General features: G+C 69.7%; 51 protein-coding genes, 1 pseudogene and 1 riboswitch (1 of these 53 running past the window's edge). Of the genes and pseudogenes, 33 read left to right on the forward strand and 19 right to left on the reverse strand.

Annotation, left to right across the window (positions count from 1 at the left end; genetic code table 11):
* Positions 1–204 precede the first annotated feature (204 nt).
* Entirely contained in the window at positions 205–1,920 is a 1,716-nt protein-coding gene (locus tag ABN028_RS00005; protein ID WP_349329737.1) for a DUF885 domain-containing protein, read from the forward strand.
* Positions 1,921–2,120: 200 nt separating this feature from the next.
* On the opposite strand, the gene ABN028_RS00010 is transcribed toward ABN028_RS00005, so the two are convergent.
* Positions 2,121–3,065 carry a U32 family peptidase gene (locus ABN028_RS00010; protein ID WP_349329736.1) on the reverse strand — a complete coding sequence of 315 codons (945 nt, stop codon included), beginning with the start codon at positions 3,063–3,065 and terminating at the stop codon, positions 2,121–2,123.
* 262 nt (positions 3,066–3,327) lie between these two features.
* Here ABN028_RS00010 and ABN028_RS00015 point away from each other — a divergent pair, with 262 nt between their 5' ends.
* From ABN028_RS00015 to ABN028_RS00030, 4 genes are all read left to right on the forward strand, one after another.
* Positions 3,328–4,092 (forward strand): IclR family transcriptional regulator, encoded by a 765-nt coding sequence (locus tag ABN028_RS00015; protein WP_349695112.1) that lies wholly within the window; start codon positions 3,328–3,330, stop codon positions 4,090–4,092.
* A gap of 129 nt (positions 4,093–4,221) precedes the next feature.
* Positions 4,222–5,442 (forward strand): mandelate racemase/muconate lactonizing enzyme family protein, encoded by a 1,221-nt coding sequence (locus ABN028_RS00020; protein ID WP_349329734.1) that lies wholly within the window; start codon positions 4,222–4,224, stop codon positions 5,440–5,442.
* A gap of 86 nt (positions 5,443–5,528) precedes the next feature.
* The gene (locus ABN028_RS00025; protein WP_349329733.1) at positions 5,529–6,449 is read left to right on the forward strand and encodes a fumarylacetoacetate hydrolase family protein; all 921 of its coding nucleotides are present in this window, start codon (positions 5,529–5,531) and stop codon (positions 6,447–6,449) included.
* Positions 6,446–7,954: an aldehyde dehydrogenase (NADP(+)) gene (locus tag ABN028_RS00030; protein ID WP_349329732.1), complete on the forward strand. Its 1,509-nt coding sequence runs from the start codon at positions 6,446–6,448 to the stop codon at positions 7,952–7,954. Before ABN028_RS00025 ends, ABN028_RS00030 begins: the two co-directional genes overlap by 4 nt.
* 283 nt (positions 7,955–8,237) lie before the next feature.
* Here ABN028_RS00030 and ABN028_RS00035 read toward each other — a convergent pair whose 3' ends face one another.
* Positions 8,238–8,918: a TetR/AcrR family transcriptional regulator gene (locus tag ABN028_RS00035; protein ID WP_349329731.1), complete on the reverse strand. Its 681-nt coding sequence runs from the start codon at positions 8,916–8,918 to the stop codon at positions 8,238–8,240.
* A gap of 79 nt (positions 8,919–8,997) precedes the next feature.
* On the opposite strand from ABN028_RS00035, the gene ABN028_RS00040 reads away from it, so the two are divergent.
* The 7 genes from ABN028_RS00040 to ABN028_RS00070 all read left to right on the forward strand — a co-directional run bounded on the left by ABN028_RS00040 (position 8,998) and on the right by ABN028_RS00070 (position 15,867).
* Positions 8,998–9,873, forward strand: coding sequence for an NAD(P)-dependent oxidoreductase (locus tag ABN028_RS00040; protein WP_349329730.1), 876 nt, complete (start codon positions 8,998–9,000; stop codon positions 9,871–9,873).
* Between the two features lie 135 nt (positions 9,874–10,008).
* Positions 10,009–10,956, forward strand: coding sequence for a hypothetical protein (locus ABN028_RS00045; protein WP_349695113.1), 948 nt, complete (start codon positions 10,009–10,011; stop codon positions 10,954–10,956).
* Between the two features lie 162 nt (positions 10,957–11,118).
* Entirely contained in the window at positions 11,119–12,390 is a 1,272-nt protein-coding gene (locus tag ABN028_RS00050) for a LacI family DNA-binding transcriptional regulator (protein WP_349329728.1), read from the forward strand.
* Positions 12,391–13,233 carry a sugar phosphate isomerase/epimerase family protein gene (locus ABN028_RS00055; protein WP_349695114.1) on the forward strand — a complete coding sequence of 281 codons (843 nt, stop codon included), beginning with the start codon at positions 12,391–12,393 and terminating at the stop codon, positions 13,231–13,233.
* Positions 13,233–13,973 (forward strand): SDR family oxidoreductase, encoded by a 741-nt coding sequence (locus tag ABN028_RS00060; RefSeq protein WP_349695115.1) that lies wholly within the window; start codon positions 13,233–13,235, stop codon positions 13,971–13,973. The genes ABN028_RS00055 and ABN028_RS00060 overlap by 1 nt, the downstream gene beginning before the upstream one ends.
* A 26-nt stretch (positions 13,974–13,999) precedes the next feature.
* Positions 14,000–15,010 (forward strand): hydroxyacid dehydrogenase, encoded by a 1,011-nt coding sequence (locus tag ABN028_RS00065; RefSeq protein ID WP_349695116.1) that lies wholly within the window; start codon positions 14,000–14,002, stop codon positions 15,008–15,010.
* A gap of 101 nt (positions 15,011–15,111) precedes the next feature.
* Positions 15,112–15,867 carry an SDR family NAD(P)-dependent oxidoreductase gene (locus tag ABN028_RS00070; RefSeq protein WP_349695117.1) on the forward strand — a complete coding sequence of 252 codons (756 nt, stop codon included), beginning with the start codon at positions 15,112–15,114 and terminating at the stop codon, positions 15,865–15,867.
* Between the two features lie 312 nt (positions 15,868–16,179).
* Here ABN028_RS00070 and ABN028_RS00075 read toward each other — a convergent pair whose 3' ends face one another.
* Both ABN028_RS00075 and ABN028_RS00080 read right to left on the reverse strand, forming a co-directional pair.
* A complete protein-coding gene (locus ABN028_RS00075) occupies positions 16,180–17,001 on the reverse strand; it encodes a FadR/GntR family transcriptional regulator (protein WP_349695118.1) in 822 nt (273 codons plus the stop codon).
* A gap of 79 nt (positions 17,002–17,080) precedes the next feature.
* Positions 17,081–18,580 (reverse strand): Nramp family divalent metal transporter, encoded by a 1,500-nt coding sequence (locus ABN028_RS00080; protein WP_349695119.1) that lies wholly within the window; start codon positions 18,578–18,580, stop codon positions 17,081–17,083.
* A gap of 264 nt (positions 18,581–18,844) precedes the next feature.
* Here ABN028_RS00080 and ABN028_RS00085 point away from each other — a divergent pair, with 264 nt between their 5' ends.
* A complete protein-coding gene (locus tag ABN028_RS00085; protein ID WP_349695120.1) occupies positions 18,845–19,489 on the forward strand; it encodes a bifunctional 4-hydroxy-2-oxoglutarate aldolase/2-dehydro-3-deoxy-phosphogluconate aldolase in 645 nt (214 codons plus the stop codon).
* A complete protein-coding gene (locus tag ABN028_RS00090) occupies positions 19,486–20,535 on the forward strand; it encodes a sugar kinase (protein WP_349695121.1) in 1,050 nt (349 codons plus the stop codon). The genes ABN028_RS00085 and ABN028_RS00090 overlap by 4 nt, the downstream gene beginning before the upstream one ends.
* Before the next feature lie 67 nt (positions 20,536–20,602).
* Here the strand turns inward: ABN028_RS00090 and ABN028_RS00095 are convergent, their stop codons facing one another.
* From ABN028_RS00095 to ABN028_RS00110, 4 genes are all read right to left on the reverse strand, one after another.
* A complete protein-coding gene (locus tag ABN028_RS00095; RefSeq protein WP_349695122.1) occupies positions 20,603–22,441 on the reverse strand; it encodes a SpoIIE family protein phosphatase in 1,839 nt (612 codons plus the stop codon).
* Between the two features lie 89 nt (positions 22,442–22,530).
* A complete protein-coding gene (locus ABN028_RS00100) occupies positions 22,531–23,955 on the reverse strand; it encodes an FGGY family carbohydrate kinase (RefSeq protein WP_349695123.1) in 1,425 nt (474 codons plus the stop codon).
* A 65-nt stretch (positions 23,956–24,020) separates the two neighbouring features.
* Positions 24,021–25,616: an alpha,alpha-trehalose-phosphate synthase (UDP-forming) gene (locus ABN028_RS00105; protein WP_349329716.1), complete on the reverse strand. Its 1,596-nt coding sequence runs from the start codon at positions 25,614–25,616 to the stop codon at positions 24,021–24,023.
* A gap of 220 nt (positions 25,617–25,836) precedes the next feature.
* Positions 25,837–26,847 (reverse strand): Gfo/Idh/MocA family protein, encoded by a 1,011-nt coding sequence (locus tag ABN028_RS00110; protein ID WP_349695124.1) that lies wholly within the window; start codon positions 26,845–26,847, stop codon positions 25,837–25,839.
* A gap of 256 nt (positions 26,848–27,103) precedes the next feature.
* On the opposite strand from ABN028_RS00110, the gene ABN028_RS00115 reads away from it, so the two are divergent.
* The 6 genes from ABN028_RS00115 (at position 27,104) to ABN028_RS00140 (ending at position 33,199) form a co-directional block, all read left to right on the forward strand.
* On the forward strand, positions 27,104–27,469 hold the full coding sequence (locus ABN028_RS00115; RefSeq protein WP_349329714.1) for a VOC family protein: 366 nt from the start codon (positions 27,104–27,106) through the stop codon (positions 27,467–27,469).
* Between the two features lie 173 nt (positions 27,470–27,642).
* Positions 27,643–28,257, forward strand: coding sequence for a chemotaxis protein CheB (locus ABN028_RS00120; protein ID WP_349695125.1), 615 nt, complete (start codon positions 27,643–27,645; stop codon positions 28,255–28,257).
* A complete protein-coding gene (locus tag ABN028_RS00125) occupies positions 28,254–30,080 on the forward strand; it encodes a CheR family methyltransferase (protein WP_349695126.1) in 1,827 nt (608 codons plus the stop codon). The genes ABN028_RS00120 and ABN028_RS00125 overlap by 4 nt, the downstream gene beginning before the upstream one ends.
* On the forward strand, positions 30,077–31,336 hold the full coding sequence (locus ABN028_RS00130; RefSeq protein WP_349695127.1) for a sensor histidine kinase: 1,260 nt from the start codon (positions 30,077–30,079) through the stop codon (positions 31,334–31,336). The genes ABN028_RS00125 and ABN028_RS00130 overlap by 4 nt, the downstream gene beginning before the upstream one ends.
* Before the next feature lie 29 nt (positions 31,337–31,365).
* Positions 31,366–32,028 carry a response regulator gene (locus ABN028_RS00135; protein WP_349695128.1) on the forward strand — a complete coding sequence of 221 codons (663 nt, stop codon included), beginning with the start codon at positions 31,366–31,368 and terminating at the stop codon, positions 32,026–32,028.
* Positions 32,029–32,197: 169 nt separating this feature from the next.
* Positions 32,198–33,199, forward strand: a complete 1,002-nt coding sequence (locus ABN028_RS00140; protein ID WP_349695129.1) for a GAF and ANTAR domain-containing protein — start codon at positions 32,198–32,200, stop codon at positions 33,197–33,199.
* A 264-nt stretch (positions 33,200–33,463) separates the two neighbouring features.
* Here ABN028_RS00140 and ABN028_RS00145 read toward each other — a convergent pair whose 3' ends face one another.
* Entirely contained in the window at positions 33,464–33,706 is a 243-nt protein-coding gene (locus tag ABN028_RS00145; RefSeq protein ID WP_349694536.1) for a zinc finger domain-containing protein, read from the reverse strand.
* Between the two features lie 293 nt (positions 33,707–33,999).
* On the opposite strand from ABN028_RS00145, the gene ABN028_RS00150 reads away from it, so the two are divergent.
* Entirely contained in the window at positions 34,000–34,248 is a 249-nt protein-coding gene (locus tag ABN028_RS00150; protein ID WP_349695130.1) for a winged helix-turn-helix domain-containing protein, read from the forward strand.
* Between the two features lie 13 nt (positions 34,249–34,261).
* On the opposite strand, the gene ABN028_RS00155 is transcribed toward ABN028_RS00150, so the two are convergent.
* On the reverse strand, positions 34,262–35,950 hold the full coding sequence (locus ABN028_RS00155) for an amidase family protein (protein WP_349695131.1): 1,689 nt from the start codon (positions 35,948–35,950) through the stop codon (positions 34,262–34,264).
* A gap of 166 nt (positions 35,951–36,116) precedes the next feature.
* On the opposite strand from ABN028_RS00155, the gene ABN028_RS00160 reads away from it, so the two are divergent.
* Positions 36,117–36,416 (forward strand): DUF3263 domain-containing protein, encoded by a 300-nt coding sequence (locus ABN028_RS00160; RefSeq protein ID WP_349329742.1) that lies wholly within the window; start codon positions 36,117–36,119, stop codon positions 36,414–36,416.
* 22 nt (positions 36,417–36,438) lie between these two features.
* Positions 36,439–37,281, forward strand: a complete 843-nt coding sequence (gene otsB / locus ABN028_RS00165; RefSeq protein WP_349695132.1) for a trehalose-phosphatase — start codon at positions 36,439–36,441, stop codon at positions 37,279–37,281.
* A gap of 91 nt (positions 37,282–37,372) precedes the next feature.
* Here the strand turns inward: otsB and ABN028_RS00170 are convergent, their stop codons facing one another.
* The 6 genes from ABN028_RS00170 to ABN028_RS00195 form a co-directional block, all read right to left on the reverse strand.
* Positions 37,373–39,355 (reverse strand): hypothetical protein, encoded by a 1,983-nt coding sequence (locus ABN028_RS00170; protein WP_349695133.1) that lies wholly within the window; start codon positions 39,353–39,355, stop codon positions 37,373–37,375.
* Positions 39,355–40,662 (reverse strand): glycosyltransferase family 4 protein, encoded by a 1,308-nt coding sequence (locus tag ABN028_RS00175; RefSeq protein WP_349695134.1) that lies wholly within the window; start codon positions 40,660–40,662, stop codon positions 39,355–39,357. Before ABN028_RS00175 ends, ABN028_RS00170 begins: the two co-directional genes overlap by 1 nt.
* Before the next feature lie 24 nt (positions 40,663–40,686).
* Complete coding sequence (locus ABN028_RS00180; RefSeq protein ID WP_349695135.1) at positions 40,687–42,063, reverse strand: O-antigen ligase family protein; 1,377 nt, start codon at positions 42,061–42,063, stop codon at positions 40,687–40,689.
* Positions 42,064–42,102: 39 nt separating this feature from the next.
* Entirely contained in the window at positions 42,103–43,197 is a 1,095-nt protein-coding gene (locus tag ABN028_RS00185) for a glycosyltransferase (protein ID WP_349695136.1), read from the reverse strand.
* A 138-nt stretch (positions 43,198–43,335) separates the two neighbouring features.
* Complete coding sequence (locus ABN028_RS00190; RefSeq protein ID WP_349695137.1) at positions 43,336–44,790, reverse strand: alpha,alpha-trehalose-phosphate synthase (UDP-forming); 1,455 nt, start codon at positions 44,788–44,790, stop codon at positions 43,336–43,338.
* A gap of 115 nt (positions 44,791–44,905) precedes the next feature.
* Positions 44,906–45,547, reverse strand: coding sequence for a hypothetical protein (locus tag ABN028_RS00195; protein WP_349695138.1), 642 nt, complete (start codon positions 45,545–45,547; stop codon positions 44,906–44,908).
* Positions 45,548–45,597: 50 nt separating this feature from the next.
* Here ABN028_RS00195 and ABN028_RS00200 point away from each other — a divergent pair, with 50 nt between their 5' ends.
* The 3 genes from ABN028_RS00200 to ABN028_RS00210 are packed head-to-tail and all read left to right on the forward strand — an operon-like array spanning position 45,598 to position 47,529.
* Positions 45,598–46,275 carry a hypothetical protein gene (locus ABN028_RS00200; protein WP_349695139.1) on the forward strand — a complete coding sequence of 226 codons (678 nt, stop codon included), beginning with the start codon at positions 45,598–45,600 and terminating at the stop codon, positions 46,273–46,275.
* Positions 46,272–46,877, forward strand: coding sequence for a DUF4352 domain-containing protein (locus ABN028_RS00205; protein WP_349695140.1), 606 nt, complete (start codon positions 46,272–46,274; stop codon positions 46,875–46,877). The genes ABN028_RS00200 and ABN028_RS00205 overlap by 4 nt, the downstream gene beginning before the upstream one ends.
* A gap of 13 nt (positions 46,878–46,890) precedes the next feature.
* Complete coding sequence (locus ABN028_RS00210; protein WP_349695141.1) at positions 46,891–47,529, forward strand: hypothetical protein; 639 nt, start codon at positions 46,891–46,893, stop codon at positions 47,527–47,529.
* 74 nt (positions 47,530–47,603) lie between these two features.
* On the opposite strand, the gene ABN028_RS00215 is transcribed toward ABN028_RS00210, so the two are convergent.
* Positions 47,604–48,836: a hypothetical protein gene (locus ABN028_RS00215; RefSeq protein WP_349695142.1), complete on the reverse strand. Its 1,233-nt coding sequence runs from the start codon at positions 48,834–48,836 to the stop codon at positions 47,604–47,606.
* A 346-nt stretch (positions 48,837–49,182) separates the two neighbouring features.
* Here ABN028_RS00215 and ABN028_RS00220 point away from each other — a divergent pair, with 346 nt between their 5' ends.
* From ABN028_RS00220 to ABN028_RS00230, 3 genes are all read left to right on the forward strand, one after another.
* Entirely contained in the window at positions 49,183–49,380 is a 198-nt protein-coding gene (locus ABN028_RS00220) for a helix-turn-helix transcriptional regulator (RefSeq protein WP_349329694.1), read from the forward strand.
* Positions 49,364–49,780, forward strand: coding sequence for a DUF2178 domain-containing protein (locus ABN028_RS00225; RefSeq protein ID WP_349329693.1), 417 nt, complete (start codon positions 49,364–49,366; stop codon positions 49,778–49,780). The genes ABN028_RS00220 and ABN028_RS00225 overlap by 17 nt, the downstream gene beginning before the upstream one ends.
* 92 nt (positions 49,781–49,872) lie before the next feature.
* Positions 49,873–51,141, forward strand: coding sequence for a serine hydrolase domain-containing protein (locus ABN028_RS00230; protein WP_349695143.1), 1,269 nt, complete (start codon positions 49,873–49,875; stop codon positions 51,139–51,141).
* 64 nt (positions 51,142–51,205) lie between these two features.
* Here the strand turns inward: ABN028_RS00230 and ABN028_RS00235 are convergent, their stop codons facing one another.
* Positions 51,206–52,243 carry an aldo/keto reductase gene (locus tag ABN028_RS00235; RefSeq protein WP_349695144.1) on the reverse strand — a complete coding sequence of 346 codons (1,038 nt, stop codon included), beginning with the start codon at positions 52,241–52,243 and terminating at the stop codon, positions 51,206–51,208.
* A 72-nt stretch (positions 52,244–52,315) separates the two neighbouring features.
* Here ABN028_RS00235 and ABN028_RS00240 point away from each other — a divergent pair, with 72 nt between their 5' ends.
* Positions 52,316–53,227 (forward strand): LysR family transcriptional regulator, encoded by a 912-nt coding sequence (locus ABN028_RS00240; RefSeq protein ID WP_349329690.1) that lies wholly within the window; start codon positions 52,316–52,318, stop codon positions 53,225–53,227.
* 18 nt (positions 53,228–53,245) lie between these two features.
* Here ABN028_RS00240 and ABN028_RS00245 read toward each other — a convergent pair.
* Positions 53,246–53,504, reverse strand: a pseudogene (locus ABN028_RS00245) (IS1380 family transposase); the annotation flags it as partial.
* 357 nt (positions 53,505–53,861) lie between these two features.
* Positions 53,862–54,038: riboswitch (SAM riboswitch) on the forward strand.
* A 13-nt stretch (positions 54,039–54,051) separates the two neighbouring features.
* Between ABN028_RS00245 and thrC the strand changes: the two are divergent.
* The 3 genes from thrC to ABN028_RS00260 all read left to right on the forward strand — a co-directional run.
* Positions 54,052–55,335 carry a threonine synthase gene (gene thrC, locus ABN028_RS00250; RefSeq protein WP_349695145.1) on the forward strand — a complete coding sequence of 428 codons (1,284 nt, stop codon included), beginning with the start codon at positions 54,052–54,054 and terminating at the stop codon, positions 55,333–55,335.
* Positions 55,332–55,607, forward strand: coding sequence for a MoaD/ThiS family protein (locus ABN028_RS00255; protein WP_349329687.1), 276 nt, complete (start codon positions 55,332–55,334; stop codon positions 55,605–55,607). The genes thrC and ABN028_RS00255 overlap by 4 nt, the downstream gene beginning before the upstream one ends.
* A gap of 119 nt (positions 55,608–55,726) precedes the next feature.
* A protein-coding gene (locus tag ABN028_RS00260; RefSeq protein WP_349695146.1) for an alpha-amylase family protein crosses the window boundary here: on the forward strand, positions 55,727–56,987 show its 5' portion. It continues 344 nt past the right edge of the window; the window shows 1,261 of its 1,605 coding nt (coding positions 1–1,261); it begins with the start codon at positions 55,727–55,729; its stop codon lies beyond the right edge, outside the window.

Consider the following 56,987-nt stretch of genomic DNA (forward strand, 5'->3'; position numbering starts at 1 on the left):
GCCTGGCGTCGTTCCAGAGCGTCTACACCGCGCAGTGGGGCTACCTGATGGCCGCATCCGCGGCGGTGATCGCACCCATCATCGCCCTGTTCTTCTTCCTCCAACGCTACTTCATCGAAGGCGTCACGCTGACCGGTATCAAGGGTTGACGCTGTCGCCAAGGACCGGACGCCGGGATCAGAAGCCGATCGAAGGGCGAACCACGTGGGCGACACGCAGGCCGACCTTGCCGCACAGGAACTGGATCGACTGGCGGAGGAGATGTTCCGAGGCCAGCTGGCGTGGTCACCGCTCTACGCCAGCCAGGTGGGCTATCCGGGATACTCCGGCCTGCTACCCGACCTCACGATGGCCGGTGAGGAACGGCGCCGAAGCGAGCTGGAACGCCTTCACCAGCAGGCCTCCGCGGTCGCGGCCGACCTGCTCGACGCCGACCGCCGGATCACCCGTGAGGTGATGCTGCGGACGATCTCGGACGCTCTGGTGGGTCTCGCGGCCGCGGCACCTGACTACACGGTGACCCCGTTGCCACACACGGGTTCGGCGGCGACGGTGATGATCAGCCTCCCGAAGTCCACGCTGCGTACGGCCCAGGATGCAGACGGATATCTCGCCCGCTGCGCGAAGGTGCCGGCCTGGTTGGCGGCTGCGCAAGGGCGGCTTGACAACGGTCGCGCGGCTGGCCGGTTGCCCGTGCGCCGGTTGGTTCTCGCCGCCGTGGAGCAGGTCGACGCCTATCTCGCGACGTCGCTCGCCGACGACCCGCTGACCAAGGTGGCGGCGCCGGCGGAGGGCGACCCGCCGGGATTTCGGGACCGGGTGGCGGCGGTCGTCGCCGAGCAGGTGCGGCCGGCGCTCGCGGACTACCGGCACCATCTGGTGGGCGAGGTCCTACCGACGGCGCGCTCGGACGAGGAGCCCGGGCTTGCGCACCTGCCGGGCGGCGTCGCGCTCTACCAGCAACTGGCCGCGGGGCACACGACGACCGACCACAGCGTCGACGAACTCCACGAACTCGGCCTCTCGCTGGTCGCGGACCTGACCGAGGAGATGCGCGAACGCGGATCCCGCACGCTCGGCACGGCCGACTTCGCCGAGATCACCCATCGCCTGCGTACGGACCCCGATCTCTGCTTCGACAACGCCGAAGAGATGCTCGCCGAGGCACGGGCGACGCTGGCGAGAGCCCAGGAGGCGCTGCCGCGTTGGTTGGGCAGGGTTCCTGAGGTGGACTGCGAGGTTCTCGAGCAGTCGGTGTACGAAGCGGAGAACGGGAACCTGGGCTACTACCAGTGGCCGAGCATCGACGGCGCGCGGCCGGGTCGGTTCTGGCTCAACACGTACAAACCTGCGACGAGACCACGGTTCGAACTGCAGGGGTTGACGTTCCACGAGTCGGTGCCGGGCCACCACACGCAGCTCGCGTTGCTGTGGGAGCTGCCGGACCTCTGCGACTTCCGCCGCCATGCCCGTGCGACCGCGTTCACCGAAGGGTGGGCGCTCTACACCGAACGGCTTGCCGACGAGATGGGCCTCTACACCGGCGATGTGGCGAAGCTGGGCATGGTGTCGTTCGACTTCTGGCGCGCCTGCCGGCTGGTCGTCGACACCGGGATGCACGCGCGCGGGTGGAGTCGGGATCGGGCGGTGAGGTTCATGATGGAGCACAGCGCCCTCACCCGAAAGAACGTCGAGAACGAGATCGACCGCTACATCGCCTGGCCGGGTCAGGCGCTCGGTTACATGGTGGGACGGCTGGAGATCGTGCGGTTGCGGGCGGAGGCCGAGCAGCGGCTTGGCGCGTCGTTCGACATCAGGGCCTTCCACGACGCGCTGTTGGGGCATGGCAACCTCCCCTTGACAGTGCTCGGCCGGGTCGCGGGCGAGTTCGCGGCGAGTCACGGCCCAGGATCCGCGTGACCGTGATCATGAGGGTTTTCGGGGCCCATCTGCCGATTTTCCTTCATGATCACGATCATGATCACGGGCGAACCGACGGGCGAACCGACGGGCGAACCGACGGGCGAACCGACGGGCGAACCGACGGGCGAACCGACGGGCGAACCGACGGCGCGAGCAGGCTGGAGTGGGGCGGCGCGAGGGTGGCTACCGAGCCGGGGTCAGGTCGTACGCCTGACCGGGAGGGCAAGTCCGGCGGCGCCGGGCTTGGACGTGGGCTCGTCGACGCCGTACCGCTCCAGCAGGTCCAGCCCGAGCCGGGCCCGGCGTACCCGCTCCCGGGTCAGCGCGACCGTCGTCGCCTCGAGATGCGTACCAGCCGGGTAGACGTCGGGTGCGTTGCGCAAGCCGAACTTCACATAGACCGGCGCCGCGACCTCGATGAGCGCGGGCAGTTCGTGGTGGCGTACGTATCCACCGAGGTTGTCCGGCGCCTCGACGTAGACATCGAGCGGGACGTCCACGGCCGCCCGGATCGCCGCGATCTGAGCGAGACTCAGGTCGGTCGCGACGTTGAGCGTGTCCGCGCCGAGGTCCTCCAGGACGCGGGCGTTCGCGGCGTTGGTGATCGGCAGCATCACCGAGACCTTCGCCTGCATCTCGGCCGGCAGGTCACCGGCCGCGCGCAGCTTTCCGAACGCCGCCAACACGCCCAGGTCGGAGATCAGCACGCTGCGGATGCCGTGCTCGGCAGCCCGGAGGATGTCGTCGAGGACCGCGGCCACCTGGTCCTGGCCGTGTGCGGTCGCGGCGAACCCGCCGCCCGCGGCCGACCGGGCAGTCGCCGAGACACCCCAGCCCGCGCAGGGCCGGGCGAACAGGCTGACCTCCACGCCGGCCGCGTCGGCCTGCTCGACCATGGTGTCGAGTTCGACGTCGGTCAGCAGGAAGACGCCGGTGCCCTGGGAGATCCGGCGGACCGGCACCTTCAACCGCTCCGCCTCTTCCAGCGCCGCCGCGAGGCAGCGTGGGCCTTCGGTGCTCGGGATCTCGACGCGGTACCGAACCCCGTCGGGGAACCGCTTGTCCGAAGCCGGAAGCTCCCCGAGGTCGCGGGGAGGGAGATCGAGCTTCTCCAGCAGTTGGCTTCCGCGCGTGCGAACCACGACGATTCCACCCTCCGATCGTTCGGGACCCGAGTGTTCAGGACCCGATTCTCCAGTGACCCGACTGTTCAGGACTCGAGTGTCCAGGACCTGAGTGTCTGGTTGCCATTGTCGGTGGCGATCGTGGGAAAGCCGTCGTACGGTAGCCGTCGCCCGCATGTCCGGTATCTCGAACGCCATTCGTATACTCGGACATCGTGTGCGGGCGGAGCCAGTCGCGTCAAGCGTTCCCCGCTCACGGGAACTGAAGGAGCGCCGACCTATGGGCCGATCCGTCCCCGCGGTCATGCGGGCACTGGACATCCTCGAGCTGTTCGGCACGGCCGAGGACCTGTCCATCCCGGAGATCCACGCCCGGCTCGACCTGCCGCGTACGTCGGTCCACGAACTCGTCGGCACCCTGGTCGAACGCTCCTACCTCACCCCGGTGCCGGGCCAGCCGCACCGGTTCCGCCTGGGGGTGGGCGTGTTCCACCTCGGCGCGACGTACGCCGAAAGGCTCGACCTTGCCCGCGAGGGCCAGGTGGCGGCGACGGAGGTGGCGGTGGCGTGCGACGAGACCGTCCACGTCGCGGTCCTCGACGGCCGGCACGTGATCTATGTCGCCAAGGCCGACTGCACCCATCCGGTACGCATGGTGTCCGCGGTCGGCCGGCGCCTACCCGCCCACTGCACCGCCGTCGGCCTCATGCTGCTGGCCCGACTCGACTCCAGCCGGCTCGACGAGCTGTATCCGATCGGCGACAGCCTGCCCGCTCTGACCAAGCGGAGCATCACCTCAACCACGCAGCTGCGTACCAGGCTCACCGAGATCCGCGCCTGCGGGATCGCGGAGGAGTACTGCGAGTCGAACGAGGCTGTCGCCTGCGTCGCCGCGCCGGTGACCGACCGTGCCGGCACCACCGTCGCGGCCATCAGCATCTCGGTCCCGACCGTGCGGTGGACTCCGGAGCGCAAGGACGGCCTCGGCCGGCTGGTCAGCGACGGCGCAGCGGCGCTGTCCGCCCGGCTGGGTCATGTCGGCTAGCCTCGGGCCCGTCGGCAAAACCGGTCAGACCACCAGGTGTCAACCAACTGCGGCGCACGAACGATGGCGTACGAACGATCGCGTACGAACGATGGCGTGGGCAACGAACCACGGCGAGGAGGCGGTGGCGTGCGGATCACGGCGGTGGAAACGCTGAGACCCTCCATCCAGCCCAATGTCTGTCTGCTCCAACTCCACACAGACGTTGGCCAGACCGGCATCGGCGAGGCGTTCTTCGCCGCGAGCGCGGTCGAGGCCTACCTCCACGACACGGTGGCCCCGGTGATCCTCGGCACCGACGATCTGCTGCCCCAGCAGGCTGCCAGCCGGCTCGCGCCGTACACCGGCTACCAGGGCGGCGGCGTGGAGACCCGCGCGATCGGGGCCGTGGACCTCGCTCTGTGGGACCTGCTCGGTAAGCGCGCCGGTCTGCCGGTCGCGGACCTCCTCGGCGGCGCTGTCCGGCCCGAGCTGCGGGTCTACAACACCTGCGCCGGCCCCGGCTACGTACGCACCTCCACCCGGCAGGAGATGGACAACTGGGGAATCGGCGCCGGGCCGGGCGCGGCAGCGGGCCGGCAGTACGAAGACCTCGACGCCTTCCTGAACCGACCAGGCGAACTGGCGAAGGACCTCCGCGCGGACGGCGTCACCGCGATGAAGGTGTGGCCGTTCGACTCCTACGCCGAACGCAGTAACGGCACCGCGATCACCGACGCCGAACTCGCGCGGGGGCTCTCGGTCCTCGAGCAGATCCGTTCGGCCGCCGGCGCCCCAGACATGGACGTCATGGTCGAGTTGCACGGCCTCTGGAACCGCCCCTGCGCCGAACGCATCTGCACCGCGCTCGCGCCCTACCGTCCGCTCTGGGTCGAGGATCCGATCCGCCCGGACGCGGTGGATGCCCTCGCCGCCCTGCGCCGCGCCGTCGACGTGCCGATCGCCACCGGAGAGACCGTCACCGGCCGGCGCGGGTTCCTCCCGCTGCTCCAGCAGGGCGCGATCGACGTCGTCACCGTCGACATCGGCTGGACCGGTGGGATCACCGAGGCTCGCAAGATCGCGACGCTCGCCGACACGTTCGGAGTACCGGTGGCGCCGCACGACTGCACCGGGCCGGTGGCGTTTGCCGCCTGCTGTCACGTGGTACTCAGCCAGCCGAACGGCATGATCCAGGAGACGGTCCGCGCCTTCCTGCGGACGTGGTACGCCGAACTGGTCGAAGGCTTGCCGGAGGTGGCCGACGGCGTGGTCCGGTTGGGTTCCGAAGCCGGTCTCGGCGTACGACTGGTCGAAAATCTCGCTGGTCGGCCCGGGGTGTCGCGTCGGGTGACCGGTTTGGAAGACTGAACGCCGACCGCCATACATCAGATGACTGCCCTCAGATGACCGCGTGAGGCCCGTGGGATTGTGCGGCCCGCCGAAGGAGGCACCTCGTGGAGATCGTCCGTTACGCCGACCGGTCCGATCGCGCCGTCCGGGTGGGTGTGCGCCAGGCGGGGCGGATCTCGCCCGTCGCGGGAGTGGGCCAGGTCGCGGAGCTGCTTCGGCTTCCGTACAAGGAGGTTCGCGGGCTGGTCGAGGCCGCCGCGGGCACGGGCGACGGCGTCCTCGACGAGGCCGACGTCCTCCTGCTCCCACCCGTCGACGGGCGTACGGAGGTGTGGGCGTCCGGTGTGACCTACGAACGCTCCAAGGACGCCCGCGTCGAGGAGAGCAGCGAGAAGACGGTCTATGAGAAGGTCTACGACGCGCAGCGGCCGGAGCTGTTCTTCAAGGCCCTACCCTGGCGGGTCGTCACCGATGGTGAGCCGATCGGCATCCGGGCCGATTCCGGACTCGACGTGCCGGAGCCTGAGCTGGGCCTCGTCTCCAACACCTTCGGCGAGATCATCGGCTACGTCGTGTGCAACGACGTCAGCTCCCGTGTCATCGAGGGCGAGAACCCGCTCTATCTCCCCCAGGCGAAGGTCTACGCCGGGAGTTGCGCGCTCTCGACCGGCATCCGGCCGGCGTGGGAAATCCCCGACGCCACCGCGCTGGACGTCGCGCTGACGGTGCGCCGTGACGGCGCGCCGGTCTGGCGGGGCGAGACGTCGACCGCGCGGATGAAGCGGACGCTCGACGAGTTGGTCGCCTACGTCCTCGCCGGTGACGCGTTCCCGGACGGGTTCTTCCTCGCCACCGGGACCGGCGTGATCCCGGAGATGTCGTTCACGTTGGCCGGCGGCGATGTCGTGGAGATCGCGATCGCCGATGTCGGCGTACTCTCCAATCCTGTCGTGGTCGGCAAGGAGCCGCTGTCGTGGCTCGTCGACGCATTGACCGATCCGTTTGCCCGGGAGGCTGTCCGATGACCGTGCCCACCTCGACCCGAGTCGCCAACCCGACGAGTGTGCCGCACACCGAACCCGCGGAGCTCGAGGCGATCCTCGCCGCAGCGGCGGCCGCTGCTGGACCGCTCGCCGCGCTCGCGCCCGCCGCGCGCGCACGCCTGCTGCGGGCCGTGGCCGATGCCCTCGACGCCGCGGCCGACGAGCTCGTGCCGCTGGCGATGGAGGAGTCCCACCTGCTCGAGGCGCGGCTGCGCGGAGAGTTGGTGCGTACGACCTTCCAACTGCGACTCTTCGGCGAGGTCCTGGAAGAAGGGTCGTACCTCGAGGCGACGATCGACCCGGCCGACCCGGACTGGGGCATGGGCCCAAGGCCGGACCTGCGCCGGATGTTGGTGCCGCTGGGTCCCGTGGTGGTGTACGCGGCGAGCAACTTCCCGTTCGCGTTCAGTGTGGCGGGCGGCGACACGGCATCGGCGCTGGCGGCCGGGTGTCCGGTCATCCTCAAGGCGCACTCGGGGCATCCCGCGCTGTCGCAGCGTACGGGTGAGATCGTGGCGCAGGCGCTGTCGGCCGCTGGCGCGCCGGACGGCGCGTTCGCCGTGGTCGTGGGGTACGAACGCGGGATCGAGGCGCTGCAGGACCCGCGGGTGAAGGCGGGCTCGTTCACCGGTTCCATCCCTGCCGGGCGGGCGCTCTTCGACATCGCGTCGGGGCGGCCGGAGCCGATTCCGTTCTACGGCGAGCTGGGCAGCCTCAACCCGGTGTTCGTCACGCCCGGCGCGGCGAAGGCGCGTGGTGAGGAGATCGCGACGGGCTTCGCAGGGTCCTTCACCCTTGGGGTGGGGCAGTTCTGCACCAAGCCGGGATTGTTGTTCGTACCCGCGGGGCACGGGCTCGACGAGCAGATCGCCGCCGCCGCCCGCGAGGTGGGTGCCGCCGAGCTGCTGAACAAGCGGATCGCGGAGGGGTACGCCGAGGGCATCACCAGGCTGACCGGCGCACCGGGCATCTCGGTCCTCGTCGAGGGGGCCGCCGTCGACGGGCTCGTCGTCGCGCCGACCGTGGTGAAGACCACTGTTCCGGCGCTGCTCGAGCACGCCGACGCACTGCTGGAGGAGTGCTTCGGACCGGCGTCGCTGGTCGTGGAGTACGAAGACGTCGAACAGCTTGCCGACGCGGCCGCCGCGTTCAGCGGCAACCTCACGGCGACCGTGCACGCCGAGGAGACCGAGGCCGACCAGGTGGCGCCGCTCCTCTCGCTGCTGCGGGACCGGGCCGGACGCCTGCTGTGGAACGGCTGGCCGACCGGTGTGTCGGTGACCTACGCCATGCAGCACGGTGGCCCGTGGCCCGCCACCACGTCGTCGATCCACACGTCGGTGGGGACGACCGCGATCCGGCGGTTCCTGCGTCCGGTGAGCTACCAGGGGATGCCGGAGGCGCTGCTGCCCGAGGTGCTCCGCGACAAGAACGTCCTCGGCGTCCCACGCCGTGTCAACGGCACCTTGACGACCGACGACGTGTAAGGCCCGCAGGTCCGGCGCCAGTGCCCGTGTGTCGGCCACCCGTGACCGGCGCCCGTGACCGGCGCCCGTGTGCCGGCCACCCGTGATCATGATCTCGGTCATGAAGATTTTCGGGGTCCATGTGTCGGATCGCGTTCATGGTCCCGGATCGCTTCATGATCTCTGCAGTGATCATGAAGGGGCAGGGGGACGTGAAGGCGAACGGGGCTATACGTACGTAGAACATTCATGATCACGATCATGATCACCGGGCGGAGGCCCTGACCCGGCACGGGCACTCGGCCTAGTGGTGGGCGGCATGGGTGCGTGGGGTAGCGGCGAGCTGTCGACTGTGTTCGACGAGAGCCGGGTAGTCGGTGGCGATTCCGCGAAGCAGCGACTCCACGGCGCGTTCGACGTCGGCCTCGCCGATCGGTGCGTGGCCGAACAGTGCGCGGTAGTGAACGAGCGAACCCAGCATGTCGACGACGAGGCCGGTGTCGAGGTCGTCGCGAAGGTCGCCGCGCGCCACCGCCTTGTCGAGCATCTGGAACACCGCGCGGCGCGGAGGTTCGAACAGCGTCGTGAGCAGGGCCTGGCGCAGCTCCGGCTTCGACGCACATTCGGCGAGCAGCGGACCGAGCACGTCCGGACGGATCTGGCGGAACGCCGCGACGAAGACGTTGATCCCCTCGTTGAGGTCGCACAGCGTGCATCCGGTGTCCGGGGCCCGTACCTCCTGGAGCCCTATCGCGAGTGCGGCGATCACCAGGTGCTGACGCGTCGGCCAGCGCCGGTAGATCGCGGGCTTGGTCGTGCCCGCCCGGCGGGCGACCTCCTCGAGGGTGAGGCTGGTGTAGCCCGAGTCCTCGAGAAGCGTCCGCGTCGTCCGCAGCACCGCGGCGTCGATCTGGGTGTCGCGCGGGCGGCCCGCCGGCGCCCGCAGCTCTCGCCGGGCGCCCGAGGGACGGCTTCCTGACTGCATGACAGCGAGTGTAGTCACCTCTGTTACGATCCGTACCGTAACGAAACTTCCCCAGCAGCTCCCCCTGAGGAGGACTCGCATGAACCATCCACCGGTGACCGTGCTCGGGCTCGGCGCGATGGGGAGCGCCCTGGCCGCCGCTCTGCTACGCGGCGGGCATCCGACCACCGTCTGGAACCGCACCGCCGGCAGGGCGGACCCGCTGGTCGCGGGCGGAGCCGTGGCGGCGCCTACCGCCGCCGCGGCCGCGGCGGCCAGCCCGCTCGTCCTCCTGAGCGTCACGGACTACGACGCGAGCGAGGCGGTTCTCGACGCGATCGGCGCGGCCGCGGGCGGGTGTGCGCTGCTGAACCTCAGTACGGGTACGCCGGACGAGGCGCGCGCCATGGCCACGCGGGCGGCGAAGGTCGGTCTGGACTATCTCGACGGTGTGATCCAGGCCGGGCCCAGCCAGATCGGAACGCCCGCGGCCACCATGTTCTACGCCGGAGCCGAACGAACCTTCGCAGAGCACGCCGCGACGCTTGCCGAACTCGGTACGCCCACCCACGTCGGCACTGACCTTGGTCAGGCGTGCCGGTGGGACCTCGCGCTCCTCGGTCTGTGGTACGAGACCGAGGCGGCCTATCTCAACGCACTCGCCCTCGTGGGGGCGCCCGACACCGACCCGGAGACCTTCGTTCCGTTCGTACGCCGGCAACTCGGCTACGTCGTCGACGCCCTTCCCGACGTGGCGAAGGAGATCCGCGAAGGCCGGTACCCCGTGGGTCCCGCGACCCTCACCGAACACGCACGCGTGCTCGACCAGTTGGTACGGGTCAGGCGGGCCGAAGGGCTGGACACCAGCCACGCCGCGTTCCTTCGTGACTCCGTGCAACGGCTGGTGGCGCGCGGTGGTGGAGGCGACGGCTTCACCAGGCTCATCGAGGAGGTCGCGGACGCGGCACGCCGCTGAACCGGCGTACGTGGAGGGCGGACCACCTGCTTCGCTCGCACGCTTCCCCGGGCGCGGGAGGCGAACCGATCCGGACTCGCGGTCGTACCAGGTCGCCAGATCGAGGCCGTCGAACGGATCGAGGGGAAGTCGCGCATGAGTGTGCAGTCGAAACGGTGGGGAGCGCTGGCGGGTGTCGCGGTCGCGATGGTCGCCACCACGGGCATGGCGCACCCGGTCCCGGACGCGGGACGGCAGGCAGCAGGGCCGCCGCCCCCGCCGGGCATGGAGTTGCAGCACAAGTCCGGCACGCTCGCCACCGCCGACCACAGGTTCGGACAGCTCGCGTGCTCGACCGGCAAGGTGATCCTCGGCGGGGGAGCGAGTGTCCGCACCGAGGACGGCGCCGGCGGTGACGGCGACCTCAAGTTCGCCGCCCTCCAGCCGTTCGACATCGGAGACAGCGGCAACTACATCTACTCCGCCAACGTCTACGCGAAGCCGGGTTACACCAAACCGTGGGCGCTCGAGATGTGGGCGTTGTGCGGGCCGAAACCACCGGGATACGAACACGTGAGGGCTGCGCCGGCGACGGGCGACGCGCACCAGCTCTCGCGGACGGTGACCTGTCCAGCGGGCAAGAAGCTGCTCGCTGCGGGCGGCATGCTGACGGCGGCGTCGTTCGAGCAGCGCGGCCGCATCGCGCTGGGTGCCGTCCGGCCGGCCGCGAACGGAACGTCCGCTCTGGTCACCGGCTTCGACGATGCCACCGATGGGGACCCGACCTCACAGTTCACTCTTCATGCGCGGGGCGTCTGCGTCACCAGTCCGGCCGGCCATCAGGTCGTCGCGGGGGCTGCGTCGCCGCTGGACTCCACGGCGGCGAAGGTCCGTCGTGCCACCTGCTCGAACGGCAGGCTGGCGTACAGCTTCGGGCTCGCCAAGGTGGACCCCGCCGGCCATGCGTACGTCGACGGAGCCACGCCGGAGCAACTCGATACCAAGGGCTTTCCACGCCGGTACGCCGTCCGGGCCGAGCAGAAGGCACCCTTGCAGGACTGGAGTCTCCAGGCCCACGTGATCTGTGCGAACCCGTTGGACTAGGAGGCGCTGGTCGGGAAGAAGGGCACGCCGCTGAACCAGCGTGCGTGGCGGACGGACCGTCTGCTTCGCGCTGCCTTTCCAGTTCCGGACGCTCGCTGGGGAAACTGGTTGGTGCATCGTTACATTGGTGCATCGTTACACCACTTCTGAAGGGCGGGTGGCATGCCGCGCGGACGTACGCCCACACGCGTCTCCGCTCCTCCCGCCACCCGTCCTTCCGGGTCCGCCCGACGTGTCTCCACGTCCGGCGGCGCCAGTGTCTCCGCGTCCGGCGGCGCCAGTGTCTCCGCGTCCGGCGGCGCCAGTGTCTCCGCGTCCGGCGGCGCCAGTGTCTCCGCGTCCGGCGGCGCCAGTGTCTCCACGTCCGGCGGGGCCAATGTCACCATCCGCGACGTCGCCTCGGCCGCGAAGGTCTCGCCGAGCACGGTCTCCAACCTCCTCAACGGCCGAGACGCCCGGATGCACCCGCGGACGAGGGAACGGGTTGCGCGCGCGATCAACGAGCTCGGCTACCGGCCCAGCCGGGTCGCCCGCCAGTTGCGTACCGGGCGTGCCCAGGTCATCGGTCTCGTCGTACCGTCGGTGGCCAACCCGTTCTGGGGGAGTTTCGCGCGGACCGTGGAGGCCGAGGCGCTCCGCGACCAGCACCAGGTCCTGCTCTGCAACAGCGAACGCGACCCCGCCCGCGAACACGACTACATCGAGGAGTTGTGGGCGGGCGGCGTCCGGTCCGTCATCCTCGGGTCCTCGCTCCCGTCGCTGGACCATGTACGGCCGTTTACCGAACGCGGTCTTCGGTTGGTGGCGTTCGACCGCGAACGCCAGGCCGGCGATCCGCCCGGCCTCGTCAGCGTCAGCGTGGACAACCATCGCGGTGGCTACCTCGCCACCCAGCACCTGCTTGATCTCGGCCATCGCCGGATCGGCTTCATCTCAGGAGCGATCGCCACGGTGAGCCGGCGACGTCGCCTCGCGGGTTATCGAGCCGCGCTGGCCGATGCCGGCGTCCGCTACCGCAAGCAACTCGTATGGACCAACCCTGGCAGGGGATTCGGCGACGGTGAGAGCGCGAAGCTCGGCCGCCAGGGGCTGACAGCCCTTCTCCAGTTGGCAGAACCCCCCACCGCTGTCGTCACGATCAACGACATGTACGCGATCGGCGCTTGCGCGGCGGTGCGCGACGCTGGCCGCGAGATTCCCGACCAGGGCCGTGGCATCTCGATCGTGGGGTTCGACGACATCACCATCGCCGAGCTGTACAACCCTTCGCTGACAACCATCCGACAACCACTGGCGGAGATGGCGCGCTTCGCGCTCGACGCCATCCGCACGCAGTCCGGCGACGGCCCGAGATCAACGGTGATGGCCCCGCAACTCGTCGCCCGGGCGTCCACCGCAAGGCTCAGTATTCGAGAAGAAAAGAAGGTGCCCTGAATGCGGACGGTGCTGTTCACCAAACTGTTCCAGAGTAGCTCGGTCGGCGAGATCGGAGCGGCGGCGGCCGACCTCGGTTTCGATGGAATCGACCTGCTCGTCCGGCCGGGAACCACCATCGATCCCGCCGACGCCCGCGACATCCCGGCTGCCGTCAAACACCTGGAGAGCGATGGCCTGTCGGTGCCGATGGCGACCACGGACCTCACCGATCCCGACCGCTTCCCCGCCGACGCTGTGCTGGGTGCGTGTGCCGACGCGGGCATCGACCTGATCCGCCTCGGCTACTGGGCGTACAAACCTGACGTCAGGTCGTACGCCGACACGCTGGCCGAGGCGCAGCGGCACCTCGCCCGGCTCGAGGAGATGGCCGCCCACCATGGCGTACGTCTTGCGATCCAGCTGCACGGCGACACGATCCACGCCTCCGGCGCCCTGACGCGAGCGATGCTCGAGGGCCACTCACCCGAGTGGCTGTGCGCCTACCCCGATCCCGGTAACCAGGTGGTGCAGGACGGACGGGAGGACTGGCGGCTGACCTTCGAGATCCTGCAACCGTGGTTGGCGTGCGTCGGCGTCAAGAACGGCGGCTGGTTCCCCGCCGGAACGACGGGCGCCGGGCAGCGGGAGTGGCGTTCGGACTGGTTCGGACTCGCGGACGGCATGGTGCCCTGGGCGGAGATCCTCCCGCACCTGCAGGCGATCGGGTTCGACGGGCCACTGACGCTGCACAGCCACTACGAGCTTCCGTACGACCAGGTGCTCGACCAGACCCGTACCGATCTCCGCTATGTCAAGCGCCTCTTGACGGCGGGATCCGATGCGGTCGAGGTGAGTGCGTGATGGCGGTGGGAGCCGACGCCGCGCTGGCAGGCAAGGTCGTCATGGTGGCTGGCGCGAGCAGTGGCATGGGTCGGGCCACGGCGGTCGCGGCGGCCGCGGAGGGCGCCAGTGTCGTCCTCTTCGCGCGGCGCGCGGATTCCCTTGCGGAGCTGGAGAAGACGATCACCGCCGAGGGTGGCTCCGCTATCGCGTACGCCGGTGACGCGACGGACCGGCAGGCGGTCGAAGCGGCGGTCGCTGCGGGCGTCGAAGCGTACGGACGGATCGATGTTCTCGTCAACAGTGTGGGCACCAACATCAGGAACCGCGCTCTCACGACGCTCACGCCCGAAGGCTGGCGGGAGCTGATGAGCGCCAACCTCGATGCGGCGTTCGTGCTCACGCAGGCGGTGCTTCCGGTCTTCCGCCAGCAGGGCGACGGACTGCTCGTGCACATCACTTCTTCGGCGGCCAGGAAGCCGGACGTCTCCGGGGTCGGATACCAGGCCAGTAAGGCGGGAGTGACCGCGCTCGCGCACGCGACGATGGAGGAGGAACGCGCCAACGGGATCCGCGTGTCGGTGCTCTTCCCAGGATTCACCGACACGCCCATGGTCGAGCACCGACCGACGCCGCCAACGGCGGAGATGCTGGCTAACGCCCTGCAACCCGACGATGTGGCCCGGATGTGCCTCGCAGTGATGTCGTTGCCCGCCCGGGCGCACGTGCCCGAGCTGGTGCTCTATCCCACCCGATCCTGAGAACCGACCAGTCCTTGGAGGACGACATGACGCGCGAGACCCCTTCAGGCGTGGCGGTTCTACTCACGGCGGCCACCAGGTCGATGGTGCTCACGAGCGAGACGGAGCGCCGCCTCGACGCGCTCGGGAACGTGCGATGGGCCGACGGTTCGCCGGACGCCTGGGACCTTCCGGAGCTGCTGGACGGAGTGGTCGCGTGCCTGACCGGCTGGGGCACGCCACGTCTGGGCGACGACATCCTCACGAAGTGCCCCGACCTCGCCCTCGTCGCGCACTCCGCCGGAAGCATCCGTAACCTTCTTCCCCAGGAGGCGGTCGGCACCCGGGTGACGGTCTGTCAGGCAGCCGCGTTGATTGCCGACTCCGTTGCCGAGTTCGTGATCGCGCAGATCCTCGCCTGGCTTCGCGAACTCCACCTGCTCGACGCCGGACTACGCGAGGGAGCCGGCTGGAGCGACCTGCGGCACCGCCACCCCGGCCGGCTGCTGGGCGCGCAGACCGTCGGTGTGGTCGGAGCGAGCCGGACCGGACGGGCGGTGATCCGGCTGCTGAAGGCGTTCGGATCGGCCGTTCTCGTGAGCGATCCCTTGCTGGACGCGGACGAGGCGAGCACGCTCGGCGTCACGCAAGCCGACCTTGACACCCTCCTCGCCCGCAGTGACATCGTGACCCTGCACGTGCCCCTGCTACCGTCGACCCGCAATCTGCTCGGGGCGCGCGAGCTCGGCGGCCTCCGTGACGGTGCCCTCCTGGTCAACAGCGCCCGCGGTGGACTGATCGATCCTGCTGCCCTGCAGGCGGAACTGCGGACAGGGCGGATCCGGGCGGCGCTCGACGTGTTCCCGGCCGAACCGTTGGAGGTCGACAGCGAGTGGCGGGAGATGCCGCACACGATCAGATCCCCGCACAGCGCCGGCCACACGCTCGACTCACACCGCCGGCAGGGTGCGGCGATGGTGTCCGAGATCGAACGGTTCCTGCGCAAGGAACCCTTGCACTACGCCGTCGCCGCCGGACAGGTGGACAACCTCGCCTGAGATGCGTGCAGCCGTTGGGCAGGCCAGACGTAGCACGACCCAGACCTAGCACGACCCAGGCGTAGGAAGACCCAGACCGTAGGAAGACAAAGGGAGTACGCATGCAGATCGACCTGAGCGGCAAGGCCGCCCTCGTCACCGGCGGAGCCGTCGGGATCGGCCGGGGAGTCGCCCTCGCGCTCGCCCAGGCCGGCGCCGACGTCGCGCTCACCCACCGCAGCCATGACGGCGCACCGGTGGCAGCGGAGATCGCCGCGCTGGGCCGGCGTTCTGCTGCGTACGCACTGGATGCGGCGGACAGCGCGGCGGTCGACGCCGTGGTCGACCAGGCGGCGGGCGCGCTCGGCGGGCCGATCAGCATTCTCGTCAACAACGCCGGGGGGCTGCTCGGTCGGCTGCCGATCGCCGACATGTCCGACGAACACTGGCACCAGGTGATCGACGTCAACCTGTTCAGCGCGTTCTGCTGTACGCGCGCGGTGCTGCGGTCGATGCCGGACGGCGGCCGGATCATCAACATCTCCTCGGTCGCCGGCCGCAACGGCGGCGGCCGGGGCGCGGTCGCCTACGCCGCCGCCAAAGCGGGGATGCACGGGTTCACCCGCGGGCTCGCCAAGGAGGTCGGCCCGCGCGGAATCACCGTCAACGCGGTCGCGCCCGGCCTCATCCTCGACACGCCTTTCCACGAGGAGTTCACCCCACCGAACGAACAGCAGGCGACGATCGACGGCACGCCGTTGCGGCGGGCGGGCTTCCCCGCCGACTGCGCCGGAGCGGTGCTGTATCTCGCCTCGGACCTCGGCTCGTTCTGCACGGGTTCGGTCATCGACCTCAACGGCGGTACGTACTTCAGCTGATCAGGACCTCCCGCCTCGCCGCTCGGTGCTCCGCGGGTCCGCCATTCGAGAAGGCGGGCATCGCTGCGGCCTGGGCCGGCGGGCGTCGCCGCGGCCCGGTTCGGCGGTAACCCCTTCTCCGGTGAGCGCCCGAACCGGTGATCATGATCGTGATCATGAAGAGAAGTAGGACCTATTGCCCTGTTACGCTTCACAGCCCGGTTTACCTTCATGATCACAGGGCTGACTCAGGCCGGCAATCATGAAGGCAAACCGGATTGTGAAGGGGGACGGGGCTGTGTGTACGCAGCGCTTTCAGGATCACGATCATGATCACGGGGCCGCTGGCCCTGGCACAGGTCCGGGGGCTGTCACCAGCGCCGCGTGGCGGCGTGCCACATCCTCGAGTATCCCCTCCAGCGACGCGGACGGGCCGAGCATCCGTTGCAACTCCCGCTGGGCCACCTGGTCGACGCTGGCCTCGAAGTCCTTGCCGTAAAGCCGTCTCGCCACCTCGAGGTGTTCCTGCATCGCCTCGGCCGCCCGGTCGGGGTCGCGGTCGACGATTGCCTGCAGGACGTTCTCGTGCAGCGGTACGCCGGCCTGGTGTACCTGCCGGTCGGACAAACTCCGCAGCATCAACTCGAACGTCAGGCTGGTGATCGACGCGTACATCGTCTCGATCACGGTGTTGTGACTCGCCCGCACGACGAGCGCGTGGAACGCCAGGTCGAGCCGGGCCTGCTCCAGCACGTGTCCGGCCCGCTCGAAGTCGTCGAGGCAGCGCCGCATCGCCGCGATCTCCACATCGGTCGCGTTGCTGGCGGCGAGCCGGGCGGCATAGGTCTCCAGCATCAGCCGCGCTTCGGTGAGTTCGCGAATGGTGGCGTTACGCCGGCGGTACGACGTGTCGAGCGACCGCGCGCCGTCACTGGACCGGGCCTCCCGGACGTACGTGCCACGTGACGGAAGGATCTCCACGAACCCGCGCTCGGCGAGGCTCCGCAGCACCTCGCGCACGATCGGCCGCGACACGCCGAACCGCTCAGCCAGGCTGCGTTCCGGCGGCAGCTTCGCACCCGACGGGATCCGCCCGGCGAGAATCTCCTCGAGGAGATACGCCGACAGGCTGTCGCGGGAGTGGGGCGGGCTCACCTTGCGTACACACGTCCTTCGTCAGGCACCAAGGGCAAGGCCCTCGATGGCGGCGAGCCCGAACCCACCCGAAACTCCACTATTCGAACAGCTGCGAGCCCTGCTGGATGATGGTGATGATTCCAAGTGTCCCGTAGAACACCACCGCCAGGGCGATGACGACCGTACGGAACGTCTTGATCCTGATCGCCGGCGGCAGCGCCCGCTTGTTCATGAGAATCAGCAGGACGCCGTAGATCGCCATCATCACTCCGGCCACACAGGACGAGATGACCAGCAGCACCAGCGGCTGGTCCAGGCCGGCCAGCAGCACCAGGCAGCCGAACGCCACGAGCCCCCACACCAGCCAGAAGTAGACCCGGCTCTCCGAGACACCCGACCCGCGCAGGTAGACCGTCGCCACCAGGTCGGCTGCCAGCCGGCTGGTGTAGTCGATGATCCCCATCGCCCCGGCGAACAGGGCGTACGCACCGATGACCCAGAAGAAGTAGCCGAACCATGGTCCGACGCTCTCCTTCAGCGCGTTGCCCTCCACCTGCAGGAAGGCGATGTCGTCGGGCAGGCCCTCGCGCCCGAACACCGTCGAGAACGCCAGCATCGACATGAACCCGATCGTGAACGCGGTGATGAGCACGAACGTCGCCGCCTGCTCGAGGTTGGCGAACCGCCACCAGGCGCGCCACCTGGTGAGGTTGTCACCGACCGGCGCGAAGACGTAGCCGGTCGACGGCGCCGCCTCCTCCTGGCCGGTCACCGGGCTCACGAGGCGTGGGACGTACGCACCCATGCCGAACCGCTTGTCCCGGATCCAGTTGCTCTGGCAGAGGTTCTGCCCGCCACCGGCTCCGGCGTACGCGATCGCCCCCAGCATCAGGGCGAACTGCAGGTCGGGGAACTGCCCGATGTGCGTGACCGCCTGGCCGAGGTTGCGCCAGGCGTCGCCGGTGATGGCGAAGATGATCGCCACCAGGATGAAGACGCCGATCGCCGCGACCTTCACGACGATGACGCGTTCGAGTGCGGTGTAGACCACCGGTGCCAGCGTGAGGACCGCGCCGCAGATCAGCAGGATCGCGATCGCGATGGCCGTGACGTTCCCACCGAAGATGTACGACACGAGGGTCGCCGAACTCGTGGCCCATCCCGGCCACATGTTCGCGAAGTACGTCATCACCGCGAAGACCAGGCCCCAGTGCTTCCACAGCCGGCTGAAACCGGTCAACGCTGTCTCGCCGGTCGCCAGTGTGTAGCGCTCGATCTCCATGTTGAGGAACCACTGCGTCATCACGCCGATGACCGCGCCCCACAGGAAGACGAGCCCTACCTGTGAAGCGATGTAGGGCCACAGGATGAACTCACCGGACGCCAGGCCGACGCCCGCGCCCACCAGACCGGGTCCGAGGATGCGCCAGGTGTCGGTCGGTGCCGCCGGCAGGTCGCGGACCTCCACTCCTGGCAGATGCCGGGTGGAGAGAGTTGACGTGTACGCACCGCCGCCAGGCGGCGCGTCGTCGCTCGGAGTGCCTGGTGGGCCGCTGCTCGGCGGTCCGGGATCGGTCGAACCGTGCTCGCTCGCCATGGTGCGTCGTCCCTTCTTTGCCGTCAAAAGCGCCGATACTTGGACGAAACGCTCAGCCCACCAGTGAAGTGGCCTTCACCTGCCGAGGTCAAGGCACCCCGGATGCCGCCCCCGCTCCCGGGTGGATCAGGCGTCCGATCGCGACCGGCGGTCCCCTTTACCCCGCACGTCACGACTTAGACTCAGGACTCGGCGCGGGAGCGCGAGCCTGGAGCTTCGGCGTACGGCCGGACCGGTGGGATCGACGACCATGGAGGTGCACGGGTGAGCCTGGCGGAAGCGATGAAGGCGTGCCCGGCGATCGCGATTCTGCGGTCGTCGTCCGCCGCGCGGTATGGCGAGGTCAGCGACGTCGTCGTGGCGGCGGGGTTCCGCGCGGTGGAGTTCACGTTCAGCGCTCCCGATGTCACCGACGCGCTCCGCGCCTACGCCGCGCGGAAGCAGGACGACGTCGCGCTCGGTGCCGGCACCGTGACGACGGTCGAGCAGGCGCGCCGCGCGGTCGACGCCGGGGCGACGTACCTCATCTCACCGGCCGTCTGCGTCGAGGTGATCGAGGAAGGCGCCCGACTCGGCGTCCCGGTGTTGCCTGGAGCGCTGACCCCGACCGAGATCCTCCAGGCGTGGCGGGCCGGCGCCACGATGGTCAAGGTTTTTCCGGCGTCGGCGATGGGCGGGCCGGCGTACCTCAAGGCGGTCCGCGGCCCGCTGCCGGAGATCCCCCTGGTGCCGACCGGCGGCATCGACGCCGACAACGCCGGCGCCTACCTCGCGGCCGGGGCGGTCGGTGTCGGGGTGGGTAGTCCGCTGGTGGCGGACGCGTGCGAGCCGGGTGGTGACCTCGACGCGCTGGCAGAGCGAGCGCGTGCGCTGGTGGCCGCGGTGAACACGGCGGGAGGTACGCCGTGACCGAGCCGCTGGACCGCGCCGTGGCGGCGGCGCTGACGGATCCCCTCGGCTCGGACGGCGCGGACGGCGCTGGCGCTCCGGACGGCGGGGCCGACGTGGCTGCGGTGGATGTCGTCACGCTTGGCGAGACGATGGGGCTGGTCGCCGCCACCCGTACCGGCTCCTTCAGCGTCGGAGCGCCTGCCACGATCTCCTTCGGCGGCGCGGAGACCAATGTCGCGATCGGGCTCAGCCGGCTCGGCCACTCCACCGCGTGGATCGGGCGACTCGGTGCGGACCCGGTGGGCACGCTTGTCAACGACGCCTTGCGCGCCGAGGGGATCGACGTCTCGCGCGTACGCCGGGAGGATGCTGTAGCCACCGGTCTGATGCTGCGCGAGCACCGAACCGCCGACCGGGTACGCGTGAGCTACTACCGGCGCGACCTCGCCGGATCGCGGGTCGGGCCCGACGATGTGGACGCGGGGTTGGTCCGGTCGGCGCGGGTTCTGCACCTGTCCGGCATCACACCCGCGCTGTCCGACTCGGCCCGCGCCGCGGTGTTTCGGGCGGTGGAGCTGGCCCGCGAGACCGGCGTCCTCGTGTCGTTCGACTTCAACTACCGTGCGGCTCTGTGGTCCCCGGCCGAGGCCGGTGCCGTGCTCCGGCAGCTCGTGGAGCGGGCCGACGTCGTCTTCGCGGGCGAGGACGAGGCGGCGCTGGTGGTCGGGGAGGGGACGACCGAGAACCTCGCCAAGCAGCTCGCCGCGCTCGGCCCGGGCGAGGTGATCCTCAAGCTGGGATCGGCCGGTGCGTACGCCCTGATCGGCGCGGAGCCGGTGACCTCGCGCGCTCTCGACGTGAGCGCGGTCGATCCGGTGGGGGCGGGGGACGCGTTCGTCGCCGGATACCTGTCCGGGCTCCTCGACGGTGTCGCTCCGGCCGATCGGCTGCGGCGCGGCAACGTCTGTGGCGCCTTCTCGGTCTCGGTCGCCGGTGACTGGGAAGGGCTGCCCCGCCGGCACGAGCTCGCGATGCTCGACGGGCGCGAGAACGTCACCCGCTGAACGGATCCTGATCCCGTCATATGAGGGATGCCCCTCATCCAACACGCCTATGCATCACGGGGCGTGATCATGCGAAGTCGGAGTGGGCTGCACGGGCGAGGAGGAGAGCCACGTCGTCGTCGTAGCCCGCGGGCGGGCGGAGCGCGTCGATCACCTGGTCGCACATGCCTTCCAGCGTGCCTGTCGCCAGCGCGAGAGCGTCGACGAGCTGGTCGATGCCGGCGTCGACGTCACGCTGGCGGTGTTCGACGAGCCCGTCGGTGTAGAACGCGACCACGGTGTCGTCCGGTACGGCGATCGCATGTTCGGGCGCGGCGCACACGCCGACCCCCAGCGGGATCCCGGACTCGTGGTCGAGCCGCCGTGCCCGGCCACGTTCGTCGACGACCAGCAGGGGCAGATGCCCGGCGGACGCGTACGTCAGGTTGCTCTGTGCCCGGTCGAAGACGGCGTAGATGCAGGTGACGATCTCCGCCTCGCCGAGGTCGGCCACGATGCCGTCGAGCAGGTCGAGGATCTCCTTCGGCGGAAGGTCCAGCCGGCCGTAGGCGCGGACGGCGGTGCGTACCTGCCCCATCAACGTGGCGGCCCGGAGCCCGCGTCCCATGACGTCGCCGATCACCAGCGCGGTGCGCCCGGCGGACAGTGGGATCACGTCGTACCAGTCGCCGCCGACCTCGGTCTCCTCCGTACCCGGAAAGTACCGCGTCGCGACGTCGACCTCTCCCGGATGGTGCGGCCACGCCGGGAGCAGGCTCCGCTGCAGGGTCAGGGCGGCCCGGCGCTGCCGGCGTTCGCTCTCCTGCAGGTTGCGGGCGAGGCGTCGTTCGGCGTTGAAGAGCCGTGCGTTCTCGATGCTCTGCGCCGCCCGCGTCGCCACCTGTTCGATGAGCGGGAGGTCCTCGCCCGCTCCGAGCTTGCGTCCGTAGGCACGCCCAGGGCCGAAGAGGGTCAGCACGCCGATCACTCGGCCGCGGGTGATCAGCGGCACCGTCACGAGTCCCTGCCCCTTCGTGGTACGCACGATGACGTCCTGCGCGTGGGGGTCGTCGTACATCGAGGCGACCACGTCGGGCGTGGTGGCCTGGACGACGACCGGTCGCGCGGTGAGCGCGGCCCGGATCCCGGGATGGTCCTCCAGCTGGGACCCACCCAGCTTGCGGACCTCCTCGACCAGCGACTGGCGGGACGGGTCGGCGTCGGCGTCGGCGTCGTGGACGAACGCCCGGTCGAGCCGGCGCCCGTCCCAGAGGTCGATGACGCAGAGCTGGCCGAAGCGGGGTACGGCGAGCGCGCCGACCGTTTCGTAGGTCATCCCCACGTCGAGCGACGAGGCGAGCCGGCTGCCGGCGCTGGCGACGAACGCGAGTCGGTCACGGACGTGCTCGAGTTCTGACCGGGCGGCCCGCTCCGCCCTCAGCAGCGCGGCGCGCTCGGCCTCTCCGGCGGGTTGGCTGGCGAGCGGCGCGAAGACGACGAGCACCTCGCCGCCGACCGCGGCCGCTTCCTCGGTGGCCCGGCCGGTCGCGTGGACCGTGGGCTGGTTCACCACCCGCGCGCGGACCGCGCACCGGAGGGTGTCGCCGTTGCTCCGGCGCAGCGGCACGCTGCCTTCCCAGGAGCCGTCCGTACGAATGAGCGCCAGCCGTTCGCGTGCGGACAGGTGGTAGCGCGGCATCACGGCGATGTCGATGGCATCGTGTCCGACCAGATCCTCGGACTTCCAGTGCAGGATCGCTTCGGCCGCCGCGTTGACAGCGGTGATGGTGCCGCAGAAGTCCACCAGCACCACGCCACTGGCGACCAGATCGCGCAGAGCATCGAAGCGTGCGTCGGAACGGGTGTGCAGACCGCTCTGCCCGTTGCCGACGCCCGCGTCGGGCTTCCGCTCGACTGGTCGTGTCACTCTTGGTGCTCCTTCCGCTTCGGAGCATCATCTTGCCTGCTCGGACGGTGGCGCGGGAACGGACCCTGAACTACGAACGGGTCACAGCGTCAAAGAGCTCGCTCATGCACGACCTCGCGCCACTTCGAGTACCGCGTGCGGAGCGCGGCCATCCGTACGACGTCCTCATGGGCCGGCTCGACCGTCTCGGTCGGTCGGTCGAGATCGAATCCGCCCGCCCACGCTGCCGCACCACGGGCACCCACCTCCGGATCGCCGGCGAGCCGTACGGGCCGGTCGAAGGTCGCGGCGAGCGCGCGCCGGAACCACGCCGAGGCGTGCACCGCGCCACCACCGAGGACGACGTCGAGGCGCGCCCCGGACGCCAGCTCGAAAAGATCCAGCTCCAACACCTCCAGCGCTCGGGCGGCCTCCAGGGCCACGCCTTCCAGCGTCGCGGCGAGGAACTCGTCGGCGGAGGTGTCGAGCGAAAGCCCCGCGACCAGTCCCGAGCCGGGTGGCGCCGTGCCCGGCGGCCGGCTTCCCGCGTGCAGCGGAACCGACACCAGGCCGGACGTACCGGGTGGCCGGCTCGGCTCGGCGTCGGATTCGAGCCCGAGCATGCGGACCGCCCAGGCGCGCAGGACTCCGCCTCCGGAGAAAGCGATGCCGCTGACCAGCCGGGACGCGTCGACGCGGTAACGCCAGACCGTCGGCGGCGGTGGCGGGGCGTCGGGGCCGTGCACGACCCGGAGGGCAGCCGACGTGCCGACCGTGACGGCGACGGCGTCGTCGGTGGCGCACCCGCTGCCCAGGTTGGACGCCGCACCGTCGCCGAGCACGGCATGCCATTCCGCGTCGGCGAGTGCGGGCCAACGCGACCGCCACGGCTCCGCGAGCTGACGAGGGGTGTCGTCGATCTCGGGGACCTCGGCGGCCGAGAGCCCTGCGAGCGCGAGGGCCTCGTCGTCCCAACGCATCTTGGCGAGGTCGAGCAGGCCGGTGCCCGACGCCACGGAGACGGAGGTGGTGACGTCGCCGAGGAGTACGCCGAGCACGTAGTCAGGCAGGCCGACGAACCGGGCGCCCGTCAGGTCGTCGAGGGTACGCAGGAACGGCACCTTGGTCGTCCAGTACAGCGGATGGACCCAGGTGCCGGTGCGTTCGTGGAACGCGTCGGCGTCGGCCGGTAGCCGCGGTTCCACGGCGTGCGCGCGGGTGTCGAGCCAGGTCAGGACGGCCGAGCGCGGCTCCCGGTCGGGGCCGAGGGCGAGCACCGAGTGCCATTGCGACGCACCGGCGACCCGGCTCACGCCGTCCAGTGCGCCCGCGTCGGACAGCTCGTCGACGCAGGCGACGAGTCCGTCGAGGTAGGCCTTGGGATCGAGTTCGGCGCGGCCGTCGTCGTCCTGTTCCGGCTCGAGGGGTCGCCGCGCCCGCGCGTCCTGCACCGGTTCGGCGCGCTCGTCGTAGACGACCGCACGCACTCCGGACGAGCCGAGGTCGAGGGCGAGGATCCTTCCCGCTGCACTCATCCGGGGCCCCCGCTTCGCCGCGAAACCTGACGGAGGCACCATCCGCGATGTCCCGACCGAGTCGCTCATGTGCGCTGGGTTCCACCCAGCTCGTTGAGGAAGGAGCTGGCCCACCGGTCGACGTCGTGCTCGGCCAGGTGGCGGCGCATCGACCGCATCTTGCGGGTCGCCTCCCGAGGCTCGAGCCGGATCGCCTCGAGCAGCCGGCGTTTGAGCCCGTCGACGTCGTACGGATTGACCAGGAGGGCCTGGCGGAACTCGTCCGCGGCGCCCGCGAACTCGCTCAGCACCATGACCCCGGTGTGGTCGTAGCGGCAGGCGACGTACTCCTTGGCGACGAGGTTCATGCCGTCCCGCAACGGCGTCACCACCATGACGTCGGCGGCGCGGAAGAGCGCGACCAGCTCGGCTCGTTCGTGCGACGAGTGCAGGTAGGTGACCGCGGGCCGACCGATCCGGCCGTGCACGCCGTTGACCCGGCCGACCATGAGCTCGACGTCGTCGCGCAGCAGCTGGTACTGCTCCACCCGTTCCCGGCTCGGCGTGGCCACCTGGATGAACGTCGCCTCGTCCGGCGTCAGCGTTCCGTCGGCCAGCAGTTCGGTGAACGCATGGATGCGTTCGCCGATGCCCTTGGTGTAGTCGAGCCGGTCGATGCCGAGCAGGATCTTGTTCGGGGCGCCGATCTCCTCCCGGATCTCCCACGCCCGCCGCTCGGTCTCGGGACGCCGGGCGATCTCCTCCAGCTCACCGACGTCGATCGAGATCGGGAACGAACGGGCCCGTACGACCCGGCCGTCGGGGAGGAACGCCCGGTCGCGTTGGGTCTGGTAGCCGAGCAGGCGGCGGGTGAGGCGCAGGAAGTTCGACGCCGCACCGGGACGCTGGAAGCCGATCAGGTCCGCGCCCAGCAGGCCGCGCAGGATCTGCTGGCGCCAGGGCAGCCGCGCGTACAGCTCGACCGGGGGGAACGGGATGTGCAGGAAGTAGCCGATCCGCAGGTCGGGCCGCAGCTCCCGCAGCATCTCGGGCACCAGCTGCAGTTGGTAGTCGTGGATCCACACCAGCGCGCCCTGACCGGCGACGCGGGCGGCCGCCTCGGCGAACCGCTGGTTGACCTTGACGTAGGCCTCCCACCACTCCCGCCGGTAGGCAGGCGGTGCGATGACGTCGTGGTAGAGCGGCCAGAGAGTGGCGTTGGAGAAGCCTTCGTAGTACTCCTCGACCTCCTTCGCCGACAGCGGCACGGAAACGAGGTGCATGCCGGCCTCGTCGAAGGGTTCCGGCGCCTCGCCGGTCGCGCCGGCCCAGCCGATCCAGGCTCCCTTGTTGGCCCGCATCACCGGGTCGAGCGCGGTGACAAGTCCGCCGGGGCTGCGGCGCCACGAGGCACTGCCGTCCGGTTCCTCCACCCGGTCGACCGGGAGCCGGTTGGCGACGACGACGAACGCGGCCCGTGCCGAGGACTTCGCGGCCTGCGGGTGCGGCTGGGAGCTGGCCGCCGTGTCCGCACCGGCCGGCGCGGGGGGCGCCGCCGGATTGCTGCGCTGTGCCGGTGCCGTGGGGGACTGCGCGACCGGTGTGGTCGACCCGGTGGCGTCGGCGGGAGCGGCGGACCCGGGTCCTTCGGAGTTTTCCGGCGTACGTGGTGAGTGTGACATCGAGGACGGACCTGGGTCGATCGGGCGTGAAGCGGGTGTGGACGGCATGGCCGGGCCGTTGGTGCTCACGGTGGCGGGCACAGGGACTCAACCCCCTCGGTCGGTGCCAGAACTCCTACTTGACCCTACGTGTGCGGAGTTTCGTTGCGGCAACGTCGCACGTCAGACGCGCCTTCGGCGAAAATCGCACCCGCGGGCCGGGTGAGGCGTGGGGTCCGCCTCAGGGTGGTGTCTCGTCGTCGGAGTGGACGTCGTTCGGGTACTGGACACCGATCTGCTCCCGCACTCCGTCGAGGACGTCCATGACGGCCAGGCTGTCCGCCCACGAGACGAGTGGACTCTCGACCAGGCCCTCCCGCAGGCAGCGGGCGACCTCGATGGCTTCGTAGGTGTAGCCGATGCCGTGCTTCTCCACCGCGTAGGTCTCAGGGTCCTTTCCTTCCCGGTGCACGGTCAGGGACGTGGTGTCGTGGAAGTTGCGGGGGATGTCGATCCACCCCTCGGTCCCGCCGATCGCGGCGTCGTTGGGCAGGATGCCGGCAATGGAGCCGGTGAGGGTGGCGACCACGCCGCTGGCGTAGCCGAACACCATGCCGACGCTGGCGTCGACGCCTGTGGGCGCGAGGGTGGCGGTGGCCCGGACGGTCGCGGGCGGCCCGAGCAGGTGGTGGGCGAGGCTGACGGGGTAGACGCCGATGTCGAGGAGGGCCCCGCCCGCGAGTTCGGGGGCGAAGAGCCGGCCCTCGGGGTCGTACTCGGCGAGGAATCCCATGCTGGCGTGGAGTGTCTGCGGTTGGCCGATGGAGCCGCCGGCGATGAGGTCGCGCAGCTGGAGGTGGAGTGGGTTGCAGCGCATCCACATCGCTTCCATGAAGAACAGCCGCTTCTCCTGCGCGAGGGAGACGAGTTCGCGGGCCTCACGCGCGTTGGCGGTGAGCGCCTTCTCGCAGAGCACGGCCTTGCCGGCCTCCAGCGCGAGGCGGGCGGTGGCCAGGTGGTCCGAGTGCGGGGTCGCGACGTAGACGACGTCGACGTCGAGGTCGGACACGAGATCGGTGTAGGACCCGTAGGCCCGGCGGACACCGAACTCCTCGGCGTAGGCCTGGGCGCGGGCGAGGCTCCGGGAGCCGACCGCGACGACCTCGTGGTCGGGCAGGAGTGCGAGGTCTCTGGCGAACTGCCCGGCGATGTTGCCCGTCGCGATGATGCCCCAGCGGATCCGCGGGTGCATGCGGTGTCCCTCCCGTCGTCGCGGCTGGTGCCAGGCCTGGTGTGAGGCCCGGGGTCAACTGACGTACGACGCTACTTGCCGGGGGAGTGCGGCCCGGGGGGAGCCTTCAAGACTTGGTACCAAGCGTCCGGTACCGGTCCGGCGTGACACCGGCAAACGCGCGATACCGGTTTGCGTGGGCCATGCGTAACCGCCATAATCAGTACGCAGGTTTCGCGCGGGACTCTCCCGCACACTCACCGGAGGTGCTTCTCAGATGAGCACGACAGCTGTCGGCAGGCTCGGAGTGGTCGCCATCGACTGCCCCGAGCCGCGGGTCCTGGCCGAGTTCTACCGAGGTGTTGTGGGCGGTGAACCCAAGGGGGACGACGACTGGGTGACACTCCACAACGGAGGGAACGTTTCCGTGGCGTTCCAGCGAGCGGAGGAGTGGACGCCTCCGGTGTGGCCCGGTGCCGAACGTCCCCAGCAGGCGCATCTCGACGTCTACGTTCCCGACCTCGACGAGGGGGAGCGGCGGGTTCTGGCGTTGGGCGCACGCAAGGCGGAGGTCCAGCCAGGCACGACGTTCCGGGTGTACCTCGACCCGGTAGGCCATCCGTTCTGCCTCTGCGCGGAGTAGTGCCCGACCGCGGTGGCAACCGCCATGCCGCCGCCGGGACACGGCGTACCATGAGCATGTGAATGGTGTGACGTGCGCCCGTTTCGTCTCACCCGTCGACGCGGCGGCGACGGTTCACGTGTGTACGCCATGGGGTATGTCCCGGTTCACTCCCTGTTCGCCGGGATGAGCAGATGTCGTCCCCGGGTCAGGGAGACCAGCTTGGCGCCCCCGCGTACGCCATCCTGGCGATCGCGTCCTCGGCTGGTGGCATCAGCGCCCTGCGGGCGGTTCTCAGCTCGTTCACCGGGGACTTTCCCGCGCCGGTGCTGCTGGTCCAGCACCTGGATCCGCGCCACGAGACCATTCTCCCGAGCGTTCTGTCCCGCAAGACTTCGCTCAAGGTGAAGCTGGCCGAGGATCGCGAGGAGATCCTCCCCGGCGTCGCCTACGTCGCACCGCCCAACCGCCATCTGCTGGTAGGGCGCGGCGGGGTTTTGTCGTTGACCGAGACCGAGCTGGTCCACTTCGTCCGCCCGTCCGCAGATCTGCTGTTCGAGTCGGTGGCCGCCAGCTTTGCCGACCGTGCCGTCGCCGTGGTCCTCACCGGGAGCGGCACCGACGGTGCCATGGGCGTCCGGGCGGTGAAGGACCGCAACGGTACCGTTATCGTGCAAGATCCCGACGACGCGGAGTTCACCGGAATGCCGCGTGCGGCCATGGAGACCAACGCAGCCGACTTCGTCCTCACGTTGGCCGAGATCGGGCCCGTCATCCAGCGCCTGTTCGAGACTGAGGACCACCGATGACGGAGACCGACAAGGAACTCACGGAGCTGCTCGAGTTCATCCGGGACCTGCGCGGATTCGACTTCAGTACGTACAAACCGTCGACGCTGGGCCGGCGCATCCGCAAGCGGATGCAGGACGTCGACAAGACGTCCTTCGCGGACTACCGCGACCTCCTCGAGGCCGACGCCGACGAGTTCACCCAGCTGTTCAACACGGTGCTCATCAACGTGACGTCGTTCTTCCGCGACCTCGACGCGTGGGACTACCTCCGTGCCGACGTCGTTCCGTCGGTCCTGGAGGCGGCCGGACCCGACGAGGTGCGGGTCTGGAGCGCTGGCTGTTCGTCCGGCGAGGAGGCGTACTCCCTCGCCATGACCTTCGCCGAGGCGATGGGGGTCGAGGCGTTCAGCGAACGGGTCAAGATCTATGCCACGGACATCGACGACAACGCCCTGGCCACTGCTCGCCGGGGAGTGTTCTCGGCCAGGTCGATGGAGGCGGTGCCCGAACCGCTGCAGCAGAAGTACTTCGAGCCCAACGGTCACGGCATGGCGTTCCGTCCTGACCTTCGACGCCGGGTGATCTTCGGCCGACTCGACCTGATCAGCGACGCCCCGATCTCCCGCCTGCACCTGCTGGCGTGCCGCAACACGTTGATGTACTTCAACGCCGAGGCGCAGAACCAGCTGATGAGGCGCCTGCACTTCGCCCTCCGCGACAGCGGCGTGCTGTTCCTCGGCAAGGCCGAGATGCTGATGACCAACGGCTCCCGTTTCGTCCCGATGAACATGCCATACCGGATCTTCCGGTGCCGTCCTGGAAGTCATGTCATGACCGGGCCTCTCACGCCACTCGAGGTGACGCGGGGCCTTTCCAGCGAGGCTCTCCGCAGCCGGCAGCTCCGTGATCTGACCCTCGAGACCGACCCGACGGCACGGCTGGTCGTCGACGTCTCCGGCTCCACTGTGCTGATCAACTCCCAGGCGCGGGTGATGTTCGGTCTGACCGAGCGGGACGAGGGTCGGCCGTTGCGCGACCTGGAGGTGTCCTACCGGCCCGCGGAGTTGCGGTCGCTCATCGAGCAGGCCCAGTCCGAGCGGCGCGTCGTCCGCAAGAACGCCGTCGAACGCTCGCTCGGCCCTCACGAGCTGCAGTACCTCGACGTGCGCGTCAACCCGATCGTGGCTCCCGACGGACAGGTCATCGGTAGCGCGGTGACGTTCGTGGACGCGACGGCCTTCGTGCGGCTCCAGCAGGAGGTCAAGACCTCGCGCGAGGAGCTTGAAACCGCCTACGAGGAGCTGCAGTCCACCAACGAAGAACTCGAGACGACCAACGAGGAACTCCAGTCCACCAACGAAGAACTCGAGACGACCAACGAGGAGCTGCAGTCCACCAACGAGGAACTCGAGACCACGAACGAAGAGCTGCAGTCCACCAACGAAGAACTCGAGACGATGAACGAGGAGCTGCGGATCCGTTCGACGGAGTTGGACGAGGTCAACAGCTACCTCGGCGGTGTGCTCTCCAATGTCCCGGTCGGTGTGGTCGTGCTCGATGGCGACCTGCGCGTGCGCACCTGGAACCTGGTCTGCGAGGAGCTTTGGGGCGTCCGCAGCGACGAGGTACTCGGCGAGTCGTTCTTCAGCCTCGATCTCGGCCTGCCGACGGGCGCGCTCCGCCATCCGGTTCGCGCCTGCCTCGACGGCTCCGCCCGCGAGCGCATCGAGCTGGAGGCCGTCAACCGCCGTGGCCAGCCGATCACTTGTGAGGTGACCTGCAGCCCACTCAGCGACCGGACCAGCGGGGTGATCCTCCTCCTTGCGGCGAGGTCGCGGTGAGCGACACGGATGCGCATGCCTGGCGTTCGCGGCTCTCCCAACGGATGTGGGAGATTCGTCGGCGGTTGCCGGATGACGTGGTTGTCCAGGAGGCGTCGGCGGATCTGGAGACCGCGCTGGAGGAGCTCAGCGCGGCCACGGAACAGCTTGCCCAGCAGGCCAACGAACTCGCCGCGAAGCAGACGGAGCTCGCCGAGGAACGGGAGCGCTGGCAGCATCTGTTCGACGTCGCACCCGACGCCATGGTGGTGACGGACAGGGCAGGCATGATCCTCGAGCTCAACCGCCGGGCGAAGCAGCTCTTCCAGCTCGACCTGGCCGGCGCACGTTCCATGACGCTGGCGCTGCGGCTGGCCCCGCCCGTGCGGCACGCGTTCCAGCGGATGCTCCGGGACCCCACCGCTCAGCGCGCCGAACCGCTCACCGTCACTCTCGTGGGAGATCCGGCCGCGGCGTTCCGCGGCGAGTTGCGGTGTGCCGTCGTCGCCACCAACTGGCTGCTGTGGCTCCTGCACGACGTGTCTGCCGCAGAGCACGCCCGGGAGCTGCTCGTGTCCGCCAACGCGAAGGAGAAGGCGGCAGTGGAGCAGCTGCGGAGGGTCGACGCGATGCGTCGTGCGTTCCTGCTCGACGTGTCGCACGACCTGCAGGCGCCCATCGCGGCGATCGTCGGCCTCGCGGAACTTCTGCGTACCCAGGAACTAGACACCCAGGAACGCGACCGGGTGGTCGCGCAGCTCGAGACGTCAGCCCGCGACACCGGGGCGATGCTGCGGGACCTGCTCGACTACCAACGCATCGAGGACGCGGCAACGCCTGCCCAGCGGGGCGGAGTCGACGTGGGCGTGATCGTGAAGCGAGCGGCGAGCACGGTGGACGCGCAGAGTCATCCCGTCCAACTCGACCTCTCCGCGGCCGTCGCCAACGTGGATGCCGCCATCATCGAACGCATCATCACCAACCTGGTCCGTAACGCCGTCCAGCACACGCCGTCCGGAACGACGATCTGGGTACGCTGCCGGCGGGAACCCGACGGAGTGCTGCTGGTGGTCGAGGACGACGGACCGGGGGTTCCGGTCGATCGCCGGTCGAGCGTGTTCGATCTGTTCCAGCGTGGTCAGCCACGCAACCATACGAGCGGTCTCGGTGTGGGTCTCGCACTCGTCCGGCGCTTCGCCCAGCTGCATGGTGGCTACGCGCGGGTCGAGGAGCGGCCGGGCGGTGGCGCCAGCTTCCATGTGCTGCTCAGCGGATGACGTCAGGACGAGGACAAGGGGGGCCCGCGATGATCCACGTGCTCGTGGTCGAGGACGAACGCGCCCTGGCCGGTGCGCTGGAGGTCGCGATCGACGTCCAGCCCGACCTGGAGTGCGTCGGCGCCGTCGGGACGGTGGAGGAGGCCGTCCAGATCGCGACCGAGAAGGCGCCGGGCGTTGTCCTCATGGACATCCATCTCCCTGGCACCGACGGCATCGAGGGCACCTGGAAGATCAAGGCCATCCACCCGACTACACGGGTACTCATCCTCACCGCGGACGCCACTGTCGACCTCCTGACAGCCGCCGCGGCGGCGGGGGCGGCCGGATTCCTGGCGAAGGACAGCTCGTTCGCTGACATCCTGGCGGCGATTCGTACACCCGTCGGCGAGAAGATCCTGGTCGAGGCCAGCACGCTGGCGGCGCTCGTGGAGGGGGAGTCCTCCGGCGGGGGGCGGTCCGGCCAGCCGGTGGACAACTGGGCGGGACTCACGGCGCGCGAGCAGGAAGTCCTGGCGCTGATGGCGGAAGGTCTCGATCCACGGGCGATCGCCGGGCGACTCGTCCTGAGCGTCCACACGGTACGTGGGCATGTCAAGAACGTCATGACCAAGGTCGGGGCGCACAGCCAGCTGGAGACCGTCGTCGTGGCCACCAGGACCGGGCTGCTGGCCGCGCGGCGTCCGGCGTGACCGGCCGCCCCACCGCTGATCAGATCCTCGACTCGAGCCGGACCTGACCCACTAATCTCCCGGATCCGACCCATTTGGGGGGCCCCATCGGACCAACTGAGGCTCGTGCGCCGAGCCGTTGTCTCCTAGCTTCTACTGACTGGCTCCGACGACGCTAGGAACAACCGCCATGGATCACCGAGGACAGGGACTGGCGCGTGCGTTCATCCAGCTCGCGGACACTCTCACCGCCGACTTCGACGAAACCACCTACCTGCGAGAGTTCTGCCGCCGCCATGTCGACCTTCTCGACATCGATGCCGCGGAGGTCCTCCTCGGCGACGACGCTGACAGCCTCCTGGCACCGGCTATGGCCGGTGCGTTCGGCGCCCGCGGCGAGCTACCCGCCTCCGACCGGTACGAAGGTCCCGCCCGACAGGCTGTCAGGACCGGCGAACAGGCGTACGTCAGCGACCTGAGGACGGCGGGACGGCTCTGGCCGCGGTTCGTTCCGGCCGCGATCCGGCTCGGGTACGCGGCCGTCCACGCCTTTCCGATGCGGTTGCGCACGCAGGTCCTCGGCGCGGTCTGCGTCTACCGCGTGCGACCGGGTGCCCTTCCTGCGGACCAGGTGGCGATCGCGCAGGCACTCGCCGACGCCGCGACGATCGGGCTGGTCCAGCACCGCGTGCGCCAGCAGCAGGACGTGCTCGTCGCTCAGCTGCAAGGCGCGCTGGACAGCCGCGTGATCATCGAGCAGGCGAAGGGGATACTGGCCGAACGGTGTGGCGTGGATGTCGACAAGGCGTTCGAACAGATGCGGGCGTTCGCCCGCCCGCGCCGCCTCAAGCTGTCCGCCGTCGCCTCGGGCATTGTCCGGGGAGGCGGCGACCTCGCCGCACTCGCCGCGATGTCCGCGCCCTCCCCGCCTTCCCGACGTGCAGCGGATCCTGTTGCGGGCAAGGGGAATCCCGACGTGAACGTGACACTGAACGGTGCCGTGAACGGAAGCGGGAGCGCCACCGGGAGTCGCACCGGGAACGGAAGCGTCAACGGGAACGGCAGCGTCAACGGGAACGGCAGGGGCGGCCCACGGTCAGATGCCAGGCGTCTCCTTGCTCTTCCGGTGCCGTCCGGACTGAACGCAATCAGGTCCGGACACGCTGGAGATTCGGCCGTCCCGGACCAATGAGAACGGCCCCCGCCTGAGCGAACCACCTGGACGTGGAGGGGCGCTTTCGGCAGGGGCCGCCCTGGGGGGTCGGGCGCCCGGGTGTTGGGTGTGCTTGGTCCAGGCACACCCAACACCTGGGCTGCCTCCGATGCCCGACCTGTGCATAACCTACTCATGCGTAGCCGGCCGCCGTGTTCGGTTCCCACGAGGCAGTCGCATGCGTAGGCGCCGATTCGGCATGCCAGGGCCGCAGGGTGCGCACGGTCATGGGCGACGAGGGGCCTACGGCGTGCCGGAACGCAGGTCCCGTCGGCTGAGATGTTGGCGGTCCATGTCCTGGATCTCGTGGCCGGACGGCGTACGGCACCATCTGCCGGCAGTGGCCTGGCAGGACGGGCACGGTCGCGCGAGGATCCTCGCCAGGATGCCGAGGTCCTGATCCGTCAGTCGGGGGAATCTCGCGCGGACCAGGTCGTCGAAGATCCAGTCCACGATGCCCGAGTCGATGGGGTCACGCTCGCTCACGCGGGTCCTCCTCTGGTGAGGCGTCTCTTGTCCGCTGCCGGTGGTGGGGCGTCTGCCTGCTGCCGGAGTGGCCGCGAAGGGCCGGGTCGGTGCCGCGAAAGGCCGGGTCGATGGCGTGGGGAGGCGGCGGGTCGGGGGATGCCGGTGGTGTGGAGGGCCCGATCCTCGCCTCCGGCGGGGCGACCATCGCCAGGATCGGGCCTCCTTCGCCCGATCGTAGTACTACAAGGTGATACGAGTCGATACGGATCGGGAACTTCTCCCACGTGGCGCGCCTGGCAGATTCCTTGGGCATGGGACCCGATGACGAGATCGATCCCGAAGGGGAGCTGGCGCCCTTCCGGCAGTTGGCAGAGATCATCGCTGCGCGTATCGCACGCGGTGACTGGCTGCCCGGTCGTCCGATGGCGTCAGAGACACAGCTGGTCCAGCAGTACGGGCTGGCGCGATCCACCGTGCGGCGGACGATAGCTCTCCTGGTGGAGCGAGGACTCGTGTACGTCGTTCCTCAGCGTGGCACGTACGTGTCCAAGGACAGGTAGGTGTCCTGCTGGATCACCCGGTCTGGGGTGGGCGGAATGCTGGCGTCAGGGAGAAGTCGAGTGCCTGCTCGAATGCGTACGCCAGGCGGATGAGCGTCGGCTCGCTCCACGCCGTTCCGATGAATGCGAGCCCGACCGGCAGGCCGTCCGCCGCGCCGCAGGGCACGGTGATCACCGGGTAGCCGGCGACGGCAGCTACCTGCGTGCAGCTGCCCGACACGTGGTCGCCGTTAACCAGGTCGATCTTCCACGCCGGTGGGTAGGTCGGCGCCACAAGGGCGTCGAGATCGTGGGTGCGAAGTGCGGCGTCGATTCCTTCGGTACGCCCGAGCCTGCGGCAGGTCTCCAGCGCCTCGCGGTAGGCGGGATCGTCGAGGCCGCCGGTACGCAAGGCGTCCTCGAAGCGGTCCTGGCCGAAGTGCGCGAGCTCGACGTCGGCGTGCGCGTCGTTGAACGCCATCAGGTCGGCCAGCGTCCTCGGCACACGTAGACCGTCCGAGCCGGCAACCCCGCTGGCCTCGGCAACCCCGCTGGCCTCCGCAACCCCGCTGGCCCCATCAGCCGGGCCTCGTCCGTCGGGAGCGTGGACACCGCGGGTGGCGAGATAGGCCTCGACGCCCACCTTGAACTCGGTGGCGAGAACGGTCATCTCCGCCTCACTCATGGCGAGTTCGTCCAAGCTCGGCAGATTCGCCGGGTCGACGATGGTGGCGCCCTGCGCGGCGAGTACCCGGACGGCCTCCTCGGCGAGCGCGTCGGCGCGTGCGCTGTAGCCCCACAGTCCGTGTCGCGGCAGGCCGATCCGGGCGCCGCGCAGTCCGTCGGACCGGCAGTACGCCTGATAGTCGTCGTACGCCCGCCGTCCCGGCACCGGAGGATCGCCTGCGGGACCACCGTTGCCAGGACCGCGGCCGTCGCCCCTGCCGCCCGTTCTCCCGGCCGATGCGAGGACGCTGAGCAGCAAAGCGGCGTCGCGGACCGTCCGCGCGATCGGGCCGGCCGTGTCCTGGCTGTGCGAGATCGGGACGATGCCGGTGCCGTCGACCAGCCCGGCCGTCGGCTTGATGCCGACGACGCCACACAGGGCCGCGGGGCAGAGGATCGAGCCGTCGGTCTCCGTACCCACCGCCATCGGTGCAAGGCCCGCCGCCACGGCCGCACCGGATCCGGACGACGAACCTCCCGCCGACCGGTCGAGCGCGTGCGGGTTGACGCAGAGCCCGCCGACCGCGCTCCAACCCGACGACGACCCGCTCGAGCGGAAGTTGGCCCATTCCGAGAGGTTCGTCTTGCCGAGGACGACCATCCCGGCGTCCCGCAGCCGGCGTACCAGGGGCGCGTCAGCGGCCGGGCCGGCACCGGCGAGTGCGAGCGACCCGGCAGTCGTACCCATCCCGCCCGCCGTGTCGATGTTGTCCTTGACCAGGACGGATACGCCGTGCAGGGGACCACGCCGCCGCCCGGCCGCGGCCTCGGTGTCGAGCACTGCCGCCTCGGTGACCGCGTCGTTGTTGGTACGGATGACCGAACGCAGGGTAGGCCCCGACCGGTCGACCTCCTCGATCCGGCGCAGGAGCGCCGCCACACCATCGGCCGCCGTCGCGGTCTCGCCACGAGTGGATCCAGGAGAGGGCGTGGACCCGGACCCGGATTCGGGCGTGGACCCGGACGAGGCGGCTGAGAACGGCGGCTCGGGCGACATCGGCCCATGGTGCCGCGTACGGTGGGCCATTGCGAGTGCCGCCGGTGTCCGAGACAGCCCCCCTGGCCGGCCCGATGAATGACACCCGTGTGGTTCGTGCGTACCATGGCGGCGAACCGTTGCTCGACGAGGAGGGATGCCTGGGATGGACGCTGCGATGGATCCGATGCTCGGTCCCGGGGCTTCTGCCACCAACCCGTCCCGTACCTCCGGCGATGACCTCTCCGACCGCGACCAGCAGATCCTGACCTTCGAGCGGCAGTGGTGGAAGTACGCAGGTGCAAAGGAACAGGCGATCCGCGACCAGTTCGGCATGTCGGCGACCCGCTACTACCAGGTGCTCAACGCCCTCATCGACCGTGCCGACGCACTCGAGTTCGACCCGCTCCTCGTCAAGCGCCTGCGCCGGCTGCGTTCCAGCCGACAGCGCGCCAGGGCGGCGCGCCGGCTCGGCGTCGAGGTCTGATCCAGGCGCGCAGAGCGAAGCCGTGACATCTCCGGGAGACCGTCTCGTCCCGCGTACGCCTGCGGGTGAGGCCGGCCTCCACTGCCTGCTCGAGCGACCGGGTGAGGCGCTGCTGGCGTTCGACTTCGACGGCGTACTCTCCCCGATCGTCGACGATCCAGACGCCGCCTACGCACATCCCGCGGTAGTGCCGCTGCTGTCCCGCCTCGCCGCCCGCTTCCGCGCGGTCGCCATCGTGACCGGCCGGCCGGCGGAGGTCGTCGTACGTCTCGGCGGGTTCGCGGACGCGCCCGACCTGGGCGGTCTGCTCGTCGTCGGCCACTACGGCGCGGAGCGGTGGGACGCGACGACCGGCGAGATCACCGCACCGCCGGTGCCGGCGGGCGTCGCCGAGGTCCGCGACGCGCTACCGGGCCTGCTTCGCGAGTGGGGTGCGCCGGAGGGTACGGCGATCGAGGACAAGGGCCGGGCCGTCGCCGTCCATGTCCGGCGTACGTCCGATCCGGCGGCGGCCACCGACCTGCTCACCGGCCGCCTCACCGAACTCGCCCAGGCACACGGACTCACCGTGCAACCGGGACGGATGGTGCTGGAGCTGAAACCGCCGGGCATGGACAAGGGCGTCGCGCTGCGCGCCCTCGTGGCGGAGGTCGGTGCGTCCTGCGTGGCGTACTCCGGCGACGACCTGGGTGACCTTCCGGCATACGACGCCGTGGAGGAGTTGCGGGGCGAGGGAATCGCCGGGCTGTTGGTGTGCTCCGGATCCACCGAGGTGACAGCACTCGCCGGGCGGGCCGACGTGGTGGTCGACGGCCCGCCCGGCGTGGTGAGCTACTTCAACGCGCTCGCAGCGCGCCTCGGATAGCTGTTCTGTGTTCGTTCCTCCTTCTGTGGTGGCGTTTCCTGGACGCTGTGGTTGAAATTCCTGGACGTGGCTGCCGCGATCGAACGGACCGTCAGCGGCGACTGGCCGGTGCCGCTGGTTCGGCCTGCCGGGCCGGCGTGCCCGCCTCCGGAGCGTCCGCCGTGTCCATCGGGTCGATCGAGTCGTCCGGATCCGCGTCGTCTTGTGGCTCGCCCGGACTCGGCGCTCGGGTGGGCATGGTCGAGGCCACGGCTGACGGGCCAGGTGCGGTCGCGGTGGTCGAGCCGGTCATCGCCGAGGGCGGCTTGACGGTGTACGACGCGCTGCCGTAGGTCGGGCCCCCTGCGTACGACGATCCGCCCTCGTAGCTCGATCCTCCTGCGTACGACGACCCTCCTGCGTAGGTCGACCCTCCTGCGTAGGTCGACCCTCCTGCGTAGGTCGACCCTCCTGCGTAGGTCGAGTCGCCGGCGTACGGCGGCTCAGGAGTGGTCACGGTGCTCCTGCCAGGTGGGAGGCTCCGCGGGACGTGGACCTCGGTCCGGTCACCGAACCCCTTCGACGCCTCGTCCGCCTGCTCGCGACCCATCAGCGCCAACGGCGCCGATTGTCCGTTCGCCAGCGAGACGTCCACGTGTTCCGGTGTCGCGGGCCGCTGCGGCCGCCCCGTGCTGGTGTCGACGGCGTCGGTGACGATGACACCGGCGACCGGGACGTTCAGCCGACGCAGGACCTGCACCGCCCGGCGGGCGTCGGAGATGTGTGTGGCGCCGGCCCGTACGACCAGGATCGCGGCGTCGGCGTGCGTCGACAGTGGTGAGATGTCACCGCTCGCGAGAACGCCAGGACCGTTGATCACGACGGCGTCGCTCACCCCGGCCGCCAGGTGCATCAGGCGGGCGAACGGCCGGCTGCGCAGGAGGGCGCGGCTGATCTCGGGTTCGGTCGGCTCCGACGTCACGACCCGGAGCCCGACCTGGCTGGACGACACGAGCTCCGCATCGTCGACGCCGAGCAGCCGCTGGACCGTGTGCGCCGAGCTGCCCGGGAAGTGCCGGGCCAGGGGCGGATGCCGGAGCTGACCCTCGAGCAGGGTGACGTGGTAGTGCTGCTGGGCGAGCCCGAGTGACAGCAGTGCCGACACGAACGTCTTCCCGTCGTCCTGGAACGCACTCGTCACCAGGAGCCGGCGGCCGGCCGGGTCGGTGAGCGGGGTCAGCGCGGCGATGGCGGTACGGATCGGCCGCGAGATGGCCCGCCGCTTGTACGCCTTGCGGGCACCGTGCCGGAATCCGCTCCGCCCCACCCGTGGCAGCGTCGCGAGGATCGGCAGCCCGAGTTCGTTCTCGATCTGCTCGCAGCTGCGGAGCCGGTTGTCGAAGCGTCGGCGCAGGGAGATCAGGCCGACGCCGGCGAGCAGTCCGAGCAGACCGCCGATGGCCCAGTTGAGCAGCGGGTTGGGTGACGCGGGACTGGTCGGCACGGTCGCCTGGTCGAGTGGCTGGGCGTACAGCGTGCCCTTCCGACCGGACAGAGCGCCGCCCGCGACCTTTCGGCGCAGTGCGTCGGCGGCGACATTCGCCATCGTCGCGGCGTCGCGCGGGGTCTTCGCCTCAGTGGTCAGGGTGATGATCGCGAGTCCAGGCTCGAAGCTCGCCTTGATGTGACCCAGCACCAGGTCAGGGGGGAGCCGAGTCTCCTGTGCTGTCGTCAGCGCGATCTCGCTCGACTCGGCGAGCCGGGCAACGGACGCGACCATGGCCTGCGCGAGGGCGGGGTCGTAGTGGGACCCGACCCGTCTCGTAGCGTCCCCGTCGGCGCCACCTTCCGTCGTCCCGCCGGGTTGGTTCGACGCCGCGGAGCTCGGCGAGACCGACCCGGTCTCGCCCATCGTCGGGATGCCTTCGGCGTCGTACCCTGCGACCACCGAGGAGGCCTTCGCTTCGAAGGTCGGTGGGAGCTGGGTGGTGATGGCCTGCGCGCCGGCGATCCCGCCGCCGATGGACAGCGCCAGGATGCTGACGGGCCACCGGACGGCCCGCAGTGCGGCGCCCAGGCTGAGAGGTGCACTCACTATCTTTGCCCTTCCTTTTCTCGGGTTCGGCGAGCTGCCGGCGCCTGCGCGGTCGGCGCCTGCGCGGTCGGCGACTGCGCGGTCGGCGACTGCGCGGTCGGTGATTGCGCGGTCGGCGCGCTGGAACGATGGACGCCGTACGTACGGGCTGGGACGACATGGGTGTCAACCAGCGCTTGCCACGTGCGGCACATGGAGTCGGAAACCGTGCTCCAGCTGAAGAGTTGGGATCGGGTCTGCCCGGCCGCACCGAGTCGGCGGGCGAGAGCGTCGTCGTCGCGGATCTCGGCCAGGCGAGCGATCAGTGCGTCGGTGTCCCCGGCGCGGAAGGTCAGCCCGGCAGGGCCGATCACGTGGGGTATCTCGCCGAGGTTGCTGCCGACCACCGGCACACCGCAGGACATCGCCTCGACCAGCACGCGCCCGAACGGCTCCCTGACCGGCACCTCGGTCCACGGCACGAGGGTGCGGCGGACGGTCTCCGTCGACGGCATGGCGAGGACATCCATGTCGGCCATCAGGCGTGGCAGCTCGAAACGGTTCATCCTGGGCCGGAACGTGACCCGGCCGGGGCGGCGTGCCGCGGCCGCCTCGACAGCTGGGGTCAGGCTGCCCCGGCCGACGACCACCAGGTCGCAGTCGAGCTTCTCCGCGGCCTCGATGAGAGCCGGGATTCCCTTGTGGCGTTCGAGCCAACCCACGTACCCGACGGTGAACGGATGTCCCGACGCGCGGGCTGCCCGCGCCTGCGGATAGGGGCGGAACAACTCTGTGTCGACGCCCTGGGGCACGACCTGGCTCTCGCCCCGGTATCCCCGCGTGCGAAGAACCTTCTCGGCCGCCGGGGTGATGGGGAACGCGCAGTGCACCGAGGCGTACGTCCGGCGCTCGATCTGCGCGAACGGGAAGGGCAGGGTGTGCGGGACGTTCTGCGTGGCGTACAACGTGGCCGGCACATGCGGCCAGTACCTCCTGCGCATCCTGAGGATCTGGAACGTCGCCGGATAGCCGGCTTCGCCGATGATGTGAAGGACGTCCGGCCGGAGGGTTCTGAGGACTCGCCCGGCGCCGGGGCGGAGCACCACCGCGCCCGGTTGGTCGCCCGCGGCGCCTCCGAGGAGCGTGGGGGCGTGGTGGAAGGCCAGATGCGGGTGTTTTCGGGCGAGGAGGTTCAGGTCACGCCGCGCTCGCGGAGACGACCTGGAGGCGAAGACGGTGAGTTCGATGTCGGGCCGCGTGACGAGCGTGGCGATGAGGTCGACCCAGGGTTCGGTCCGCCCACCGACGATGGCCATCACCACATGCATGTCGTCTCGCTTTTCTCGGGGGGTTCAGATCCGGCCGGTCGTCGCCTGCAGAGCGGGGGACGCTTCGGGTCGCGGCCGGGGCAGGTACTGGGCCGGTGCGGCGGCGACCGCGAGGAAGGTGAGGGCCGGCAGCAGGCCGAGCTCCCAGTGCCCGCCGGCCGGTGTCGCGAGACCGCCGCCGATGGCGAAGCCACACGCGAGGGCGGCGAACGCGAGCGGAAGACCGTTGCGGTCCCTGAACCCGGCACGGCCGGCGAGCGCCAGCGGCCACAGCAACGCGACCAGCCCGAGCAGGCCGAGGTTGGCGAGCAGCGTGGTCCAGAAGGAGGAGTAGACCGGGCCGGACGAGGACGGCGTGAACGTGGGAGTCGCGTTGTCGGTCGTACTGTGCCCGAACCCCGTGCCGATGATCGGACTTTCTCTGAAGGCGCGCAGGCCCACGGCGGACCCGGGACCGATTGCGCCGGCCGACTGAGTGAGCTCGCCCGTCATCGTCGACATCCGGCCGGAGAGCTCCGGGCTGACGACCGCGGCGCCGGCGGCGAGCAGGACGGTGGCGAGCGCGCAGACCGCCAGCCGGACGCGGAGTCGTGCGGACCCCCACAGCAGCAGGACCGCCAGCGCGACCACGGTCGACACCCACACCGCCTGCGTACCTGAGAGAACGACGTCCGCCGCGAACGCGACCAGCCCAGCGGCCGCACCTATGCGGCGCCATCCGGACGTGCGCGCCGCGACCACGGCGAGCACGACGAGCGCGAGGGCGGAGAGCGTCCCGCCGGCGCGGGCTGTGCCGATGCCAGCACCGGCTTCAGCCCCGGCAGTGCCGGCGCCGGCCAGCGAGATCGCCGCGAGCGCGAGGGCACCGGCGACCGTGGTGACGGCCGCGGCCGCGCGCCTCCTCGGGGTGGTGAGCGTGTGGGTGGCGAGGAAGAAGTACGCCGGGATGATGCCGACCTGATAGGCCGCGACCAGCACGTCGGCCGGCCGGTAGTCCTGTGCAAGGCCGTGGAGCGCACCGATCAGGACGACGATGACGAGCAGCAGCATCGGCTTGTCGGCCGGTGTCCGTACCGGCCGACCGCGGCGCGGCGCTCCGAGGATGCGCCGGGCGGTGAGAGCGGCCGTGCCCGCGGCGATGGCGCCGATGTGGGTGGCCGCCACCATCCAGGTCTCCCCCGCCGCGACCTGCGTACCGGTGATGACGGCGGCGAGCGCACCGCCGACCATCGCCGCCGGCAGCACCAGCCATGGCAGGGCGAGGAAGCAGAAGAAGCAGATCAGGCCGCTGACGATCGCGAGCCCAAGGGGATCAGGTACGAAGTAGAGGATCGCGGCCCCGGCCGGCCCGAGAATGGCACCGGCCAGCCCGGCCATGACCCAGAAGGTCGAGTTTCTCATTGCTGCTGGCCTTCGCGTGCAGAGCGCGGGTGGTCCTGCTCACCGGTTGGTGGGCGTCGTCAGGTGGTGTCGGGTACGAGCGCCCCCGGCCGTTCCGGTGTCGGATCGGCCGACGACCTGGTGGCCCAGAAACGGTGGACTGGTGAGGAATCCGGCCCCCCACGCCAGATGCGTGATGAGGAGCGTGACCGGAAGCCAGAGTTTGCCTCCCGCAGAAAGGCCCCGGCCCGCGAATGCCGCGCCCAGGCAAGCGGTGATGAGGCAGAGGACGGGGATGGCGAGCCCACCGACGACGAGCGGTGGAGACATTGCCAGCAGGCCGACCGCGCACACCACGAGGCCGAGGAGGCAGGTGATCGCTGCCAGCGGCGCGGCGACGGCCCGCCCCTTGAAGGCACCCGGGTAACGCCGGCGAAGTGCGTGTTGCCACTGTCCGTTGAGATAGAACTGCTGGGCGAGAGTGCGTGGCGTGGGCTGCGGCCGGTAGGTCACGCGCATCTCCGGCGTGAACCAGACCGTGCCGCCGGCGTGGTGGACCTGGCCGTCCCGGGTACGGTCGCCTCGCCGGAAGACGCCGAGATAGACGGTGTCCATCGGGCCGGTACGCCCGTTGGTGCGGCGGCTGCCGCGACTTCCGTCGTTGTCGCGGTCGCCGCGGTCGATGCCGAGGCGACTGGCCATGGCCCGGACAACGGCTTCGCCGAAGGCGGACTCGCGTCCGGCCGCCACCGCGGCCGACGATCCCTGCTGCTCGCCGTTCGAGGTACCTTCGAGGACCTCGACCGCGCGCCGGAGGTAGCCGGGGCCGAGCATGCCGCGCCCGTCGACGCGGACGATCACGTCGTAGGTCGCCTCGCGGATCGCACTGGCGAGTGCACCGGAGGCTCGGTCCTCGGGCGCTTCCACCAGTCTGACGCGCGGGTCGGTCGCGGCGATCGCGAGCGCGACCCGTTCGGTGCGGTCGCGTGCCGGGCCGAGGACAACGACGAGTTCGAGCGGGCCGGGGTAGTCCTGGCGCAGCACCTGGCGAACGGTCGCCTGCAGGTGGCGTTCGCCCGCACGGATGGCCATGACGACCGACACGCCCGGCCATGTCGCGGCACGGGAGTCCGGCTGACCTCGCGTGCGCTCCATTACTCGCATCCAGGTCCCCCGATATGCGTACGGATGCTCAATAGATCCCGGTGATGGTATCCACGGTCAATGTGACGAGTCCGAGGATATCGACGACTTCACCGTTTTGTGATGTAGGCGCGAGGAAACTAATGTGGATCAATATTTGGTGAGTTCGGCCAGTTGGTCGGCCAGCCAGCGACCTGGAGGATGCGCACCGGCGCGCATTGCCAGGCGGGAATTCCGCGCCTTGCGTTCCGCGGGACTCATGGAAAGCGCGACATGCAGCGCGTCCGCGGTCTCCTGGATGTCGAACGGGTTGACGAGCAGGGAGTCCTCGCCGAGTTCGACGGCCGCACCGGCCTCGCGTGAGAGCACAAGGGCGCAGCCGTCGTCGGAGACGGTCGGTATTTCCTTCGCGACGAGATTCATGCCGTCCCGAAGCGGATTGACAAGGGCGACGTGTGCCATTCGATAGGCAGCGAGCGAGCGGGCGTAATCATCGTCGACAGAAAGAATGAGCGGGTCCCAGTCAGGACTTGCGAACTCGTCGATGATCTCCTTGCCGACCCGGTGTACGGCGGCGGAGTATTCCCGGTATTTGTCGAGATCATGCCGGCTCGGATACGCCAATGCGACGTGGACGACCCGCCCCTGCCATTCCGGATGACGGCGGAGCAGGTCGCGGTAGGCGAGCAGCCCGCGGACGATGTTCTTGCTCAGCTCGGCGCGGTCGACGCGGACCAGCAGCTTCCGCCCACCGACCAGGCTCCGCAGGCCCGCCATCCGGTCGCGTACGTCCGGCTGGTCCGCTCGGGCGCGAAAACTCGCCGCGTCGACGCCGAGCGGGTTCACGCCGACCTTCGTCTGGTGTCCCGCGTGTTCGACCAGGCCGCGTCGCCGGTCGACGCTCGCCCCCAGCACGACCTCGCAGCAGGAGAGGAAAGCCTCGGCCCAACGGGCGGTGAGAAAGCTCGCATAGTCGGCGGCGAGCACTCCTGTCAGCAGGGCGACGGCAACGTCGTCGGGCAGCAACCGGAAGTAGTCCGGTGGCGCCCAAGGTGTGTGGGAGAAGTGGCCGATCGCGAGGTCTGGCCTCCGCTCGCGCAACAGGCCCGGCGTGAGGCTCAGGTGGTAGTCCTGCACGAGAACCCGCGTGCCGGGTCCCGCCTCCTCGGCGAGGGCGTCGGCGAACGCCGCGTTGTAGTCGCCGTAGGCCGCCCACTGCTGCCGGAAGGTGGCGTCGAACACCGGCTGGTCGGCCATGTCGAAGAGCATGTGGTGGACGAACCACAAGGTGGAGTTGGCGATGCCGTTGTAGGCCTGCGCGAAGATGTGGGGATCGATGTCGAGCAGCCGGACCGGGACCGTCCCGGTGTCGTAGCCCGCAAGGTCGAGCCGGCCACGGGGTGCCGAGGCGGCGGCCGCGCGATCGGCCTCGGACAGGGCCGCGCATACCCAGGTGGCGTCGACCTCTGATGGGACCGCGGCGAGTGCCGATGCCAGCCCGCCCGCGCCGCCCCGACAGGTGAGTGAACCGTCATCGGCGTGGATGAACGAGACGGGCCCCCGGTTGGAGGCGAGCAGCACGTTCGTGTTTCCTTCGCTCGCCATGCGACCAGAGCCTAGATGACCTGCTCCGGCGGGAGTCGCCTGACTCACGGCTCCCCCTGGAACCGCTCACCCGTGGAAGGGGTCACCCGTGGAAGGGGTCACCCCTCGGAAGAGGTCACCCAGTGCCATCCCCGGTCGGCCGTTCCCGCCCGCGCCCGGTCGAACGTCTGGCGTCGGGGTAGCCGCCGTCGGCGAGTCCGGCCAGGCGTTCGAACACGTTCGACGACGCGAAGTCGCGGGACCGTACCCACGACCACCCGCACGCGGCGAGGTACAGCGGAATCATCGGCAGCCCGAGGCACGCGGCGTACTGCCAGGTATGGCGTTCCTCGTGCGCGAGCAGCGCTGGTCGAGCGAGGAGATCGTCCCTGCTGAGCCGGGTCAGAATCACGTTGCCGACCGTGAACGCGACCGCCTGAGGGACGCCGAGGCGGTACGACGTGCCGAGCAGCAGCCCGCGCGGTCCGCGCGACAGCCGGGCGCGGCCGGCGACCGCGACGGCGATGCCGAGTGGGGTGGAGAGGTTGACGGCGTTGGCCAACGGGACCACGGCCCGCAGCGCCCGTCCCACCGTCCAGGCTCGTCGACGCGCGCCCGCACGATCCGCTGCGGCGCCGGTCCCAGACTTGCCGGTCGCAGGGTTGCCGGTCGCAGGGTTGCCGGTCGCAGGGTTGCCGGTCGCGGACTCGTGCGTCCCAGGTTGGCCTGTCCCGGATCCACCGGACCGGCCGGGCGAGTCGTCGGCGTACTCCTCCACTCCTCGATCTTCTCGCGCATGGCGGCCTGTCCGTCGTAGGATCCCTGCTCGTGTCCAGCCCCGGCCCTCGGTCGCCCGCCCGGCACCAGCGCCCGGCGGGACAGCGCCCGGCCGCGCGACGACCCCGTCCACATGTCCTGCTGGGGCTGGTGCTGGTGTGCGAGATCGCGCTCTGCGGTGTCGCCGTCGCCGCCGCGGACGGGCTGCGGGCGGCACCACCCGCGCAGCCCTCGCGCGCGACGGTGGGCGAGCCGGTCGACACCGGTCGCTTCACCCTCACCGTGCGGCGGGCCTGGGCGGCCACCAAGGATCCGACCGGCATCCCGGAGTACGCCGACTCCGGTCGCTACCTCGTCGTGGAGGCCGATGTCGCGCTGACCGCGCCGGAATCGCTGCAGTTCGACTCCGACATCGACCGCGCGGTCCGCGTACGCTTCCCGAGCGGGCTCACGATCGACGGTGACTCACCGGACTCGCTGAAGTACCGCACCGGTGTGGTGCTGGCTCTCGACCGATCGGCCGCGCAGCTGCACCCCGGACTGCCACGTCGGGTGCGGATCGTCTACGAACTGCCGGCGAGGCAGCCGTGGCTGGACCGGATCGAGGTCGACGTCTACCACCTGGAGTTCGCACCCGGGTTCATCGACGAGACGCCGCGTTGGCGGGTCGCCACGGAGGACCGGCTGGCAGGCCGGCTCCGGCTGCCGGTGGCGGAGCCAACGCGATGACGCTCCGCCGCCTGGGAGCCGTGGCCGCCTGCGTCCTGCTGCTGGCCGCGATCGTCGGCATGCACCGGCTGGTGCCGGACTCAACGCAACGGATGGGCCCGATCTCCACCCGCGGTGACGTCGGCGAACTGATCGACGCGGGCGGGTTCACCGTCACCGTGTCGAAGGTCCGCCTCACCCGTGTCCTCGCCGAGCAGGGGTTCAGCCCCGGTCCACCGGCCCGGACCGACGGGATCTGGGTGGTCCTCACCGCGACCCTGACCGATGACTGGCAGGCGACGGCGCACGCCGAGACCTTCCTCGAGGCGGCTGACGGTACGAAGTACTACGTGTCCGAGCGCGGCGACCTGTCGACCCGGCTGACCGAGGACCTCTCCACCGAGCCGGGCATTCCGCGGCGCGGCCGGATCGTCTTCGAGATCCCGCCCGACCAGCTCGCGGGTTCGGTCGTACGGATCGGTCGTAACGAGACCATCAGTGGTGGCGGGCGTCTGTCACCCGAGGCGGTCGTCGACCTGGGGCTCGACGCCGAGGCGGCGCGGGCCCTGGTCGACGACGCGGCACCGAAACTGACCATCGGGCCGGTGGAGTACGGTCCATGAGCGCTGGAGCAGGGTGCGCGACCGACGGGGTACGGCGATGAGCGGGCAGGCGACCCGGCGTAGCCAGGCGCCCTATCTGATCGCGTTGCTGGCGTTGGTGCCGCTCGCCGTCGGGGTGGAGTACCACCTCGAACGCGACGCGGTCCGCGGTCCGATGCACGAGGCCGTCACCGCCTCGGCGGACGAGTCCGTTGACTACGCGGGCGCCCGCTGGAAGCTCACCAGCACCGCGCCCGGGCCGCCCGCCGAGGACGTCGAGCTGCCGCGTAAGGCCGTCGTGCTGTACGCCGCCTTCTCGGTGACTCCGCGGGACGCCCGGGCCGCCAAGCGGATCGAGGCGTGTGACTTCTCGGCGACCGACGACGACGGCCGCGTGTGGGCGACGGCGCCGACGGATGTACCCGACTTCGCGGGCTCAGCCGACCTGCCCACCGGCTGCTACACACCGAAAGGTGACTTCGGTCAGATGCCTATCGTTGCGGGGAAGCGCCAACAGGTCGTCACGGCGTTCGTCGTACCCAAGGACGTCGTACCCCGGCTCCGCCTCCGGGTCGGCGTACGCGACGCCGCACCCCGCTACCTCGAGTTCTCCCGTGATCATGTTCGTGATCATGAAAGTTCTGTCGACCTATGGCCCGCTTTCCCTTCATGATCATGGAAGCGCGCCCCGATCATCGCGGCAGGGCACCCTCGGCGGTGGGGGCAGACGGAGATGGCCGGGAGTGATCAGCGGCTGGCAGGTCGGCGGGAGTGCTCCAGGCAGATCTCGAACGCGGCCGCGAGCAGCGCGATCCGCAGTACCTCGCGGAGTCCCAGTTCGGCGAAGTGCAAGGGTTCGAGCCATGGCCACCACCAGTCCCACGGGTGCGGCCCGACGAGATGCTTCACACCGATGAACGCCCAGCCGGTGAACACCTCGACACAGACGTACAGCAGGCAGAACGTCAGGAAGAAGGCCGCCCCTGCGCCGAGGACGAACCGCAACCCGACGACGACCGGCGTCCACTTCTCCCTGATCTCTCGAGTGAACAGCTCCGACACCACCTGCGCCCGGGCGGGCAACCGCGCAAAGAGCGTCCCCGCGCCTTCTAGGCGGGTCCGGGCGATCACTTTGCCGTCGCGTTCCATCTCCTCGCCGAAGACGACCGCCGTGATGATGAGCCAGAGCAGGGGGAGCAGAACGCCGTCGGCCACGACGCCGCCGAACTGGTCGGTCAACGTCGCCCACGTGGCCCCGATCCACTCGAACGGCGAGACCGGCAGCCAGCCGTCCAGCATCGAGAACACCGCACCGGCCGCGTCGCGGGTATCGACCCACACGACCCGGCTGGTCAACCAGTCGATCCCCTGTCCGATCACGATGGAGACCGAGATGACGGCGAAGAACATCCAGTTCGCCTCGAACAGCGCTACGCCGACGCCCAGCAGTCTGCCACCCCGACGGTTGTAGACGAACTCGAGAATCGCGCGGATGACCCAACTGCCGATCGCGACCGCGAGCGGGATCGGAGTGAGGGTGGTGAGGACGCCGAGAACGCCGATCCCCCCGGTGATGTCCTGGTTGAGAACCTGCACCCCCCACTCGCGTACCTCGTCGGTGAAGAGTCCCCAGGCGCCGTAGAAGATCAGGAACGGAAGAATCGCCTCGGCGATCTCGTCGACCATGCGGGACTTCGCCGGCTCCTGGGCTGGCAGTGCGCCTGGAACGCCCGCCGCATGACCGCGTCGCCGGCCGCCGAACGGGACGAGCCCTGGTCTTACGGCATGGAACATCATGATCGTCGAGGCGAGCAGGACGAGTACGCCGATCGACAGGCCGGCGAAACCCAGCCACTGGTTGCGGTGCGCGAGCCACGCCGATCCGCGCAGGACCAGGTTGTGTGCGAGGTAGCCCGCGACGAACCACACCAGCATCGGCGCCCAGTAGCCGGCGAGCAGACCAGCCGCGCGGGCGGGCAACCGGAGGGCGTCAGGTGATGAGGGTCGCGGTCGTGCGAGGGTGGATTCCTGTCCTGGTGGCTCGGACAGACTCGGCGGCTGAGCCGGCGGGGGACCCGGTGGATCAGCCGGTGGGTGACTCGGTGGATCAGCCGGTGGGTGACTCGGTGGATCAGCCGGTGGGTGACTCGGTGGATCAGCGGGTGGGTGACCCGATCGTGCGGGTCCCACGGGAGGTTGTGTCGGTGCGGGTGTGCTCCACGGCTGCATCGGTGGCGGCGCGGGCGTGGGCACCCGCCGGATCGTACCCGGCCGTCCTGTAAAGCGAGCTTGACACCCCGGGAGTGTGTAAAGCATGCTTGACAGCGTGCGGAACGACGTCAGGGCACTCCGCCTCGCCAAAGGGCTATCCCAGGGGGACCTGGGCGAGGTGCTCGAGGTTTCCAGGCAAACGGTCAACGCGATCGAGACCGGTCGCTACAGTCCTTCGCTGCCGTTGGCGATCCGGCTCGCCCGGTTCTTCGGGCGTACGGTCGAGGAGGTATTCCATGTCGACGACGAATGACCGCGGCCGCAGCCGCCCGGGCCGGCGAATCTCCAAGCCCGCTTTGGTTCTGGGCCTGGTCCTGGGCATCGCGATGGGTGTCGCGGCGATCGTGAGTGACCGGCTCTGGCTGGGGCTGGCGATGATCGCTCTCATGGTTGTGCTCGTGCTGTTCCTGGTGTTCGGGTCGCGCCTGAGTGACACGGTCGCACTCCTTGGCGACGACACGCACGAGGAGCGGCATGTGCAGATCCATCAACGCGCGGCCCTTCACACGTTGAACATTCTCGCCCTCGTGATCGTGGGCGGTGCGGTCGTCGACATCGCTCGTGGCGGTCACGGCGACCCCTGGGCGTTCCTGGGATTCGTCGCGGGCGTCACCTACGTCGTCTCGCTCCTGGTGCTCAACCGTCGCACCTGAGCGCCGAACCGGTCGCGGCGGCCAGCGTCGACGACTGCTACGTCCGGCGCTGATCACCACCAATCAGCCTTGTTTCTTTGGGGGTTTGACGCATGCTGCCCGAAATCATGTCCGTACGCCGGCTGCTGGTCGCCGTGCTCGCGCCGCCCTTGATCGTCGCTGGTGCGTCCTCCCCAGGCGCTCCGGCTCTACCCGCAGAGGCCGCGGCTCTACCCGCAGAGGCCGCGGCACCTCCCGCAGAAGACGCGGCTCCTCCCGCGGAGGCGGCCGCCGCCTCCCATCCGGATAGTGCTTCCGGTCCAGGTGCCCCGGCCCGCACCGCCGCGGCTCACGTCCAAACGACCACGACCCGGCTGGAACGCCTTGCGGAGAAGGTGATCGAGACCGGTACGCCAGGGGTCGCCCTCGCCACCATCACCGGCGACGGTGCGACCACGGCCATCGCGCGCGGTGTGGCCGACCGTCGCACCAACCGGCCGGCCCGCCCCGACGACCGCTACCGCATCGGCAGCATCACCAAGACGATGACCGCCGTCGTCGTCCTCCAACTCGTGGCCGAAGGAAAGATCGGTCTGGACGATCGAGTCGTCCGCTGGATGCCGGGCCTGGGCCTCGACGAGCGGATCACCGTACGCCACCTCCTGCAGCACACCAGCGGGTTCCACACCGACACCATGCTGGCGTCCCCACCCTGGTCCTACGACCGCAACCGCTTCCACTACTTCAGCTACCGCGACCTGGTGAGGATCGCCCTCACCAACCCCGAGCCGCGCCGAACCCCTGGTACGCACCACGAGTACTCCAACACCAACTACGTCCTCGCCGGCATGCTGATCGAGGAGGTCACGGCCCGGCCGGTGGGTGTCGAGTTCGCGCGCCGCATCTTCGGGCCGCTTGGCATGAGGGACACGTCCTACCCGGTGGCGAACCCGGTGATCGCCGGCCGGCACCTGCGTGGGTACCTGCAGGACGGGCCGGACAAGCCGTTGTTCGACACGACGACGTACTCCATGAGCTGGTTGCGGACTGCCGGTGGCGTGGTGTCCACGACGCGAGACGAGCTGACGTTCCTGCGGGCGTTGTTCTCCGGGAGACTGCTGCCGAAGCCGCTCTTCGACGAGATGAGGAACGTCGGCGAGTTCGGCTACGGGCTCGGCATCTATCCCGTGGAGGTGCCGTGCGTGCCGGGCGGTGTCGCATGGGGCCACAACGGCCAGGTGTTCGGCTACTACAGCGCCGTCTTCACCACCCCGGACGGATCCCGCCAGGCCGCGGTCGGCGCCAACGCGTGGATCATGACGGAGGACGGGACGCTGAACCCCACCGCCGAGCAGGTCGCGGCCGCCGCACTCTGCGACTAGCCCGGGCCGTTCGGCGATCCTTAGCCCCGGATCCACCGACGAATTGAGGATCCGGGGCTAAGGTCTAGCGCTTCAGCTGCGCGAGCTCCCCCAGGCCGAGCTGCTGCGAGAGCATCCGGTAGGGGTACATCTCCGGCGGTGGCGTGTGCGCGGCCAGCCGCGCCTGCTCTTCTTCGGTGAGCGTGACGTCTATCGTTCCGAGCAGGTCATCGAGCTGTTCGAATGTGCGGGGGCCAACGATCGGCGCGACCACGCCTTCGACCCCGAGGAGCCAGGCGAGCGCGACCTGCGCGATCGTCGCACCCTTGTTGCGCGCGATCGCATCCGCCTCATCGACCACGCGGAAGTTGCGCTCGATCGCGCGGCGGTGGCGCGCCTCCTCGAGGTTGTCGCCCGCGCCGGCCATCCGCGAGTCCTCTGGGGGCTCGGTGTCGCGCGAGTACTTTCCGGTCAGGAAGCCGGCCCCTAGCGGCCCCCACGGAATCACGCCAATGCCGGCGGCGCGGCAGAACGGCAGGACCTCCACCTCGATCGAGCGCTCCACGAGCGAGTACTGCGGCTGCAGGGAGACGAACGGCGCCCAGCCGTTGCGGTCCTGCAGCCCGACCGCCCAGGCGAGCAGCCACGCCGGGAAGTTCGAGGCGCCAAGCGCGCGCACCTTACCGGCGCGCACAAGCCCGTCGAGGGCCTCCAGCGAGTCCTCGAGCGGCGTGTCGGGGTCCGGTGCATGGACCTGGTAGAGGTCGATCACGTCGATGCCCAGGCGCCTCAGGCTCGCGTCGCACGCCGCGCGCACGCGGTCAGGGGCGAGGCCCTTCCCGGGCGGGTCGGAGACGGGCATGCGGACCTTCGTGGCCACGACGACCTCGTCGCGGTGCGAGGCCAGCCACGGCGCAAGCGTGCGCTCGGACTCCCCGTCGCCGTAGACGTCCGCGGTGTCGAGGAAGTTGCCGCCGGCCTCGAGGTAGCGGTCCAGCATCCGGTGCGACTCGTCGCGCGGCGTCTTGCCGCCCATGAGCATCGTGCCGAGGCAGAGCCGGGTCACCTGGAGCGGGCCAAGTTTCCTGGTGTCCATTGGGCGTATCGCCTTCACCGTTGTCATGCAGGAGAGGCTATGAGCCAGCGATTGATGCGTCCAATGCCCAAATCGTTGTGCTCTCATATCATCTTGCGCATGATATCGAGTTCGCAGCGCCAGCTGCGCGCCCTGTTGATGGTCGCGGATGAGCTGCATGTGGGTCGTGCGGCCGAGCGGCTCGGCGTCACCCAACCCTCGCTTAGCCGGCAGATCGCCGCCATGGAGAAGGACCTCGGTGTCCCTCTCTTTTCGCGTGCACGAAGGCGGTTCGTCCTGACTCCGGCTGGCGAGGTCGTGGTCGCCGGGGCCCGCGAGATCCTTGCCCGTAGCGACGAAGTCGTACGCGACGCCAAACGCGCGCACGCTGGCGAGGTTGGCTCCCTACGGCTGGGATTCGTCCAGTCGGCAACCTACGATGCGATTCCGCGACTCGTCAGTACCTTCCGTGCTGCATATCCGGACGTCGTCGTCAACGCCCGCACGATGACGACGTTGGAACAGAGCGTGGCCCTACGCAGCGGTCATCTCGATGTCGGCCTGCTCCGGCCCGTCATGGCGCTGCACGGGCTGACGAAGAAGGTGATCTCGCGCGACGCGCTCGTGGCAGCCCTGCCGGCGACCCACCGGCTCGTGGGATACGAACGTATTCCCCTCGCCGCACTGGCCGACGAGTCATTCGTGTTCTTCATCAGAGATTCCGGGCCGATCGTCCATGACACGATCATCGGTTACTGTCTGGCCGCAGGGTTCAGCCCGCGGATCGTGCAGGAGGCTCAGGTGCAGACCATCCCCGCACTCGTCGCCGCCGACCTGGGCGTCTCGCTTCTCATCTCTCCAACACCACCGCACGATGCGAGTCAGGTGGTCTACCGCCCGATCCAGGACGACCTTCCACTATGGGACATGGCGCTGGCCTGGTCGGCGAGCAACCAGTCGCCGACCTTGGCCAGATTCCTTGCCGTCGCCGAGAATGCCTCGTCAATGGCGACGGGCGACGCCAGCCGGTGAGACGTCCGATGAGCCAGCGATCGACACATCGGCGCCGGCGGGACCGCCGACAGCACCCAGGCCGCGTCCGTAAGAACGCCCAGTCCGCCCGGACCAGCGGCTTGGCGGCAGTCAGGCCACGGATGGTCTTCAGCGCGTCGCTGACCAGCCGCTTCGCGCCGCGTGGTGAGCCAGTCGAGCCCTTGCGCAGCCGCTGCGCCACGACCACCGGCGCGCCGGTCGCGGCAATCACCGTAGCCAGCAACGCATTCAGCCCGCGCACACAGGAAGAACCCCAACGTCGACGGCGTGTACGCCCGGTCGAAGACCCGAGGGACGCTTGCCGCCATGCCGCAACAGGTCCACGCCACTCTCATCCCACCCAATTCGTCGGTGGGTCCGGGCTTAGCGACCCTTGGCGACCTTCGCCGAATCGCCAGGCAAATGACCACGCTGGGTAGGCCCCCGGAACCCGACACATGCGTGGACGCATGGCGGGGGTCCTGTCGCCTACCCAGCGTGGTCATTTGCGGCTCCTCACGGCGCGGGACCGACCGCCACCGTCCCGATGGTGGACAACCGTCTCGAATACTGGTCCTGCCGGACGATCTCGGAGACGGGTCAGTTACGCTCGCCGACAACAACTCAACAAGGAATCTCATCCAGAGGGGCAGAGGGACCGGCCCGACGAAGCCCCGGCAACCGGCCGACCGCCGACGCGTGTGTCTCGCGTGCATCAGAGGCCCCGCGGCGGACACGGTGCCAAGTCCGGCTCACGACGACCCGACCAGGAGATCCCTGGGCCGGCTCGGACGCTTGAGGAAGATGAGGAAGGAAGGCCTCTCATGACGACCACGTACGCCGGCGCCGACACGACGGGCGCCGCGCAGACCCCCCGCCCCGGTGCGTTCGGCAACGCCACGAGTCTGCGATGTCGCGAGTGTGGCGCGACCACCGAACTCGGCGCGCAGTACGCCTGTACCGAATGCTTCGGCCCCCTCGAGGTGGCCTACGACTACCCGCAGATCACCCGCGACGACCTCGCCGCGGGGCCGGCCAACATCTGGCGCTACCAGGCGCTCCTGCCGGTGCCCACCGACGTCGCGTCGTTCCCCAACACGGAACCCGGCCTCACCCCGCTCGTCCGTGCCGACCGCCTGGCCGCCGCCCTCGGTGTCAGGACCCTGTGGATCAAGAACGACGCGGCCAACCCGACCCACTCGTTCAAGGATCGCGTGGTGGCGGTCGCACTCAGCGCGGCCCGCGAGCTGGGGTTCCAGGTGCTGGCGTGCCCGTCGACCGGCAACCTCGCCAATGCCGTCGCCGCGGCCGCTGCCCGGGCGGGCATCCGCAGCGTCGTCATGGTCCCGCACAACCTCGAACAGCAGAAGATCCTCACGACCGCCGTCTACGGCGGCACCCTGGTCGCTGTCGAAGGCACCTACGACGACGTCAACCGGCTCGCCAGCGAGATCGCCGGTGAGGAAGAGAGCTGGGCGTTCGTCAACGTCAACGTCCGGCCCTACTACGCCGAGGGTTCCAAGACGCTGGGCTTCGAGATCGCCGAACAGCTCGGTTGGCGGCTGCCCCAGCAGGTCGTCGTCCCGATCGCGTCCGGTGCGCAGCTGGTGAAGGTCGACAAGGGACTGCGGGAGTTCGTCGACCTCGGGCTGATCGAGGATGCGCCGTACAAGATCTTCGGCGCGCAGGCGACGGGTTGCGCGCCGGTGTCGGCGGCGTTCAAGGCGGGCCACGACGTGGTGGCGCCGGTACGTCCGGACACCATCGCCAAGTCGCTCGCGATCGGCAACCCTGCCGACGGACCGTACGTGCTCGATGTCTGCCGACGCACGGGCGGTGTCGTCGAGGACGTCAGTGACGACGAGGTGGTCGAGGGCATCGCGCTGCTCGCGCGCACGGAGGGGATCTTCGGCGAGACCGCCGGCGGCGTCACCGTCGCGACGCTGAGAAAGCTGATCGACACCGGGCAACTCGACCCTGACGCGGAGACCGTCATCATCAACTCCGGCGACGGACTGAAGACGCTGGACGCCATCGCCGGCAAGGTGGGACCTGCGGCAACCATCCGTCCGACGTACGACGCATTCACGAAGGCAGGGCTCGCATGAGCGTGAAGGTACGAGTTCCGACGATCCTGCGCACCTACACCGGCGGCGCTTCCGAGGTGGACGCGGACGGTGCCACGCTCGGCGAGGTGCTCGACTCCCTGGAGACGAAGTACCCCGGCATCCGCGCCCGGGTGCTCGACGACGCCGGGAAGCTGCGCCGGTTCGTCAACGTCTATGTCGGCGAGGAGGACGTGCGCTTCGCTTCCGGCCTGGAAACCCCCACACCGGAAGGCGTTCAGGTCTCGGTGATCCCCGCCGTCGCCGGCGGCTGAACCGCACCGTCGCTGGCAGTAGAGCCCGCTCGCTGGCGGGGGCCCGCTCGTGGGGCGGCCCGAGTTCCGGTCACTGACTGCTGAACCCGGTTCCCGGAGTCTCCGGAAAGGAAGTCCACGTGCCTTCCCTGAAGCTTCCGGACGCGGTGTTCGTCGTCCACGACCATCGTGACGGCCCCCGTCAAGCTCACCTTGACGGAGGCCGTTTCACGTCCTCGGAGGTCGAGGTCAGTCTTCCGACCGTCACCGGCGGCCGTGCTGTCCAGGTGGCGTCTCCCCGCCGGGAACTTTCGTGGGTGGTCCTGCGCTGGCGTGAGCCACACCCCGAGTCGACCCTCGTACTCGGTGATGCATGGGAGCGCTCGTACGGCGATCTGCAGTGGCGGACCCTCCAACCAGACCGGTTACTGCCGTGGTCGTGGTTGGGCCACGACCAGGCGACCGGCACGACGTCCGGCATGGGTGTGCGGGTTCGTCCGAACGCCTTCTGTTCCTGGACCGTCGACGCCGATGGCGTGTCCTGCTGGATCGACGTGCGGAGCGGCGGATCGCCCGTGCTGCTGGGCGATCGAGTTCTCGACGCGGCGACCGTCGTCACCGTCGGCGGGGATCCAGGCGAGTCGGCGTACGCGGTCCAGTGCCGGCTGACGGCAGCGATGTGTGACGATCCCTTACCAGTAAGAGATCCCGTCGTCGGTTGCAACAACTGGTACTACGCGTACGGCCGCGACTTCGGCCCGGCACAGATCCTTCGCGACGCTGAGACGATCGTGGAGTACGCCGACGGCCATCCGGTCCGTCCCTACTGCGTGGTCGATGCCGGATGGAGCCCTGGCGGTGTGTGCCCCGGCGGTCCGTGGACCGCCGGTGTGGAAGGGTTGTTCGACGACATGGCGGGTTTCGCCGCCGACATCGCTTCGCGGGGTGCACGTCCGGGCATCTGGATGCGTCCGGCCGCATTGTCATCCGTCGACGATCCCGGTCGGCTGCGCCCCGGGCCGCGACCGGCTCGCGAGCAGCCGCTCGACCTCACCCTGCAAGCCAACCTTGACACGATCCGCGAGGACGTCAGTCGCCTTGTGGGCTGGGGATTCGAGCTCGTCAAGCATGACTTCTCGACCTTCGACGCGTTCGGACGCTTCGGTCCGGCGATGGGCGTGAGCCTGACCGACGGCGGCTGGCACTTCGCCGACCGCAGCCGTACGAACGCAGAGATTCTGCTCAGGCTCTATCGCGTCATCCGCGAAGCCGCTGGCGATGCCGTCGTGATCGGCTGCAACACGGTCGGCCAGCTGGCCGCCGGTCTGGTCGAGGTGCAACGCATCGGTGACGACACGTCGGGGCGCGCCTGGGAACGCACCAGGCGAATGGGCGTCAACT

The organism is Actinopolymorpha sp. B17G11, from assembly GCF_040196095.1.
GTDB lineage: Bacteria > Actinomycetota > Actinomycetes > Propionibacteriales > Actinopolymorphaceae > Thermasporomyces.

Excerpts from the sequence above, each read along its gene's own strand:
- ABN028_RS00015 (WP_349695112.1), top strand. The coding sequence starts at position 3,328 with ATGGGCCGATCCGTCCCCGCGGTCATGCGGGCACTGGACATCCTCGAG.
- ABN028_RS00030 (WP_349329732.1), top strand. The coding sequence starts at position 6,446 with ATGACCGTGCCCACCTCGACCCGAGTCGCCAACCCGACGAGTGTGCCG.
- ABN028_RS00035 (WP_349329731.1), bottom strand. The coding sequence starts at position 8,918 with ATGCAGTCAGGAAGCCGTCCCTCGGGCGCCCGGCGAGAGCTGCGGGCG.
- ABN028_RS00040 (WP_349329730.1), top strand. The coding sequence starts at position 8,998 with ATGAACCATCCACCGGTGACCGTGCTCGGGCTCGGCGCGATGGGGAGC.
- ABN028_RS00045 (WP_349695113.1), top strand. The coding sequence starts at position 10,009 with ATGAGTGTGCAGTCGAAACGGTGGGGAGCGCTGGCGGGTGTCGCGGTC.
- ABN028_RS00050 (WP_349329728.1), top strand. The coding sequence starts at position 11,119 with ATGCCGCGCGGACGTACGCCCACACGCGTCTCCGCTCCTCCCGCCACC.
- ABN028_RS00055 (WP_349695114.1), top strand. The coding sequence starts at position 12,391 with ATGCGGACGGTGCTGTTCACCAAACTGTTCCAGAGTAGCTCGGTCGGC.
- ABN028_RS00060 (WP_349695115.1), top strand. The coding sequence starts at position 13,233 with ATGGCGGTGGGAGCCGACGCCGCGCTGGCAGGCAAGGTCGTCATGGTG.
- ABN028_RS00065 (WP_349695116.1), top strand. The coding sequence starts at position 14,000 with ATGACGCGCGAGACCCCTTCAGGCGTGGCGGTTCTACTCACGGCGGCC.
- ABN028_RS00070 (WP_349695117.1), top strand. The coding sequence starts at position 15,112 with ATGCAGATCGACCTGAGCGGCAAGGCCGCCCTCGTCACCGGCGGAGCC.
- ABN028_RS00080 (WP_349695119.1), bottom strand. The coding sequence starts at position 18,580 with ATGGCGAGCGAGCACGGTTCGACCGATCCCGGACCGCCGAGCAGCGGC.
- ABN028_RS00100 (WP_349695123.1), bottom strand. The coding sequence starts at position 23,955 with ATGAGTGCAGCGGGAAGGATCCTCGCCCTCGACCTCGGCTCGTCCGGA.
- ABN028_RS00105 (WP_349329716.1), bottom strand. The coding sequence starts at position 25,616 with ATGTCACACTCACCACGTACGCCGGAAAACTCCGAAGGACCCGGGTCC.
- ABN028_RS00110 (WP_349695124.1), bottom strand. The coding sequence starts at position 26,847 with ATGCACCCGCGGATCCGCTGGGGCATCATCGCGACGGGCAACATCGCC.
- ABN028_RS00115 (WP_349329714.1), top strand. The coding sequence starts at position 27,104 with ATGAGCACGACAGCTGTCGGCAGGCTCGGAGTGGTCGCCATCGACTGC.
- ABN028_RS00120 (WP_349695125.1), top strand. The coding sequence starts at position 27,643 with ATGTCGTCCCCGGGTCAGGGAGACCAGCTTGGCGCCCCCGCGTACGCC.
- ABN028_RS00125 (WP_349695126.1), top strand. The coding sequence starts at position 28,254 with ATGACGGAGACCGACAAGGAACTCACGGAGCTGCTCGAGTTCATCCGG.
- ABN028_RS00135 (WP_349695128.1), top strand. The coding sequence starts at position 31,366 with ATGATCCACGTGCTCGTGGTCGAGGACGAACGCGCCCTGGCCGGTGCG.
- ABN028_RS00140 (WP_349695129.1), top strand. The coding sequence starts at position 32,198 with ATGGATCACCGAGGACAGGGACTGGCGCGTGCGTTCATCCAGCTCGCG.
- ABN028_RS00150 (WP_349695130.1), top strand. The coding sequence starts at position 34,000 with ATGGGACCCGATGACGAGATCGATCCCGAAGGGGAGCTGGCGCCCTTC.
- ABN028_RS00155 (WP_349695131.1), bottom strand. The coding sequence starts at position 35,950 with ATGTCGCCCGAGCCGCCGTTCTCAGCCGCCTCGTCCGGGTCCACGCCC.
- ABN028_RS00160 (WP_349329742.1), top strand. The coding sequence starts at position 36,117 with ATGCTCGGTCCCGGGGCTTCTGCCACCAACCCGTCCCGTACCTCCGGC.
- ABN028_RS00175 (WP_349695134.1), bottom strand. The coding sequence starts at position 40,662 with ATGCATGTGGTGATGGCCATCGTCGGTGGGCGGACCGAACCCTGGGTC.
- ABN028_RS00180 (WP_349695135.1), bottom strand. The coding sequence starts at position 42,063 with ATGAGAAACTCGACCTTCTGGGTCATGGCCGGGCTGGCCGGTGCCATT.
- ABN028_RS00185 (WP_349695136.1), bottom strand. The coding sequence starts at position 43,197 with ATGGAGCGCACGCGAGGTCAGCCGGACTCCCGTGCCGCGACATGGCCG.
- ABN028_RS00190 (WP_349695137.1), bottom strand. The coding sequence starts at position 44,790 with ATGGCGAGCGAAGGAAACACGAACGTGCTGCTCGCCTCCAACCGGGGG.
- ABN028_RS00205 (WP_349695140.1), top strand. The coding sequence starts at position 46,272 with ATGACGCTCCGCCGCCTGGGAGCCGTGGCCGCCTGCGTCCTGCTGCTG.
- ABN028_RS00225 (WP_349329693.1), top strand. The coding sequence starts at position 49,364 with ATGTCGACGACGAATGACCGCGGCCGCAGCCGCCCGGGCCGGCGAATC.
- ABN028_RS00230 (WP_349695143.1), top strand. The coding sequence starts at position 49,873 with ATGCTGCCCGAAATCATGTCCGTACGCCGGCTGCTGGTCGCCGTGCTC.
- ABN028_RS00235 (WP_349695144.1), bottom strand. The coding sequence starts at position 52,243 with ATGACAACGGTGAAGGCGATACGCCCAATGGACACCAGGAAACTTGGC.
- ABN028_RS00240 (WP_349329690.1), top strand. The coding sequence starts at position 52,316 with ATGATATCGAGTTCGCAGCGCCAGCTGCGCGCCCTGTTGATGGTCGCG.
- thrC (WP_349695145.1), top strand. The coding sequence starts at position 54,052 with ATGACGACCACGTACGCCGGCGCCGACACGACGGGCGCCGCGCAGACC.
- ABN028_RS00255 (WP_349329687.1), top strand. The coding sequence starts at position 55,332 with ATGAGCGTGAAGGTACGAGTTCCGACGATCCTGCGCACCTACACCGGC.